At 73.5% G+C, this 50,649-nt stretch carries 41 protein-coding genes; 24 read left to right on the plus strand and 17 right to left on the minus strand.

Features of this window, described 5'->3' with window-relative positions; all coding sequences use genetic code 11:
- Window positions 1-97, minus strand: a 97-nt coding sequence (locus BIV57_RS21095; protein WP_139275749.1) for a helix-turn-helix domain-containing protein, incomplete at its 3' end; no start/stop codon positions are given.
- A 61-nt stretch (window positions 98-158) separates the two neighbouring features.
- Between BIV57_RS21095 and BIV57_RS21100 the strand changes: the two genes are divergently transcribed.
- The 8 genes from BIV57_RS21100 to dxs all read left to right on the plus strand — a co-directional run bounded on the left by BIV57_RS21100 (window position 159) and on the right by dxs (window position 12,231).
- The gene (locus tag BIV57_RS21100) at window positions 159-524 is read left to right on the plus strand and encodes a DoxX family protein (RefSeq protein ID WP_071658450.1); all 366 of its coding nucleotides are present in this window, start codon (window positions 159-161) and stop codon (window positions 522-524) included.
- A 121-nt stretch (window positions 525-645) separates the two neighbouring features.
- Window positions 646-3,405 carry an aconitate hydratase AcnA gene (gene acnA, locus BIV57_RS21105; RefSeq protein WP_175548817.1) on the plus strand — a complete coding sequence of 920 codons (2,760 nt, stop codon included), beginning with the start codon at window positions 646-648 and terminating at the stop codon, window positions 3,403-3,405.
- Between the two features lie 115 nt (window positions 3,406-3,520).
- Window positions 3,521-5,026, plus strand: coding sequence for an amino acid permease (locus BIV57_RS21110; protein ID WP_071658452.1), 1,506 nt, complete (start codon window positions 3,521-3,523; stop codon window positions 5,024-5,026).
- 223 nt (window positions 5,027-5,249) lie between these two features.
- A complete protein-coding gene (locus BIV57_RS21115; RefSeq protein WP_071658453.1) occupies window positions 5,250-6,443 on the plus strand; it encodes an ROK family transcriptional regulator in 1,194 nt (397 codons plus the stop codon).
- A gap of 260 nt (window positions 6,444-6,703) precedes the next feature.
- A complete protein-coding gene (locus BIV57_RS21120; protein WP_071658454.1) occupies window positions 6,704-7,816 on the plus strand; it encodes a substrate-binding domain-containing protein in 1,113 nt (370 codons plus the stop codon).
- 157 nt (window positions 7,817-7,973) lie between these two features.
- Window positions 7,974-8,753, plus strand: a complete 780-nt coding sequence (locus tag BIV57_RS21125; protein ID WP_071658455.1) for an ATP-binding cassette domain-containing protein — start codon at window positions 7,974-7,976, stop codon at window positions 8,751-8,753.
- Window positions 8,750-10,066 (plus strand): sugar ABC transporter permease, encoded by a 1,317-nt coding sequence (locus tag BIV57_RS21130; protein WP_071658456.1) that lies wholly within the window; start codon window positions 8,750-8,752, stop codon window positions 10,064-10,066. Before BIV57_RS21125 ends, BIV57_RS21130 begins: the two co-directional genes overlap by 4 nt.
- Window positions 10,067-10,287: 221 nt before the next feature.
- The gene (dxs, locus tag BIV57_RS21135; protein WP_071658457.1) at window positions 10,288-12,231 is read left to right on the plus strand and encodes a 1-deoxy-D-xylulose-5-phosphate synthase; all 1,944 of its coding nucleotides are present in this window, start codon (window positions 10,288-10,290) and stop codon (window positions 12,229-12,231) included.
- Between the two features lie 76 nt (window positions 12,232-12,307).
- Here dxs and BIV57_RS21140 read toward each other — a convergent pair whose 3' ends face one another.
- The 7 genes from BIV57_RS21140 to BIV57_RS21170 all read right to left on the minus strand — a co-directional run bounded on the left by BIV57_RS21140 (window position 12,308) and on the right by BIV57_RS21170 (window position 22,820).
- The gene (locus tag BIV57_RS21140) at window positions 12,308-14,440 is read right to left on the minus strand and encodes a hypothetical protein (RefSeq protein ID WP_071658458.1); all 2,133 of its coding nucleotides are present in this window, start codon (window positions 14,438-14,440) and stop codon (window positions 12,308-12,310) included.
- A gap of 90 nt (window positions 14,441-14,530) precedes the next feature.
- On the minus strand, window positions 14,531-15,967 hold the full coding sequence (locus BIV57_RS21145) for a D-ribitol-5-phosphate cytidylyltransferase (RefSeq protein ID WP_245797836.1): 1,437 nt from the start codon (window positions 15,965-15,967) through the stop codon (window positions 14,531-14,533).
- 228 nt (window positions 15,968-16,195) lie between these two features.
- Window positions 16,196-18,340, minus strand: coding sequence for a 3-hydroxyacyl-CoA dehydrogenase NAD-binding domain-containing protein (locus BIV57_RS21150; RefSeq protein ID WP_071658459.1), 2,145 nt, complete (start codon window positions 18,338-18,340; stop codon window positions 16,196-16,198).
- Between the two features lie 3 nt (window positions 18,341-18,343).
- Window positions 18,344-19,579 (minus strand): thiolase family protein, encoded by a 1,236-nt coding sequence (locus tag BIV57_RS21155; RefSeq protein ID WP_071658460.1) that lies wholly within the window; start codon window positions 19,577-19,579, stop codon window positions 18,344-18,346.
- Window positions 19,580-19,711: 132 nt separating this feature from the next.
- Window positions 19,712-20,989 carry an HRDC domain-containing protein gene (locus BIV57_RS21160; RefSeq protein ID WP_071658461.1) on the minus strand — a complete coding sequence of 426 codons (1,278 nt, stop codon included), beginning with the start codon at window positions 20,987-20,989 and terminating at the stop codon, window positions 19,712-19,714.
- 116 nt (window positions 20,990-21,105) lie between these two features.
- The gene (locus BIV57_RS21165) at window positions 21,106-21,798 is read right to left on the minus strand and encodes a response regulator transcription factor (RefSeq protein ID WP_071658462.1); all 693 of its coding nucleotides are present in this window, start codon (window positions 21,796-21,798) and stop codon (window positions 21,106-21,108) included.
- A gap of 344 nt (window positions 21,799-22,142) precedes the next feature.
- Window positions 22,143-22,820, minus strand: coding sequence for a DUF3000 domain-containing protein (locus BIV57_RS21170; protein ID WP_079170553.1), 678 nt, complete (start codon window positions 22,818-22,820; stop codon window positions 22,143-22,145).
- 89 nt (window positions 22,821-22,909) lie between these two features.
- Here BIV57_RS21170 and hemE point away from each other — a divergent pair, with 89 nt between their 5' ends.
- The 6 genes from hemE (at window position 22,910) to BIV57_RS21200 (ending at window position 30,872) form a co-directional block, all read left to right on the plus strand.
- Window positions 22,910-23,980, plus strand: a complete 1,071-nt coding sequence (gene hemE, locus BIV57_RS21175; RefSeq protein WP_071658463.1) for a uroporphyrinogen decarboxylase — start codon at window positions 22,910-22,912, stop codon at window positions 23,978-23,980.
- Window positions 23,981-24,021: 41 nt separating this feature from the next.
- A complete protein-coding gene (hemG, locus tag BIV57_RS21180) occupies window positions 24,022-25,473 on the plus strand; it encodes a protoporphyrinogen oxidase (RefSeq protein ID WP_175548819.1) in 1,452 nt (483 codons plus the stop codon).
- 13 nt (window positions 25,474-25,486) lie between these two features.
- Complete coding sequence (hemQ, locus tag BIV57_RS21185; RefSeq protein ID WP_071658464.1) at window positions 25,487-26,206, plus strand: hydrogen peroxide-dependent heme synthase; 720 nt, start codon at window positions 25,487-25,489, stop codon at window positions 26,204-26,206.
- A 227-nt stretch (window positions 26,207-26,433) separates the two neighbouring features.
- A complete protein-coding gene (locus BIV57_RS21190) occupies window positions 26,434-27,573 on the plus strand; it encodes an EfeM/EfeO family lipoprotein (protein ID WP_071658465.1) in 1,140 nt (379 codons plus the stop codon).
- Between the two features lie 103 nt (window positions 27,574-27,676).
- A complete protein-coding gene (gene efeB / locus BIV57_RS21195; RefSeq protein WP_071658466.1) occupies window positions 27,677-28,891 on the plus strand; it encodes an iron uptake transporter deferrochelatase/peroxidase subunit in 1,215 nt (404 codons plus the stop codon).
- A gap of 109 nt (window positions 28,892-29,000) precedes the next feature.
- The gene (locus tag BIV57_RS21200; RefSeq protein WP_071658467.1) at window positions 29,001-30,872 is read left to right on the plus strand and encodes a phospholipase C; all 1,872 of its coding nucleotides are present in this window, start codon (window positions 29,001-29,003) and stop codon (window positions 30,870-30,872) included.
- A 221-nt stretch (window positions 30,873-31,093) separates the two neighbouring features.
- Here BIV57_RS21200 and BIV57_RS21205 read toward each other — a convergent pair whose 3' ends face one another.
- From BIV57_RS21205 to BIV57_RS21215, 3 genes are read right to left on the minus strand one after another with little or no spacing between them, the layout of a single operon-like run.
- Window positions 31,094-32,029: a TIGR04222 domain-containing membrane protein gene (locus tag BIV57_RS21205; protein ID WP_071658468.1), complete on the minus strand. Its 936-nt coding sequence runs from the start codon at window positions 32,027-32,029 to the stop codon at window positions 31,094-31,096.
- 20 nt (window positions 32,030-32,049) lie between these two features.
- Complete coding sequence (locus tag BIV57_RS21210; RefSeq protein ID WP_336447090.1) at window positions 32,050-32,697, minus strand: TIGR04222 domain-containing membrane protein; 648 nt, start codon at window positions 32,695-32,697, stop codon at window positions 32,050-32,052.
- Entirely contained in the window at window positions 32,667-34,019 is a 1,353-nt protein-coding gene (locus BIV57_RS21215; protein ID WP_071658470.1) for an MbnB/TglH/ChrH family RiPP precursor modification enzyme, read from the minus strand. Before BIV57_RS21215 ends, BIV57_RS21210 begins: the two co-directional genes overlap by 31 nt.
- 120 nt (window positions 34,020-34,139) lie before the next feature.
- Between BIV57_RS21215 and BIV57_RS24335 the strand changes: the two genes are divergently transcribed.
- Window positions 34,140-34,754 carry a winged helix-turn-helix domain-containing protein gene (locus BIV57_RS24335; protein ID WP_107409654.1) on the plus strand — a complete coding sequence of 205 codons (615 nt, stop codon included), beginning with the start codon at window positions 34,140-34,142 and terminating at the stop codon, window positions 34,752-34,754.
- A complete protein-coding gene (locus BIV57_RS24340) occupies window positions 34,751-36,055 on the plus strand; it encodes an MFS transporter (RefSeq protein WP_071658471.1) in 1,305 nt (434 codons plus the stop codon). Before BIV57_RS24335 ends, BIV57_RS24340 begins: the two co-directional genes overlap by 4 nt.
- 33 nt (window positions 36,056-36,088) lie before the next feature.
- Here the strand turns inward: BIV57_RS24340 and BIV57_RS21230 are convergent, their stop codons facing one another.
- Complete coding sequence (locus BIV57_RS21230) at window positions 36,089-36,478, minus strand: tetratricopeptide repeat protein (RefSeq protein WP_071658472.1); 390 nt, start codon at window positions 36,476-36,478, stop codon at window positions 36,089-36,091.
- 145 nt (window positions 36,479-36,623) lie between these two features.
- Between BIV57_RS21230 and BIV57_RS21235 the strand changes: the two genes are divergently transcribed.
- Window positions 36,624-37,619 (plus strand): pirin family protein, encoded by a 996-nt coding sequence (locus tag BIV57_RS21235; protein WP_071658473.1) that lies wholly within the window; start codon window positions 36,624-36,626, stop codon window positions 37,617-37,619.
- 20 nt (window positions 37,620-37,639) lie between these two features.
- Here the strand turns inward: BIV57_RS21235 and zapE are convergent, their stop codons facing one another.
- Window positions 37,640-38,623: a cell division protein ZapE gene (zapE, locus tag BIV57_RS21240; RefSeq protein WP_079170556.1), complete on the minus strand. Its 984-nt coding sequence runs from the start codon at window positions 38,621-38,623 to the stop codon at window positions 37,640-37,642.
- A 173-nt stretch (window positions 38,624-38,796) separates the two neighbouring features.
- Between zapE and BIV57_RS21245 the strand changes: the two genes are divergently transcribed.
- From BIV57_RS21245 to msrB, 4 genes are all read left to right on the plus strand, one after another.
- The gene (locus BIV57_RS21245; RefSeq protein WP_071658475.1) at window positions 38,797-39,588 is read left to right on the plus strand and encodes a dihydrofolate reductase family protein; all 792 of its coding nucleotides are present in this window, start codon (window positions 38,797-38,799) and stop codon (window positions 39,586-39,588) included.
- A 54-nt stretch (window positions 39,589-39,642) separates the two neighbouring features.
- Window positions 39,643-40,161, plus strand: a complete 519-nt coding sequence (locus BIV57_RS21250) for a hypothetical protein (protein ID WP_071658476.1) — start codon at window positions 39,643-39,645, stop codon at window positions 40,159-40,161.
- Between the two features lie 142 nt (window positions 40,162-40,303).
- Window positions 40,304-41,725, plus strand: coding sequence for a UDP-N-acetylmuramate--L-alanine ligase (murC, locus tag BIV57_RS21255; protein WP_071658477.1), 1,422 nt, complete (start codon window positions 40,304-40,306; stop codon window positions 41,723-41,725).
- 48 nt (window positions 41,726-41,773) lie between these two features.
- Window positions 41,774-42,187, plus strand: a complete 414-nt coding sequence (gene msrB / locus BIV57_RS21260; protein WP_071658478.1) for a peptide-methionine (R)-S-oxide reductase MsrB — start codon at window positions 41,774-41,776, stop codon at window positions 42,185-42,187.
- A gap of 286 nt (window positions 42,188-42,473) precedes the next feature.
- On the opposite strand, the gene glgX is transcribed toward msrB, so the two are convergent.
- On the minus strand, window positions 42,474-44,660 hold the full coding sequence (gene glgX, locus BIV57_RS21265; RefSeq protein WP_071658479.1) for a glycogen debranching protein GlgX: 2,187 nt from the start codon (window positions 44,658-44,660) through the stop codon (window positions 42,474-42,476).
- A 297-nt stretch (window positions 44,661-44,957) separates the two neighbouring features.
- On the opposite strand from glgX, the gene BIV57_RS21270 reads away from it, so the two are divergent.
- Together BIV57_RS21270 and BIV57_RS21275 are read left to right on the plus strand one after the other, a co-directional pair.
- Window positions 44,958-46,247, plus strand: a complete 1,290-nt coding sequence (locus BIV57_RS21270) for an SAV2148 family HEPN domain-containing protein (protein ID WP_079170557.1) — start codon at window positions 44,958-44,960, stop codon at window positions 46,245-46,247.
- 195 nt (window positions 46,248-46,442) lie between these two features.
- Window positions 46,443-47,180: an exonuclease domain-containing protein gene (locus BIV57_RS21275; RefSeq protein ID WP_071658480.1), complete on the plus strand. Its 738-nt coding sequence runs from the start codon at window positions 46,443-46,445 to the stop codon at window positions 47,178-47,180.
- Here BIV57_RS21275 and BIV57_RS21280 read toward each other — a convergent pair.
- Window positions 47,146-47,928 carry a DUF4328 domain-containing protein gene (locus tag BIV57_RS21280; RefSeq protein WP_071658481.1) on the minus strand — a complete coding sequence of 261 codons (783 nt, stop codon included), beginning with the start codon at window positions 47,926-47,928 and terminating at the stop codon, window positions 47,146-47,148. The two genes, BIV57_RS21275 and BIV57_RS21280, sit on opposite strands and share 35 nt — an antisense overlap.
- A gap of 144 nt (window positions 47,929-48,072) precedes the next feature.
- Between BIV57_RS21280 and BIV57_RS21285 the strand changes: the two genes are divergently transcribed.
- Window positions 48,073-48,975, plus strand: coding sequence for a phosphotransferase enzyme family protein (locus BIV57_RS21285; protein ID WP_071658482.1), 903 nt, complete (start codon window positions 48,073-48,075; stop codon window positions 48,973-48,975).
- A gap of 252 nt (window positions 48,976-49,227) precedes the next feature.
- Here BIV57_RS21285 and BIV57_RS21290 read toward each other — a convergent pair whose 3' ends face one another.
- Window positions 49,228-50,088 (minus strand): sirohydrochlorin chelatase, encoded by an 861-nt coding sequence (locus BIV57_RS21290; RefSeq protein WP_071658483.1) that lies wholly within the window; start codon window positions 50,086-50,088, stop codon window positions 49,228-49,230.
- Window positions 50,085-50,649: elongation factor 1-alpha C-terminal domain-related protein (locus BIV57_RS25445; protein WP_419185743.1), on the minus strand; the 565-nt coding region annotated here is incomplete at its 5' end. The genes BIV57_RS21290 and BIV57_RS25445, both read right to left, overlap by 4 nt.

The raw sequence follows: 50,649 nt of genomic DNA on the forward strand, positions 1-50,649 counted from the left end.
CCGGCTGCGAGACGAAGAGCCGCTCCGCCGCGGCCGTCAGGCTGCCGTGCTCGGCCACCGCCGCGAAGTACCGCAGCAGCCGTGTGTCCACGTCCATGCCACCAGGTTATAGAAGCAGGTATTGGACGGTGCCGAGGTCGCGGCGAAGGCTGGGGAGCATGACCGCGACCATGACCGCGCTGCTCGTGACCACCCTGCTGACCGCCGCCGCCAACACCGCCGTCGCCGTCGCCGATCTGGCGAGGGCGCGGTTCGTCCTCGCCAACTCCGCCGAGGTGGGCGTGCCCCTCTCCTGGCTGCCGCGGCTCGCCGCGCTGAAGCTGGCCGGCGCGGCCGGCCTGCTGCTGGGCCTCGCCGCGCCCGTCCTCCGCCCCCTCGGCATCGCCGCCGCCTGCGGACTCGTCCTCCTCTACACGGGTGCCGTCATCACCCATCTGCGCGCCCGGGTGCTGTACAACCTCGCGTTCCCGGGGGGCTACCTCGTCCTCGCCGCCGGGTCCCTCGTCCTGGCCGCAACACGGTGAGTGCCTTGGTCGCCGCCCCCGACATGGACTATGGTTATCTCGACATCGAGATATCTGGCGGTGCCGCGGCCCCCGAGGCAAGGGGAGCCTGACCTCCGGGCCTTCGGGTACACCAGGCAGGATGGACAGCGGGTACGCGCTACCGAAGAAGGAGACTGCCGTGTCGGCGAACAGCTTCGACGCCCGCGCCACGCTCAGCGTGGGCGACGAGTCGTACGAGATCTTCAAGCTGGACAAGGTGGAGGGCAGCAAGAACCTCCCTTACAGCCTGAAGGTGCTGCTGGAGAACCTGCTCCGCACCGAGGACGGCGCCAACATCACCGCCGACCACATCCGGGCCCTCGGCAACTGGGACCCGAAGGCGCAGCCGAACCAGGAGATCCAGTTCACCCCCGCCCGGGTGATCATGCAGGACTTCACCGGCGTCCCGTGCGTCGTCGACCTGGCCACCATGCGCGAGGCCGTCAAGGAGCTCGGCGGCGACCCGGAGCGGATCAACCCGCTCGCCCCGGCCGAGCTGGTCATCGACCACTCGGTCATCGCCGACGTCTTCGGCGCCCCCGACGCGTTCGTCAAGAACGTCGAGCTGGAGTACGGCCGCAACAAGGAGCGCTACCAGTTCCTGCGCTGGGGCCAGACCGCCTTCGACGAGTTCAAGGTCGTCCCCCCGGGCACCGGCATCGTCCACCAGGTCAACATCGAGCACCTGGCCCGCACCGTCATGGTCCGCAACGGCCAGGCGTACCCCGACACCCTGGTCGGCACCGACTCGCACACCACCATGGTCAACGGCCTGGGCGTGCTGGGCTGGGGCGTCGGCGGCATCGAGGCCGAGGCCGCGATGCTCGGCCAGCCGGTCTCCATGCTCATCCCGCGGGTCGTCGGCTTCAAGCTCACCGGGCAGCTGCCCACCGGCACCACCGCCACCGACCTGGTGCTGACGATCACCGAGATGCTGCGCAAGCACGGCGTCGTCGGCAAGTTCGTCGAGTTCTACGGCGACGGCGTCGGCGCGGTGCCGCTGGCCAACCGCGCCACCATCGGCAACATGTCGCCGGAGTTCGGCTCCACCGCCGCGATCTTCCCGATCGACCGGGAGACGCTGAACTACCTGGAGCTGACGGGCCGTCCGGAGCAGCAGCTGAAGCTCGTCGAGGCGTACGCCAAGGAGCAGGGGCTCTGGCACGACCCGTCGCACGAGCCGGTCTACTCCGAGTACCTGGAGCTGGACCTGTCGACGGTCGTCCCGTCGATCGCCGGCCCCAAGCGCCCGCAGGACCGCATCGTGCTGGCCGACGCCAAGCAGCAGTTCAGCCAGGACGTCCGCAACTACGTCTCCGACGTGGACGGCGACGAGGCGTCCAAGGAGTCCTTCCCGGCCTCCGACGCGCCGGCCGTCTCCAACGGCGTGCCCAGCAAGAAGGTCAAGGTCACCTCGCCCGACGGCGTGGAGTACGACCTCGACCACGGCGCCGTCGCCGTCGCCGCCATCACCTCCTGCACCAACACCTCCAACCCGTACGTGATGATCGGGGCGGCGCTGCTGGCGAAGAAGGCGGTGGAGAAGGGCCTCACCCGCAAGCCGTGGGTGAAGACCACGCTGGCCCCCGGCTCCCAGGTCGTCATGGACTACTACGACCGCGCCGGCCTCACCCCCTACCTCGACAAGCTGGGCTTCAACCTCGTCGGGTACGGCTGCACCACCTGCATCGGCAACTCCGGCCCGCTGCCGGAGGAGGTCTCCCAGGCGGTCAACGAGAACGACCTCGCCGTCGTCTCGGTGCTCTCCGGCAACCGCAACTTCGAGGGCCGGATCAACCCGGACGTGAAGATGAACTACCTGGCGTCCCCGCCGCTGGTGGTCGCCTACGCGCTGGCCGGCACCATGAAGACGGACATCACCCGCGAGCCGCTGGGCACCGACACCGACGGCAACCCGGTGTACCTGAAGGACGTGTGGCCCTCCGAGCAGGAGGTCCAGGAGGTCGTCTCCTCCGCCATCGGCCAGACCATGTTCACCAAGAGCTACGCCGACGTCTTCGCCGGCGACGCCCAGTGGCAGGCGCTGCCCGTCCCGACCGGCAACACCTTCGAGTGGGACGGCGAGTCGACCTACGTCCGCAAGCCCCCCTACTTCGAGGGCATGCCGGCCGAGCCGACCGCGGTCGAGGACATCGCCGACGCCCGGGTGCTGGCGAAGCTCGGCGACTCGGTCACCACCGACCACATCTCCCCGGCCGGTGCGATCAAGGCCGACTCCCCGGCCGGCAAGTACCTCACCGACCACGGGATCGCGCGCCGCGACTTCAACTCCTACGGCTCGCGCCGCGGCAACCACGAGGTGATGATCCGCGGCACCTTCGCCAACATCCGGCTCCGCAACCAGATCGCCCCCGGCACCGAGGGCGGCTACACCCGCGACTTCACCCAGGAGGGCGGGCCGGTGTCGTTCATCTACGACGCCGCGGAGAACTACCAGGCGGCCGGCGTCCCGCTGGTGATCCTGGCCGGCAAGGAGTACGGCTCCGGCTCGTCCCGCGACTGGGCCGCCAAGGGCACCAAGCTGCTCGGCGTCCGCGCCGTCATCGCCGAGTCCTACGAGCGGATCCACCGCTCCAACCTGATCGGCATGGGCGTGCTGCCGCTGCAGTTCCCCGAGGGCCGGACGGCCGACTCGCTCGGCCTCACCGGCGAGGAGGCGTTCTCCATCTCCGGCGTCACGGAGCTGAACGAGGGCCGCACCCCCGCCACGGTGAAGGTCACCACCGACTCCGGCAAGGAGTTCGACGCGGTCGTCCGCATCGACACCCCCGGAGAGGCCGACTACTACCGCAACGGCGGCATCCTGCAGTACGTGCTGCGCTCGCTCCTGCGGAAGTAAAATCAGACCTTAATAGCGGGCAAAGCACGAGGGCCGCTCGATTCGCTCCGGCGAACCGGGCGGCCCTCGTGTTGCCCTTGCAATCAGCCCAGTGCAGCGTGTGGGATCGGCCAACATGGCCCATCCATCGGCAAATTCCAAGCAAAGCCCTCCGCGGCACAGTGTCTTCCGCACCAAATCCATCGAGCAGGCGATCCAGGACACCGAGGAGCCCGAGCACCGCCTCCGCCGGGACCTCTCCGCCTTCGACCTCACCGTGTTCGGCGTCGGCGTCCTCATCGGCACCGGCATCTTCGTCCTGACGGGCACCGCGGCGAAGAACAACGGCGGTCCGGCGGTGGCCCTGTCGTTCGTGGTCGCCGGCATCGTCTGCGCCTGCGCGGCGCTGTGCTACGCCGAGTTCGCGTCCACCATCCCGGTCGCCGGGTCGGCCTACACCTTCTCCTACGCGTCGCTGGGCGAACTGCCCGCCTGGATCATCGGCTGGGACCTGGTCCTGGAACTGGCCCTCGCCGCCGCGGTGGTGGCGGTCGGCTGGTCCGGCTACGCGGTCTCGCTGCTCGACACGATGGGCCTGCACCTGCCCGCCTCGATCGCCGGCGGGACGGAGCACAGCTGGGGCTTCAACCTGCCCGCCGCCCTGCTGGTCGTCGTGATCACCCTGGTGGTGATGCGCGGCATCAAGCTGACGTCCACGGTCACCACCGTCATCGTGGCGATCAAGTCGGCCGTGGTGCTGGCCACCGTCGTCGTTGGCCTCTTCTACGTCAGGAGCGCCAACTACCACCCGTTCATCCCGCCCGCCCGACCCACCCCGAGCAGCAGCGGCCTGAAGGCCGCGCTCATCCAGGTGATCACCGGATTCACCCCGACCAGCTTCGGCGTGATGGGGATCTTCTTCGCCGCCGCCGTGGTCTTCTTCGCCTACATCGGCTTCGACGTGGTCTCCACCGCGGCCGAGGAGACCCGCAACCCGAAGCGGGACCTGCCGATCGGCATCATCGCCTCACTGGCCATCTGCACCGTCGCCTATGTCGCGGTCACCCTGGTCGTCACCGGGATGCAGAAGTACACCCGGCTGTCCGAGACGGCGCCGCTCGCGGACGCCTTCAAGGCAGTCGGCCAGGACTGGATGGCGACCCTCATCAGCATCGGCGTGGTCTTCGGACTCGCCTCCGTGGTCATGATCCTGATCCTCGGTCAGAGCCGGGTCTTCTTCGCCATGAGCCGCGACCGGCTGCTCCCCGAGGCGTTCTCCAAGGTCCATCCGCGCTATCGCACGCCCTATCGGACCACCGCCCTGCTGGGCACCGTGGTGGCCGTGGTGGCCGGCGTCATCCCGCTGCAGGCGCTGGCCGAGCTGGTCAACATCGGCACCCTCTTCGCCTTCGTGGTGGTCTCCATCGGGGTGATCGTGCTCCGCCGCACCCGCCCCGACCTGCCGCGCTCGTTCCGGGCCCCCTGGGTGCCGGTGCTGCCGATCATCTCCACGGTCTTCTGCCTGTGGCTGATGCTCAACCTCCCCACCGAGACCTGGATCCGGTTCCTCGTCTGGATGGCCGCGGGCTTCGTGGTGTACTTCGCCTACGGCCACCGCCGCAGCCGGATCGCCGACCGCTGACGGGGGCCGCGGAGGCGCCGTCCGGACCGAGGTGGGGGCGGCGCCCGGCGAAAAGGATTCCAGTGCGACCCTTGACGCGAGACAAGGGCGTTCGCTCTGCTGGGAGTTCACAAGTTGTATACACGCCGTGCGGGTGCGTTCATCCGGAGCCGATCCGGACGACGGCCGCCCGCGCGGTGGCGCCGTGCAGCGCGGCCCGGCGCCGACGAGAGGATGGACACGGATGAGCGTGGAGACGCCGGGATCGCAGTCGTCCCTGCACCGGGCGAATCTCGACCGGGTGCTGCAGGCCGTGCGGATGGCCGGATCCCTCACCCAGGCCGAGATCGCCCGCACCACCGGCCTGTCCGCCGCGACCGTGTCCAACATCGTGCGCGAGCTGCGCGGCGCCGGCACGGTGGTGGTCACCCCGACCACCTCCACCGGCGGCCGCAGGGCCCGCAGCGTGGCGCTGAGCGAGGACGCCGGCCTGGTGGTCGGCGTCGACTTCGGCCACTCCCATCTGCGGGTCGCGGTGGGCAACCTGGCCCACCGGGTGCTCGCCGAGCAGCTGGAGCCGGTGGACGTGGACGCCTCCGCCGCCGAGGGCCTGGCCCGCGCCGAGGCGCTGGTGATGCGGCTGCTGCGGGACGTCGACCGCTCCCCGGAGAAGGTCGTCGGGGTCGGCCTGGGCGTCCCCGGTCCGCTGGACGGCGGCACCGGCGCGATCGGCTCGACGGCGATCCTGCCCGGCTGGGTGGGCGTCCGCCCGGCCCAGGAGCTCTCCGACCGGCTCGGCATGCCGGTGCACGTCGACAACGACGCGAACCTCGGCGCGCTGGGCGAGCTGGTCTGGGGCGCGGGCCGCGGCCTGGGCGACCTCGCCTACATCAAGATCGCCAGCGGCGTCGGCGCCGGGCTGGTGATCAACGGCAGGGTCTACCGCGGACCGGGCGGGACGGCCGGCGAGATCGGCCACTCCACGGTGGACGACTCGGGGCCGATCTGCCGCTGCGGCAACCGCGGCTGCCTGGAGACCTTCACCAACGCCCGCCATCTGCTGGGCCTGCTGGCCGGCAGCCACGGGCCGGACCTGACGGTGCCCCGGATGGTGCGGCTCGCGCAGGCCGGCGACCTGGGCTGCCGCCGGGTGATCGCGGACGTGGGGCGGCAGGTCGGCACGGCCGTCGCCGACCTGTGCAATCTGCTCAACCCCAGCCGCGTGATCCTCGGCGGGGACCTGGCGGGCGCGGGGGAGCTGCTGCTGGAGCCGATCCGCGAGACGGTGGCGCGGCACGCGATCCCGTCCGCGGCGCAGCAGTTGAGCGTGGTCGCGGGGACGCTGGGCTCGCGCGCCGAGGTGCTGGGCGCGCTGGCGCTGGCGATGTCGGAGTCGGGGGACGCGACGGCGGCGGGAGCCGCGGCCGTGGCGGTCTGAGCGGCGGGCCGCTCCCCGGTCGCCCGCGCGGTTCGCCGCGCCCCTTACGGGGCGCGATCTCGCGGCGGGACGCAAGATCGGGCAAGCCGGGAAAACGGCGCACTTTCTGCCCCGTTGCATCTATGAACGCTTCGGGCGGATAACGAATAGGTGCTCCAAAGGCCAAGTCTGCATTCACTTATTGACGCCTTGCCAAGTCGGGGAGTTGACTGCGTCCCACCTCGGCCGCATCGTGGCGGCCTCGTCAGGGAGGTTTCCCCATGCACGCAACGACGCGTCGCGCCGTCATCGCCGCAGCCGCCGTCTCGATGGCCGTGAGCCTGGCAGCCTGTGGCAAGGCCGGCTCATCGTCCTCCTCCTCGGGGTCCTCGGGCTCCAAGTCCCCGAGCTCCGCCAGCGGCAAGATCGGGCTGCTGCTGCCCGAGAACCAGACCACGCGCTACGAGTCCTTCGACCGTCCGATCATCACGAAGACGATCAAGAAGGAATGCCCGAAGTGCGAGATCGACTACCAGAACGCGGGCGGCCACGCCGACCAGCAGACCCAGCAGATGACCGCCGCGATCAACAACGGTGACAAGGTCATCATCGTCGACCCGCAGGACTACAAGGCGATCGCCAGCTCGGTGAAGACCGCCGTGGCCAAGGGCATCAAGGTCATCGCGTACGACCGGTTCGCCGAGGGCCCGCTCTCCGGCTACGTCTCCTTCGACAACACCAAGATCGGCCAGCAGCAGGGCCAGGCCCTCCTGACCGCGCTCGGCTCGAAGGCCACGCCGTCCGCCAAGGTCGTCATGATCAACGGTCTGGAGTCCGACCCCAACGCGGGCATGTTCAAGGCCGGCGCCGAGTCGGTCCTCAAGGGCAAGGTCAACATCGCCTACGAGCAGAACGGCGACTGGCTGGCGTCCACCGCCTCCGAGAAGATGACCTCGGCCGTCAACAAGCTGGGCGCCAAGAACATCGCCGGCGTCTACTCCGCCAACGACGGCATGGCCGCCGCCATCGCCACGGTGATGAAGAGCAACGGCATGTCGGGCAAGCCGCTCACCGGCCAGGACGCCCAGGTCGACGGCATCCAGCGGATCCTGGCGGGCACGCAGAGCGCCGACATCTACAAGGACTACGCGGCCGAGGGCAAGGTGGCCGGCGAGATGGCCGTCGCGGCCCTGCAGGGCAAGAAGCTCACCGACGTCGCCACCTCGACGCAGACCAGCACCAGTGGCGACAAGGTCCCCTCGACCCTGCTGACCACCAAGATCATCACCAAGGCCAACATCAAGCAGACCGTCATCGACGGCGGGCAGCTGACGGTGAAGCAGATCTGCACCTCGGCCTACGCGGCCTTCTGCGCGAAGGCCGGGCTCAAGTAGCAGCCGCTCCGCCGGCCGCGGTGCTCCCGTCCCCGGGGGCCCGCGGCAGGCGCACGTCCCCCTCCCCGGCGCCTTCGGGCGCCGGAGCGCGGGGGACGGCTTCCCGAAGGATTTGCAGCCCCGCCCGCGGCAACGGGTGGCAAAGGAGTTGGTTCACGTGGAAAGCGCACCCGTACTGGCGTTGCGCGGGGTCTCCAAGCGGTTCGGTGCCGTCCAGGCCCTGACCGACGTCGAGTTGGAGGTCCATGCCGGCGAGGTCGTCGCCCTGGTCGGCGACAACGGTGCCGGAAAGTCGACCCTGGTCAAGACGATCGCCGGGGTTCACCCCATCGATGAGGGCGCCATCGAGTGGGAGGGGCGCGAGGTCGCCATCCACCGGCCCAACGACGCCCAGACGCTGGGCATCGCGACCGTCTACCAGGATCTCGCCCTCTGCGACAACCTCGACGTGGTCGGCAACCTCTTCCTCGGCGCCGAGGTGCTCCGGGGCGGGGTGCTGGACGAGGTCACCATGGAGCAGAAGTCCCGCGAGCTGCTGGACACCCTCTCCATCCGCATCCCCAGCGTCCGGATCCCGATCGCCGGCCTCTCCGGCGGCCAGCGCCAGGTCGTGGCGATCGCCCGCGCCCTGGTCGGCGACCCCAAGCTGGTGATCCTGGACGAGCCCACCGCCGCCCTCGGCGTGGAGCAGACGGCCCAGGTCCTGGACCTGGTCGAGCGGCTCCGCGAGCGCGGCCTCGCGGTCATTCTCATCAGCCACAACATGGCCGACGTGACGGCCGTGGCGGACCGCGTCTCGGTGCTGCGACTCGGCCGCAACAACGGCGACTTCACCGTCGCCGACACCAGCAACGAACAGATCATCGCCGCGATCACCGGCGCCACCGACAATGCGGTGACCCGTCGCAAGGCCCGGACGACGGAGGCTGCGCAGTGAGCACCCAGGACGACACCGGAAAGGCCGCCCCGGTGAACACCACCAAGGCCGCCGCCACCGCCGAGACCGCGGTTCCCGGAGCCGCGTTCGACCCGCGCCTGCTCATCCGCGAGGAGGGGCTCAAGGGCTACCTCACCGAGTTCAAGCGCAAGGTCAAGGGCGGCGAGCTCGGCTCCCTCCCGGTGGTCATCGGCCTCATCGTCATCTGGGGCATCTTCCAGGGCGAGAACAGCAGCTTCCTGACCGCCGGGAACCTCTCCAGCATCCTCTACTACGTCGCCGGCACCGGACTGATCTCCGTCGGACTGGTGTTCGTGCTGCTGCTCGGCGAGATCGACCTCTCGGTCGCCTCGGTGAGCGGACTCTGCTCGGCGGTCTTCGGGGTGCTCGCCGTCAACCACGGCATGAACGCCTGGCTGGCGACGATCCTCGCGCTGCTGACCGGCGCGGCGATCGGCGCCCTGCACGGCTGGTTCTTCGCCAAGATCGGGGTGCCGGCCTTCGTGGTCACCCTCGCCGGCAACCTGGCCTGGAACGGCCTGATGATCAAGGTGCTGGGGCAGAGCGGCTCCATCAACCTGAGCGCCAAGGGGCTCTTCTCCTTCCTCGGCATCGGCAACTCCGCCTTCTTCATGGGCGCGGACATCGCCGGCGGCTACCTGCTGGCGGTCCTCGCCACCGCGGCGATGCTGATCTCCTCGCTGCTGGAGCGGCGCCGCCGGGTGCAGGCGGGCGTGCCGGCCCGGCCGTTCAGCGAGATCCTGCTGCGCACCGGGCTGCTGGCGGTGGCGGTCTTCCTCACCGCCTGGGTGCTCAACCAGTCCACCGGGGTGCCGAACTCGCTGGTGCTCTTCGGCGTCGTGCTGATCGTCTGCGACTTCGTGCTGCGCCGGACGCCCTTCGGCCGCAAGATCTTCGCGGTCGGCGGCAACATCGAGGCGTCCCGCCGCGCCGGTATCAGCGTCCCGGCGATCCGGATCTCGGTCTTCGCGATCTCCGGCTTCTTCGCCGCGCTGGGCGGCCTGGTGCTCGCCGCCGAGCAGGGCGCGGCCAGCACCTCGGCCGGCAGCGGCAACGCGCTGATGCTGGCCATCGCGGCGCCGGTGATCGGCGGCACCAGCCTCTTCGGCGGGCGCGGCCGGATCTGGTCGGCGCTGCTGGGCATGCTGGTGATCGAGTCGATCACCATGGGCCTGAACCTGCTCAACATGCAGTCTTCGGTGCAGTTCATGATCACCGGTGGGGTGCTGCTGGCGGCCGTCGTCATCGACTCGGTCTCCCGCCGGACCCAGAAGGCATCGGGACGCGCCTGATTCTGTTGTCCCTATCAGTCACAGGTGCGACGGACCTGGTCTGAGCACCACCCGTCGGCCCGGCCCGCCTCCTCGGCGGGCCGGGCCGCGGCGGTTCCCCGCGATGTCGTCCGATTGTCGTAAGTATGGGCGGTTCCGGGTGGGCCTCGGCTCCCTCGCGGGGTGCGGGCACTAGACTCGGTCCGCCGGTTCGTAGCGAGGAAGACCAAGAGGAGGCACGGGTGGGCCTGCTAACCCGTATCAGGGGACCACGCGATCTCGACCGGCTGTCGTCGGAGCAGCTCGCGGCACTCGCCGACGAGATCCGCGACTTCCTGGTCGAAGAGGTGTCACGCACCGGGGGCCACCTGGGCCCCAACCTGGGTGTGGTCGAACTGACCATCGCCCTGCATCGCGTCTTCCGCTCCCCGCGCGACAAGATCCTGTTTGATACGGGCCATCAGTCCTATGTCCACAAGATCCTCACCGGACGTCAGGACTTCGCCTGCTTCAAGGACAAGGGCGGCCTCTCCGGCTACCCGTCGCGCGCCGAGTCCGAGCACGATGTCATCGAGAACTCCCACGCCTCGACCGTCCTGGGCTACGCGGACGGCCTGGCCAAGGCGAACCAGCTGCGCGGCCGCACCGACCACAAGGTGGTCGCGGTCATCGGCGACGGGGCGCTCACCGGCGGCATGGCCTGGGAGGCCATGAACAACATCGCCGCCGCCAAGGACCGCCCGCTGGTCATGGTCGTCAACGACAACGGCCGCTCCTACCAGCCCACGATCGGCGGGCTCGCCAACCACCTGGCGACGCTGCGCACCACCCAGGGCTACGAGAAGTTCCTCTCCTGGGGCAAGCAGGTGCTGGGCCGCACCCCAGCGCTCGGCCAGCCGATCTACGAGGCGCTGCACGGCGCCAAGAAGGGCCTGAAGGACTTCATCGCCCCCCAGGGCCTCTTCGAGGACCTGGGGCTGAAGTACATCGGCCCCATCGACGGCCACGACCAGGGCGCCCTGGAGTCCGCGCTGCAGGCCGCGAGCACCTTCGGCGGCCCCGTGATCGTCCACGTCATCACCGAGAAGGGCCGCGGCTACGAGCCGGCCCGGCGCGACGAGGCCGACCAGTTCCACCAGGTCGGCGTCATCCACCCGGACACCGGCCTGCCGGTCGAGCAGGCCAAGGCGCGCAGCTGGACGAGCGTCTTCGGGGACGCCATGGTCGAGCTGGGCGACGAGCGCCAGGACATCGTGGCGATCACCGCCGCGATGATGCTGCCGCTGGGCCTGAAGAAGTTCGCCGAGCGCTTCCCGGAGCGGATCTTCGACGTCGGCATCGCCGAGCAGCACGCCGCGGTCTCGGCCGCCGGCCTCGCCTCCGGCGGGCTGCACCCGGTCTTCGCCGTCTACGCGACCTTCCTCAACCGGGCGTTCGACCAGGTGCTGATGGACGTCGCGCTGCACAAGTGCGGCGTCACCTTCGCCCTCGACCGGGCCGGCGTCACCGGCACCGACGGCGCCAGCCACAACGGCATGTGGGACATGTCGATCCTCCAGGTCGTCCCCGGTCTGCGGCTCGCCGCCCCGCGCGACGCCGAGCAGGTGCGGCTGCAGCTGCGCGAGGCCGTCGAGGTCGAGGACGCGCCCACGGTGGTCCGCTACTCCAAGGGCACGGTCGGCCCGGCGGTGCCCGCGGTGGGCACCGTCAACGGCATGGACGTGCTGCGCCGCTCCGCCGGCACCGGCGAGGGCCTGGCGCGCGCGGACGTGCTGGTCGTCTCCATCGGGGCGCTCGCGCCGATGTGCCTGGAGCTCGCCGAGCGCCTCGACGAGCAGGGCATCTCCTCCACGGTGATCGATCCGCGCTGGGTGAAGCCGGTCAACGAGGGGCTGCCCGGCCTGGCGGCCGAGCACCGGCTGGTCGTCACCGTCGAGGACAACGGCCGGGTGGGCGGCGTCGGCTCGACGATCGCGCAGGCGCTGCGCGACGCGGACGTGGACGTGCCGCTGCGCGACTTCGGCATCCCGCAGCGCTTCCTGCAGCACGCCAAGCGGGCGACGGTGCTGGAGGAGATCGGGCTGACGGCCCCGGAGGTGGCGCGGTCGGTGACGGCGCTGATCGCCAAGATGGACGCGCACGCCGACACGTCGGTGGAGCGCGCCGAGGTGCCCGCGGAGGGCTGACGCGGCGTCGATCGCGAAGACCCCGGCCCAGCGGGCCGGGGTCTTCGCGATCGGGGCGACGGACCCCGGACTGGACCTAGGGGGCGTCGTCCGCCGCGGCGGTCTCGATGTCGGCGAGCTGGTCGTCGCCCTCGCCGTCGCCGGCGCCGTCGGCCGGCGTCATCGGGCGGTCGCCGCGGTCCTCCGCGGCCTGCTGGCGCTTCAGGCGCGCCTCGGACTTCGCCGCCAGCGCGGCGTTCGCCGCGTTGAAGCGGGTCTGCGCGTCCGGGTGGTCCGGCCCCAGCAGGTACTCCTTCAGCTCGTGCCGCGCCTCGGCCATCGGGTCGGCGCCGCCCTGCACCGCGGCGAGCAGCTCCGGCATCTCCGGCACGCGCGGCGTGAGGATGTAGGCCGCCCGCGCCGCGGTGTTCTGCCGGCGGAACTCGTCCGCGCCGATCCGGGCGGTGTCCATCACCGCGATCGGCTTGCCGCTGGCGACGAAGTCCGAGACCACGCTGGAGATGTCGCTGACCATCGCGTCCGACTGGTTGAAGCAGTCGAACAGGTGCGGCCGCGCCCCCTCGACCGACGCGTGCTCCCACGGCGCCAGGCTCCGCCAGAACGCCGCCTTCCAGCGCTCCTGGAGCTCCTCGACGCGCGCCTCGACCTCGGGCGGCAGGAAGCCGTCCCGGGACGCCACGGCCTCGTCCAGCGCCTCCAGGTTGCCGCCTGACGCGGCGTCGAGCAGCTGGTTCAGCTCGGCGTCGATCGAGGAGAGCTCGGCGCGGGCGGCGCGGCGCTCCTCCGCGGCCTTCGGGTCGGCGGCGTCCCGCTCGGCGGCGCGCTTGGCCGACGCCTCCTCCAGCATGGCGACGATCCGCTCGTGGACCTGCTTGGCCGCCGGGCTGCGGGTGCCGATCAACGGGTGCTTCTTGTACAGCACCCGCACCGGCTTCTCGGCCTCGAGCAGCGCCCTGACGATGTTCTCGCCGGCCACCACCGGCGACGCGCCGCCCGGCCCGTCCGTCCAGTTCTCCCAGGTGGGCGCGTACAGCACGGTGGGCATCTCGCCCGTCTCGTGCTCCGCGGCGGTGGTGATGCCGCGCAGCTGCGGGCGGCCCACCTCCACGATGTCCTCGTCGCGCACCCCGACCTCGGCGAGCGCGTAGCGGTCGCGGCCGGCCCGGCCGGCCGTCCACACCTCGTCGTAGGCCTTGGAGAACGGGTTGACGCTGGCGGCCTTGTCGCTGTCGCCGTGGCCGACGAAGACGTGCTTGGGGATGGGCTCGCGGATCATGTGCACGTTCTTGCCGACGTTCGCCGGGTAGAGCACCGTCCGCAGGCTGGTGGTGTCGAGGTTCATCAGGTGCACCGCGCTGGGCACGCAGAGCACCGGCACGCTGGTGGGGGCGAGCTGCGGCACCATGGCGCGCTCGCGCAGGATCAGCACCGGCCGCCCGCCGGTCCGCTTCAGCGTGTCGAGCCACATGTTCACCTGGTAGGCGGAATCACGGGAGCCCGAGAAGTAGACGGCGGTGTCCGGCCGGTACGTCCGCAGCCAGGTGTCGATGACCTCCAGCGCCTTCTCCCGGCCCACCGGGAGCTTCGACGGCCGCAGGTAGCCGGCCACCACCAGCACGGTGAGCACGGCCGCGGCGAGGGTGACCGCGAGGCCCGCGATGCCGGGCCAGATCGTCCTGGTGCCCGCGTAGACCAGCAGCCCGGCCATCGCCGGCAGGTCGAGGTGGAGCACCTTCTCGGCGCCGCGGCTGGTGAGCCAGGTCGGCGGGGCGTCCGGGATGCGCATCCCCGACAGGTCGATGTTGCGGGTGACCACCGGCAGCTGGCGCCGCCGGCGCAGCACGGTCAGGCCGGCGCCGTGCGCGGCCTGCAGCACGTAGAAGACGAGGAAGCCGGCGATGGCGGCGTAGAACAGGCCGTCGGTGCCGCGGCCCAGACGGGCCATCAGCAGCACCAGCATCAACTCGCGGGCGAAGAACCGCATGGAGATGCCGGCGCGGAACCGGCTGAGCAGCCGGATCAGATAGACGTTCCCCTCGTGGAGCCGCCAGTCGGCCAGATAGCTCACGGCCGCGGCTACGGCGAAGAGCCAGACGTTGGGAAGCAGGGCGCCGACCATCGTGCAGGTGTACCCGAGAACCAGGAACACGACGGCGGCCAGCTCCGATCCGCTGTTCACGCGGGCCAGGCGGATGGCTGACGACAACACGGGGAGGGTCTCTCCTGATCGTTGAGGGGCAGGGCGCAGGAGGCGCGGGGCCGCCGGCCCGCCGTGGAGCGGCCGACGACCCCAGAGACGCTACACCGGCTGCGTCGGGTCGGTACGCCGGACGTCGATCACATGGCCGGTCAGGCCGGACACCAGGACGTCGAGGGAGGAGCGGGCGACGTCCTCGGAGGCGAGCAGCGAGTCGGCCGGCTCCTCGCCGAACGCCTGGACGCGCATGGGGGTGCGGGTGCGCTCCGGGTTGACGCAGTTGACGCGGATGCCCTCCTCCGCCCACTCGTCGGCGAGCGCCTGGGTGAGGTTGACCATGGCGGCCTTGGTGGAGGAGTACAGCGAGTACTCGGCGCGGCCGCGGGTGTAGGAGCTGGAGGTGTAGAGGAGCAGCTGGCCGCCGGTCTCGGCGAGGTACTGGTGCGCCTCGCGGGCGATCTGCACGGGCGCCAGGTAGTTGACGCGCAGCGCCTCCTCGATGGTCTCCTCGTCGGTCTCGGCGAGGCGGCCGATGCGCAGCACGCCGGCGGTGTTGACGACGTAGTCGATGCGGCCGGACTCGTCGTGCGCCTTCTTCAGCGCGGCGCGCACCTCGTCGGGGTTCTCCACATGGGTGCCGGTGGTGGAGCGGCCCAGCGGGTAGACGGTGGCGCCGTAGGACTCGGCGAGCGCGGCGATGTCCGCGCCGATGCCGTAGGAGCCGCCGAAGACCACCAGCACCTTGCCCTCCAGCAGGCGCCGGTAGGCGGCGTCGTCGGAGGGGCGGGGGGCGTTGTGCGAGGCCAGCTGGAAGAGCTTGTCGGCGATGAAGATGTCGACCGGCTCGGTGACCTTCATGTTGTGGTCGTCGCCGTGGACGACGTAGATCGGCACCTCGGGGAGGTACTTCAGCACCACGCCGCAGTCGTCGGTGGCCTTGAAGTCCGGGTCGTCCGAGGCGACCTCGTAGGCGCGGCGGATGGTGGAGAGCTGGAAGGCCTGCGGGGTCTGGCCGCGGCGCAGCTTGGAGCGGTCCGGGATGGCGGTGATGCAGTCGTTCTCGGTGACGATGATGGTGTCGGCCGAGGGGATGGCGACGTCGACGGCGCTGTACTCGTCGAGGGCCGTCACGCAGTCGACGATGATCCGCTCGGAGACCAGCGGGCGGACGGCGTCGTGGAAGAGCACCTTCAGCTCGTCGCCGGACTCGCCGAGGGCGGCGATGGCCTTCTTGGTGGTCTCGTTGCGGCTCGACCCGCCCGTCATGACCCGGCTGAGCTTGCTGATCCCGGCCTTCTTGGCGATCTTCTCGATCTCGTCCGTGTAGCCCTCGGTCATCATGACGACGATCTCGTCGACCTCGGAGCAGGACTCGAACTCCGCCAGGGTGTGCTCGATGATCGGCTTGCCGGCGATCTTCAGCAGCTGCTTGGGGATCGACAGGCCGATGCGCTCCCCGACGCCACCCGCGAGAATCACGGCGGCGGTGCGCAGTCGCTTGTCTGCGGGCGCTTGGGCGGTGGCGTTCAGATCGGGCACGTGGAGCCTGCCTTCATGGGTCGTCGAGCGGATCTGCGTGGTGCGGGGTGGTGCTTCCGCACCACATCATGTCCGCTTGGTGGACGCGCCGTAAATTCGGGGCCTTATCCCGGCCCAAAGGTGCGAGGTGCGCCAAACACCCCGACACCCCACCTCACGGTCGGCGCGGCCGTTCGGATGGGGTGCCGGGGCTCGGGTCGGCGGCCGTGCGCCGCGGCGACCGTGCGGTCAGACGGGGACGGAGGCGACCCCCGGCGCCAGGAACCGCTTGCCGGCGGCCCTCTCGGCGACGCCGGAGCGGTCCAGGTACGGCGTGATGCCGCCCAGGTGGAACGGCCATCCCGCGCCCGTGATCATGCACAGGTCGATGTCCTGCGCCGCGGCCACCACGCCCTCGTCCAGCATCAGCCGGATCTCCTCGGCGACCGCCGCCAGCGCCCGCTCCCGGACCTGCTCCTCCGTCAGCACGGTGTCGCCGACCTTGAGCAGCGCCGCGACCTCGGGGTCGACGTCGTGGGTGAAGGGCAGGTAGAAGGCCTTCTTGCCGGCCTCCACCAGCCGCCCCAGGTTGTCGGAGGTGGCGAACCGCTCGGGGAACGCCTCGGCGAGGGTGCCCGCCACATGGTGCGCGACCGCCGGGCCGACCAGCCCGAGCAGGTCGATGGGGGACATCGGCAGGCCCAGCGGGGCCAGCGCGCGGTCCGCCACGTCCACCGGGGTGCCCTCGTCCACGGCCCGCAGCACCTCGCCGAGGAACCGGGTGAGCACGCGGTTGACGACGAACGCGGGCGCGTCCTTCACCAGCACCGAGGTCTTCTTCAGCTTCTTGGACACGGCGAACGCGGTGGCCAGCGTCGCGTCGTCGGTCCGCTCGGCGCGGACGATCTCCAGCAGCGGCAGGATCGCCACCGGGTTGAAGAAGTGGAAGCCGACGACCCGCTCGGGGTGGGCCAGCTCCGCGGCCATGTCCGTCACCGACAGCGAGGAGGTGTTGGTGGCGAGCACGCAGGACTCCGGGACGATGCCCTCCAGCTCGGCGAAGACCCGGCGCTTGACGCCCATCTCCTCGAAGACGGCCTCGATGACGAAGTCGGCGTCGGCGAAGCCGGACTTGTCGAGCGAGCCGGTGACCAGCGCCTTGAACCGCTGGGCGGTGTCGGAGTTGATCCGGCCCTTGCCGAGCAGCTTGTCGATCTCGGCGTGGACGTAGCCGATGCCCTTGTCGATGCGCTCCTGGTCGACGTCGGTGAGGACGACGGGGACCTGCAGCCGGCGGATGAAGAGCATGGCGAGCTGACTGGCCATCAGGCCGGCGCCGACGATGCCCACCTTGCCGACCGGCCGGGCGAGGTTCTTGTCCGGGGCGCCGGCGGGCCGCTTGGCGCGCTTCTGCACCAGGTCGAAGGCGTAGAGGCCGGCGCGCAGCTCGTCGCCCATCACCAGGTCGGCGAGGGCGGCGGTCTCGGCGTCGAAGCCGGCCTGCCGGGCGGCGGCGTCGCCGGGGACGGCGGCGCGGGCCGCGTCGATGATCTCCAGGGCCCGGTAGGGCGCCGGGGCGGCGCCGCCGACCTTCGCGTCGGCGATGGAGCGGCCGCGGGCGACCGCCGCGTCCCAGCCGGCGCCGCGGTCGATCTCCGGCCGCTCGACCGTCTCCTCGCCCTTCAGCACCCGGCCGGCCCAGGCCAGCGACTGCTCCAGGAAGTCGGCCGGCTCCAGCAGGACGTCGGCGATGCCGAGCTTGCGCACCTGCGGGCCGCGCAGCTGGCGGTTGGTGTTGAGGGCGTTCTCGATGATCACCGTGACGGCGTTCTCCGGCCCGATGAGGTTGGGCAGCAGGGTGCAGCCGCCCCAGCCGGGCACCAGGCCGAGGAAGCACTCGGGCAGCGACATCGCGGGCAGCGCGGAGCTGACGGTGCGGTAGTCGCAGTAGAGCCCGATCTCCAGGCCGCCGCCCATCGCCGCGCCGTTGTAGAAGGCGAAGGTGGGCACGTGCAGGTCGGAGAGCTTGCTGAAGACCTCGTGGCCGGCCCGGCCGATCTCCTCGATCTGGCCGCGCTCGCGGGCCGAGCCGACGGCCTTGAGGTCGGCGCCGACGGCGAAGATGAACGGCTTGCCGGTGACGGCGACGGCCTTGATCTTCCCGGCGGCGGCGTCGGCGGCGATGCCGTCCAGCGCCTCGGCGATGTTGGCGAGGCTGCGCGGCCCGAAGGTGGTCGGCTTGGTGTGGTCGAAGCCGTTGTCGAGGGTGAGCAGGGCGAGGCGCCCGGCGCCCCCCGGCAGGTCGAGGTGGCGCACCTGGCCCTGCGTCACCACCTCGTCGGGGAAGGTGGCCTCGCCGCTGGCGCGGAGCTGCTCGATCAGTGTTCCCGTCATGGCTCAGGCCTCCTTCTTGCCGTCGAAGTGCGGGTTCTCCCAGATGACGGTGGCGCCCATGCCGAACCCGACGCACATGGTGGTGATGCCGTACCGGATGTCGGGCCGCTGCTCGAAGCGGCGGGCCAGCTGGGTCATCAGCCGGACACCGGAGGAGGCCAGCGGGTGGCCGAAGGCGATGGCGCCGCCGTACGGGTCGACCCGGTCGTCGTCGTCCTTGAGGCCGAAGTGCTCGGTGAAGGCCAGCACCTGGACCGCGAACGCCTCGTTGACCTCGAACGCGCCGATGTCGTCGATGGTCAGGCCGGTCTTGGCGAGCGCCTTCTCGGTGGCCGGGACGGGGCCGTAGCCCATCACCTCGGGCTCGACGCCCGCGAAGGCGAACTGCACCAGCCGCATGCGGACGGGGAGTCCGTGCTCCCGCGCGAAGTCCTCGGAGGCGAGGACGGAGGCGGTGGCGCCGTCGTTGAGCCCGGCGGAGTTGCCGGCGGTGATCCGGCCGTGCGGGCGGAACGGCGTCTTGAGGGCGGCGAGGCCCTCCAGGGTGGTGCCGGGGCGCATCGGCTCGTCGGCGGTGGCCAGGCCGTAGCCGGCGGGCAGGCCGGTGGCGGCGGCGCTCTCCGCGGTGCGGCGGATGGCGATGGGTACCAGGTCCTGCTGGATGATGCCGTCGGTGTACGCCTTGGCGGCGCGCTCCTGGCTGCGCAGCGCGAACTCGTCGGCGCGGGCCTTGGTGAGGGACGGGAACCGGTCGTGCAGGTTCTCCGCGGTCATGCCCATGAAGAGGGCGGACTCGTCGACGAGCTTCTCGGAGACGAAGCGCGGGTTGGGGTCGACGGCCTCGCCCATGGGGTGGCGCCCCATGTGCTCGACGCCTCCGGCGACGACGGCGTCGTAGGCGCCGACGGCGATGCCGGACGCGGAGGTGGTGACGGCGGTGAGGGCGCCGGCGCACATCCGGTCGATCGCGTAGCCGGGGACCGTCTTGGGCAGCCCCGCCAGGAGCGCCGCGGTGCGGCCGATGGTCAGGCCCTGGTCGCCGATCTGGGTGGTGGCGGCGATGGCGACGTCGTCGATGCGCTCGGGCGGCAGGCCGGGGTTGCGGCGGAGCAGCTCGCGGATGCACTTGATGACGAGGTCGTCGGCGCGGGTCTCGTGGTAGATGCCCTTGGGGCCCGCCTTGCCGAACGGGGTGCGGACGCCGTCGACGAAGACGGCGTCCTTGACGGTACGAGGCACGGTGCTCGCTCCTCCGGAGTGGATGCGGGTTCGTAGGCCCATGCTACTCGCGGGTAACCGCAATTGGGAACGGGGTGCCGCCCGCGCCTGGGTGCCGGGCCCGCGCCCGGGGACCGCGGAGGGGCAAAGGGGTCAGGCGGGGGAGGTGAACGCCTGGGCGAGGACGGGGGCGACGAGCTGGACCTGCCACTGGCGCGCGCCGAGCGTGTCGAGCGCCTCGGCGATGCCCGCCCCGTTCGCGCTCGCCGGCGGCGCCCACGCGACACGCCGCACCAGATCCGGCGCGATGAGGTTCTCCGCCGGCAGGTGCCGCTCCTCCGCCAGCGCCGCCACCGCGGCCTTCGCCGCGGCAAGCCGCGCCGCCGCCTGCGGGTCCTTCTCCGACCAGGACCGCGGCGGCGGCGGCCCGGTCGGGGCCGCGGTGGCCGGCGGCAGCCCCGCCTCCGGCAGCATCCGGGCCCGCTCCACCGCGCCCTGCCACTGCTCCAGCCGCCCCCGCGGCATCCGCTGCCCCCAGCCCGGCAGCGCCTGCAGCGCCGCCGTGTCCTTCGGCATCGCCTGCGCCGCGGCGATGATCGCCGCGTCCGGCAGCACCCGCCCGGGCGACAGGTCGCGCTGGCGGGCGATCCGGTCGCGGGTGTTCCACAGCTCGCGCACCGCCGCCAACTGCCGCCTGCGCCGCACCTTGTGGACGCCCGAGGTGCGCCGCCACGGGTCCGTCCGCCGGGCCGGCGGCGGAGCCAGGGCGATGGACGCGAACTCCTGGTGCGCCCACTCCAGCTTGCCCTGCCGGCCCAGCTCGTCCTCGAGCGCGTCGCGCAGGTCGACCAGCAGTTCCACGTCGAGCGCGGCGTAGCGCAGCCACGGCTCGGGCAGCGGGCGCGTCGACCAGTCGACCGCCGAGTGCCCCTTCTCCAGCAGGAAGCCGAGCACCTGCTCGACCATGGTGCCGAGCCCGACCTTGGCGAAGCCGGCGAGACGTCCGGCCAGCTCGGTGTCGAAGAGCCGCGCCGGGTGCAGCCCCAGCTCGTCGAGGCAGGGCAGGTCCTGGTTGGCGGCGTGCAGCACCCACTCGGCATCGCCGAGGGCCGCGTTGAGGGAGGTCAGGTCGGGGCAGGCGACCGGGTCGATCAGCGCGGTGCCGGAGCCCTGCCGGCGCAGCTGCACCAGATAGGCGCGCTGGCCGTAGCGGTAGCCGGAGGCGCGCTCCGCATCCACCGCGACGGGGCCGGTGCCGCCGGCGAAGGCCGCGACGACGCGGTCGAGGGCCGCGGGGTCGGCGGTGACGGGGGGGATGCCTTCGCGGGGTTCGAGGAGGGGCACCGCCGAGGAGGCGGGGGGCGCCGGTTCGGCACCCGGTGCGGGGGAGGTGCTGGTCTTTTCGTCTCGTCGTTCGCGGGCGTCCGTCACCCTCCCAGGTTACGGGCTCCTGTCCACCTGACCGGATGCCTGTGTCGACGGGCCGCGCCGCGGGCGGCGCGACCGGCCTAGCGAAACGTTCCTCCGCGGCGCGATCAGCGGGGCGGTCAGTGGATGATGCCGGTGCGCAGCGCCACCGCGACCATCCCGGCCCGGTCGCCGGTGCCCAGCTTGCGGGCGATGCGCGCCAGGTGGGACTTGACGGTGAGCGCCGAGAGGCCCATCGAGACGCCGATGGCCTTGTTGGACTGGCCCTCCGCCACCAGCCGCAGCACCTCGACCTCCCGCCCGGACAGCTCGCGGTAGCCCTCCGGCGGCGGCTGCATCCCGGTGGAGCCGACCGCGCCCGGGTTGGTTCCGGGGCGGCGGGCCCGCGCGGTGAGCGGGTTGATCGGCTGCCCGCCGACGCGGTGCTGGCCGGGCCGGGAGAGCGACGAGCGCACCCCCGTGACCACGTAGCCCTTGACGCCGCCGGCGAGCGCCGTGCGCACCGCGCTGACGTCGTCGGCCGCGGAGAGCGCCAGGCCGTTGGGCCAGCCCGCGGCGCGCGTCTCGGCGAGCAGGGTCAGCCCGGAGCCGTCGGGCAGGTGCACATCGGCCACGCACAGGTCGCGCGGGGCGGCGACGCGGGGACGGGCCTCGGTGATGGAGGACGCCTCGATGACATCGCGGACGCCGAGCGCCCACAGGTGCCTGGTGACGGAGCCGCGGACGCGCGGGTCGGCGACGACGACCATCGCGGTGGGCTTGGTGGGCCGGTAGGGAAGCGAGTTTGCGGACTGTTCGAGAAGGACCGACACCAGGCGCCTCCTGGGGATGGCGATCGCGACCGATGGGGCATTCGGGGCGATCGTGATGGAAAGAGACACTCTCAGCTTCGGCAGCATCACTTCCCGCCTTTAGGGGAAGTGGGCGATTTGTTTGGGAAATATTCGGCCAGATGGGGGCATCTTAGGCATAACATCGCATTCAAGCGAGCGCAGACCGGCATGAAACGGCGTCCAACGGGCGCCGTGCGATCCCAAACGATCGTGCGGGGCAGCCGAACTGACGGCCGGTCATCCCGCGCAACAACGATTTCCGGCCAATCCGCGCCGGGCGCGGCGTCCCAACCGCCGGGTCGGACGCCCCCGCAGAGCCGCCGTCAGCGCCCGCGCCCGGGACGGGGCATCGCGATGACCCCCTCCTGGACGGGCGGCAGGCCCGCCGCCGCGCAGAGCAGCTCGCCCCAGGCCGCCAGGTGGCAGCCCAGCTCGGGGACGCCCTCCGGGGCCTGCGGCGCCGCCAGCGGCGTCCACGAGGCGCGGATCTCGATCCGGGTGCTCGGATCCCGGCCCGCCAGGCCGCCGAAGAAGTGCGAGGAGCTGCGCGAGACCGTCCCGCTCGGCTCCGCGTAGGCGCAGCCGCGCGCCGCCAGCGCCTCCGACAGCCACGACCAGCCGACGTCCGGCAGCAGCGGGTCCGAGGCGAGCTCCGGCTCCAGGTCGGCCTGGACCAGCACCACCACCCGGTACTCGCCGCGCCAGGCGTCCTGGCCGTCCGGGTCGTGGAGCAGGATCAGCCGGCCGTCGGCCGTCCCGATCCCGGGCCCGCCGTCGTCGCCGCGCTCGTCGCCGTCGCCGTCCTCGGCCGCTCCGACCTCGCCGGACACCGCGAAGGAGAACGGCGCCAGCCGCCGCGGCGCCCGGATCACCTCCGCCGCGACCTCGGGGCGCAGCGCGCCCGCGCGCAGCGACTCCACCGCGCGCCGGAACGCCGCCGGCGCCGCCGGCCCCTCCGCCGGGCCGCCCATCTCGCCGAAGCTCCCGCTGACCGCTGCCATGACGGAATGTTAGGTCCCGCGGGGCCGTCCCCCGTCCGGCGACACGCTGTCGGGATGAGCACACCCCCGGCCGTGCGAGGATCGAAGGCGTGAGTGACCACAGCGCCACGGTCCGGAACGGCGTGCCCGCCGCCCTCGCGGACTCCGATTTCCTGCGGGCCTGCCGGGGCGAGCCGGTGCGGCGCACCCCTGTCTGGTTCATGCGCCAGGCCGGGCGCTCGCTGCCCGAGTACCGCGAGGCCCGGCGCGGCGTCCCGATGCTGGAGTCGTGTTTCCGGCCGGATCTGGCCACCGAGATCACCCTGCAGCCGGTGCGCCGGCACGGCGTGGACGCGGCCGTCTTCTTCAGCGACATCGTGGTGCCGCTCAAGGCCCTCGGCATCGAGCTGGACATCAAGCCGGGCGTCGGCCCGGTCATCGAGAAGCCGGTGCGGACCCGGGCCGACCTGGACCGGCTGGTCCCGCTCGACCCCGGGATGGTCGCCCCGATCGCCGAGGCGGTCCGGCTGACGGTCGCCGAGCTGGGCGGCACCCCGCTGATCGGCTTCGCCGGGGCGCCGTTCACCCTCGCCAGCTACCTGGTCGAGGGCGGGCCGTCGCGCACCTACGAGAACACCAAGGCGATGATGTACGGCGCGCCCGAGCTGTGGCGCGAGCTGATGGAGCGGATCGCCGGCATCGCGGCGGTGTTCCTGAACGTGCAGATCGAGGCCGGCGCCTCGGCGGTGCAGCTCTTCGACTCCTGGGCGGGCGCGCTCTCCCCGCGCGACTACCGCGAGCTGGTGCTGCCCGCGTCGCGGTCGGTCTTCGAGGCGGTCGCCGCGACGGGCGTGCCGCGCATCCACTTCGGCGTCGGCACGGGCGAGCTGCTGCGGCTGATGTCCGAGGCGGGCGCGGACGTGGTCGGCGTCGACTGGCGGGTGCCGCTGGACGAGGCCTCGCGCCGGATCGGCGGCGGCAAGCCGCTGCAGGGCAACCTCGACTCGACGGTGCTGTTCGCCGGGGACGAGGTCGTGCGGGAGCACGCGCGGCGGGTGCTGGACGACGCGGCCGGGCTGCCGGGCCACATCTTCAACCTCGGGCACGGCGTGATGCCGAACACGGACCCGGAGGCGCTGACGCGGCTCGTCGCGTACGTGCACGAGCAGACGGAGAGGTAAGGGGTGTCCATGCGCCGCGGACCGGTCGGCGAGGGCGCGGCATGAGCGCGCGGGTGGTGGTCGTCGGCGGCGGGATCGCCGGGCTGGCGGCCGCCTGGGAGCTGGCCGGGCGCGGGGTCGCGGTCACCGTGCTGGAGGCGTCCGCGCGGGTCGGCGGGAAGCTGCGGGCCGGCGAGGTCGGCGGCGTCACCGTCGACCTGGGCGCCGAGGCGATGATCGCCCGGCGTCCGGAGGGCGTGCGGCTGGCCCGCGAGGTCGGCCTCGGCGACGCGCTGGAGCCGCCCGCCACCACCGGCTCCGCGATCTGGTCGCGCGGCGCGATGCGGCCGATGCCCAAGGGCCATCTGATGGGCGTCCCCGCCGACCCGGCGGCGCTCGCCGCCTCCGGGGTGCTCTCCGCGGCCGGCCTGGAGCGGATCGCGCTGGAGCCGCGGCTGCCCGCCGCCCCCCTCGACGGGGACGTCTCCGTCGGCCAGTTCGTCGCTGCCCGGCTCGGCCGCGAGGTCGTCGACCGGCTGGTGGAGCCGCTGCTCGGCGGCGTCTACGCCGGCAACGCCGACCGGATCTCGCTGCAGGCCGCGATCCCGCAGCTGTACGCGCTCGCCCGGCAGGGCGGCTCGCTGCTGGAGGCGGTCGGCAAGCACCTGGAGGCGGCCCGCGCCCAGCAGGCCGGGGCCGGCGGCGCCCCCGCCCCCGTCTTCACCGGCGTGCGGGGCGGGCTGGGCCGGCTGCCGCAGGCCGTCGCCGAGGCGCTCGCCGCGCGGGACGGCGCGGAGCTGCGCACCGGCATCGCCGTCACCCGGCTGCGCCGCGCCGCGGGCGGCCGGGGCTGGCTGCTGGACACCGAGGGCCCGGACGGCGCCCGCGAGCTGGCCGCGGACGCGGTGGTGCTCGCGGTGCCGGCGCCGGCCGCGGCCGTCCTGCTGGAGCGCCACGCGCCCGCGGCCGCCGCCGAGTTGGCGGCCGTGGAGTACGCCGACATGGCGCTGGTGACCATGGCCTTCCGCGGCCGGGCGATCGCGGAGGGGACGCTCAACGGCAGCGGGTTCCTGGTGCCGCCGGTGGAGGGCCGCACCATCAAGGCGTCCACCTTCTCGGCCAACAAGTGGGCCTGGGTGGGCGCCCAGGACCCGGGGACGGTGGTGCTGCGCGCCTCCGTCGGCCGGCACGGCGAGGAGCGCGACCTCGGCCGCGACGACGCCGAGCTGGTCGCGCTGGCCCGCGCCGATCTGCGGCGCGCGGTCGGCCTGGCCGCCGAGCCGGTGGACACCGCGGTGACCCGCTGGCACCGCGGCCTCCCGCAGTACCCGGTGGGGCAGCCCGAGTCGGCGGCGCGCATCCGCCGCGGGGTGGCCGCGCTGGGCGGGATCGAGGTGTGCGGGGCGGCGTACGACGGCGTCGGCGTGCCCGCCTGCATCGGGGGAGCGCGGGCCGCGGCGGGGCGGATCGCGGACGCTTTCGACAAGTCAGAGGTTCACGAGGGCCAGAGGTAGAGAGAGCAGAGACATGAGCGACGTTCAGGCCGGCAACAACCCCAAGGCCGCGCAGATCCGGGAGTGGAACGACACCATCCGGTACACCATGTGGTCGGTCTTCCGGCTGCGCGAGGTGCAGCCGGAGGAGCGCGGCGGCTGGGCCGAGGAGGTCGAGTCGGTCTTCGCGCAGGCGCGCGAGAAGGACGACGTGGTGGTGCGCGGCACCTACGACGTCTCCGCGCTGCGGGCGGACGCGGACGTCATGGTCTGGTGGCACGCCCCGACGGCGGACGCGCTGCAGGACGCCTACAACCGCTTCCGGCGGACGGCATTCGGGCGGGGCCTGGAGCCGGTCTGGTCGCAGACCGCGCTGCACCGGCCGGCGGAGTTCAACCGCAGCCACATCCCGGCCTTCCTCGCCGACGAGCAGCCGCGCGGGTATGTGTGCGTCTACCCGTTCGTCCGCTCCTACGAGTGGTACCTGCTGCCCGACCAGGAGCGGCGCGAGCTGCTCGCCGAGCACGGGAAGATGGCGCGGGACTACCCGGACGTGCGGGCGAACACCGTGGCGTCGTTCGCGCTGGGCGACTACGAGTGGATGCTGGCCTTCGAGGCGGACGAGCTGTACCGGATCGTCGACCTGATGCGGCACCTGCGGGGTTCGGAGACGCGGCGGCACGTCCGGCTCGAGGTGCCGTTCTACACGGGGAAGCGGAAGTCCGTGGCCGAGCTGGTGGACGGGCTCGCGTAGTCGGGCTCCGCGGTTCGCCGGGCCTTCGCCCGGCGCCCCTTCGCCCCGGGGCCCCGGCCGTCCTCGCGTTGCGGGACGCGGGGCGCCGGGGCGCCGGTGTTGACGGGGTGGTGAACAGGGGGCCAACACTCCGGCCGGGTGCCGGAATTGGGGCGTTTTGCGTGCTGAGGGTTGCCTAACATCGGGGCGTCCCCCCGTCACTCCCCACGACCCCCGGGAGTCCCCTCGTGCGTCCCACCGCCAGGTGGTGTGCGGCCGTCGCCGCGACCGCGGCCGCGGCCCTCGCCGCCGGCTGCTCCCCGGACCGGACGCCGGCCGCGAGCGCCGGCACCAGCGTCACCGTGAACCCGGTGGGCTGCGGCCGCGGTTGGGCGAAGCCGCACGCCGGCGCGCAGACCTTCCGGCTGCGCAACACCGACACCAACTCCGCCGAGGCCTATCTGATGGACGCGCAGGGCCGCGTCCACGCCGAGGTGGAGGGCATCGGCCCCGGCACCACCCGGCCGATGCGCGTCACCCTCGGCGCCGGCAGCTACCACTTCCGCTGCCTCCCCGACGACGGCTCCGCCGTCAACGGCCCGGTGGTGAAGGTCTCCGGCGGCGGCACGGGCGGGCCGGCGGCGCTGCCGGTCACCGAGCACGACCTGATCCCGCCGACGATCGCCTACCAGAAGTGGATCGGCGCCCGCACCGGCGACCTGGTCACCAAGACCGCGGCGCTCAAGGCCGACATCGACGGCGGCGACCTCGCCGCCGCGAAGCGGGACTGGCTCGCCGGCCATCTGCTCTACGAGCGGATGGGCGCGGCGTACGGCACCTTCGGGGACGCCGACGCGAAGATCAACGGCACCGCCGCGGGCCTCAAGGGCGGCGCCCGCGACCCCGGCTTCACCGGCTTCCACCGGATCGAGGCGGGGCTGTGGGGCGGCGCACCGGCCGGCTCCCTGCGGGCGCCCGCGGCGCGGCTCGCCTCCGACGCGGCGGCGCTGCGCAAGGGTTGGGCGCAGGCCCGGATGGACCCGCTCGACCTGGGGCTGCGCGCCCACGAGATCGTCGAGAACACCGTCCAGTTCGAGCTGACCGGGCGGACGGACTACGGCAGCCACTCCAACCTGGCGACGGCGGAGGCGAATCTGCAGGGCACCAGGGTGGCGCTGGATTTCCTCAAGCCGGTGCTGGCGGACCGCGATCCGGGGCTGGCGGCGACGTACACCCGGCTGGCGGCGACGGAGCGGCTGCTGCACGGGCGCGCGGACGTCGACGCGCTGACGCAGCCGCAGCGGGAGCGCGTCGACGCGGCGTTCGGGGATCTGGTGGAGCGCCTGGCGGACGTCGCCGCGCTCTGCGATCCGCGGCGGACGGTGTGAGCGCGGTGCGGCGCCTCGCCGCCGGTCAGGTCGCGGTCGGGATGTGGTCGTTCGAGCAGTTCGCCGCGCCCCTCGCGGGGCGCGCGGGTACGAGGAGGAGAGCATGAGCCGCCTGGGTCGACGTGGGTTTCTGCTGGGAGCCGCGGCCACCGCGGCCGTGGCCGCGCCGGTGCAGGCCGCCGAGGCGGCCGGCGCCCCGGCCGCGGTGCCGTTCCACGGTGCGCACCAGGCGGGCATCACCACACCCGCGCCGAAGGCGACCGCGCTGGTCGCGTTCGACGTCACCGCCGGGTCGCGCGCCGAACTCGGCGAGCTGCTGCGGACGCTGACGGAGCGGACCCGCTTCCTCACCGCCGGCGGCGCCCCCGCCGAGCTGGGCATCACCGCGCCGCCCGCGGACTCCGGCGTGCTCGGCCCCGCCGTCCCCGCCGACCGGCTCACCGCCACCCTCGGCGTCGGCTCGTCCCTCTTCGACGACCGCTTCGGCCTCGCCCGGGCGAAGCCCGCCCGGCTCCGGCCGATGACCACCTTCCCCAACGACGACCTGCGCGCCGAGTGGTGCCACGGCGACCTGAGCCTCCAGCTCTGCGCCGACAACCGCGACACCGTGGTGCACGCGCTGCGCGACCTGGCCCGCCACACCCGGGGCGGCATGCAGGTGCGCTGGCGGATGGACGGCTTCGTCAGCCCGCCGCGCCCCTCCGGCACACCCCGCAACCTGCTCGGCTTCAAGGACGGCACGGCCAACCCGAGCACCTCCGACGACGCCCTGATGGACCGTCTGATCTGGGTGGCCGCGGGGCAGTCGAAGGAGCCCGCCTGGACCGCCGGCGGCAGCTACCAGGTGGTCCGGCTGATCCGGATGCTGGTGGAGTTCTGGGACCGCGTCAGCCTCACCGAGCAGGAGCGGATGTTCGGCCGCCGCCGCGACAACGGCGCCCCCCTGGACGGCAACCGGGAGTTCGACGCCCCCCGCTACGTCGACGACCCCAAGGGCGACGTCATACCCCTGGACAGCCACATGCGGCGCGCCAACCCGCGCACCGCCGCCACCGCGGACCAGCGGCTGCTGCGCCGCGCCTACAACTACGACCTCGGCACCGACTCCAACGGCAACCTCGACATGGGCCTGCTCTTCCTCTGCTACCAGCAGGACCTGGACCGGCAGTTCGAGACGGTGCAGCGCAGGCTGGCGGACGAGCCCCTCGTCGACTACGTCAGCCCCTTCGGGGGCGGGTACTTCTTCGCACTGCCCGGCGTCCGGGACGCCCGCGACTGGTACGGCCGCGGACTGCTCGGCGCGACCGGCGGCGCATGACACGCGTCGTCAGCTGTTCATGCGCACGTCACCGTGCGGCCGCCACCGCGAGCCGTGCCGGGTCGAACATCTGCCTGGCAACGCATCGGACACCCCAGGAGGATCAGCAATGGCCGGACAGGCCGGAACTGGCACCGCATCAGGCCGCGGTCGGCGCCTGCGCCGCACCGCAGCCCGCTGGGCCGCCCTCACCGGAGCGGTCGCGCTGGCCGCGGCGGCCGGCGGCACCACGCCCGCTCTCGCGTCTTCGCACCAGGGCCACGGGGGGTCCGACCGGACGACGACCCCCGTCAAGCACGTCGTCGTCCTCTTCGACGAGAACATCTCCTTCGACCACTACTTCGCCACCTACCCGAAGGCCGCCAACACCGACGGCACCGCCTTCACCGCGGCGAAGCACACGCCGAGGACGAACAACCTGGTCAGCAACAACCTGCTGGCGAAGAACCCCAACCAGTACCTGCCCAAGCGGCTCTCCTCCTCGCAGGCGATGACCTGCGACCAGAACCACTCCTACACCCCCGAGCAGTACGCGGCGAACGGCGGCAAGGCCGACCAGTACGTCCAGAACACCGACTCGGGCAAGTGCTCCGGCGACCTGTTCGGCGAGCCCGGCCTGGTCATGGACTACTACGACGGCAACACCGTCACCGGGCTGTGGAACTACGCGCAGCACTACACGCTCAACGACAACTCCTTCAGCTCGTCGTTCGGCCCGTCCACGCCCGGCGCGCTCAACCTGGTCTCCGGCCAGACGCACGGCGCGGTCTCGATGACGTCCACCTCGACGACCGACCCGACGCAGACCTCGACGCCGGACTCGTTCATCAAGACGCCGAACGCCAAGGGCGTCGGCACGCTCAGCGGCGACGTCGACCCGGTCTACGACGACTGCTCCAACAGCGACCACTCCAGCAAGTCCGACCTGCTGGGGATGACCGGCAAGAACGTCGGCGACCTGCTCAACCAGAAGCAGGTCAGCTGGGGCTGGTTCCAGGGCGGCTTCCGGCCCAGCACCGCCTGGGACGGCTCCTCCTCGGCCTACGCCAAGTGCGACACCACGCACACCAACGTCGGCGGCGCGGCCGTGAAGGACTACAGCCCGCACCACAACCCGTTCGCCTACTACAAGTCGACGGCCAACCCGCACCACGTGGCGCCGAAGAGCGTCGCGGAGATCGGGCACAGCGGCCGGGCGAACCACAACTACGACCTGACCGACTTCGACTCGGCGCTGAAGTCCGGCAACATGCCGGCCGTCAGCTTCCTGAAGGCGGGGGAGTACCAGGACGGGCACGCGGGCTACTCCGACCCGACGGACGAGCAGCACTTCCTGGTCAAGTACATCAACGAGATCGAGAAGTCGAAGTACTGGAAGGACACCGCGATCGTCGTCGCCTACGACGACTCCGACGGCTGGTACGACCACGTCGTCTCGCCGGTGACGAACGGCTCCAAGGACTCCGCGACGGACTCCGGATCGGGCAAGACGACCGACAGCGCGATGTGCCAGTCCGGCCGTCCGGCGGCCGGCGGGTACGCGGACCGCTGCGGCCCGGGGACCCGGCAGCCGCTGCTGGTGATCTCGCCGTTCAGCAGGACCAACCACGTGGACCACACGGCGACCGAGCAGGCCTCGATCACCCGGTTCATCGAGGACAACTGGCGGACCGGGCGGATCGGTGACGCGTCGTTCGACCAGCGCGCGAACTCGCTCGACTCGATGCTGGACTTCCGCCGGCCCAGCGACGAGCAGGTGATCCTGAAGGACGACGGCTCGGTGGCGTCGGTGCACCACGGCCGCGGCTCGTGGCAGACGGTGGCGTCGAAGCCGACCCCGCTGGCCAACGTCCAGGACGCCGCGGCGGTCGCGCCCGGCGGCGCGTTCCCGGCCGCCCCGGTCGCGGGCGGCGTCGGCGGCGCGGTCGTCCTGGTGGGCGCCGGCTACGCCCTGGCCCGCCGCCGCAGGGCGCGCGCCTGACGCACCGGCTTCGCGCGGCGCGGGGTTCCGGCTTCGCGCGGCGCGGGGTTCCGGCTTCGCGCGGCGCGGGGTTCCGGCTTCGCGCGGCGCGGGGTTCGCCGCCCCGAACCCCGGCACCCCACCCGCCAGGTTCTGTCCGGCGCGGTGGGGGCCGGGGTTCGGCGTTCCGGGCGCTGGTACCTCATTCCGCCAGGTTCTGTCCGGCGCGGTGGGGGCCGGGTTCAGCCGTGGTGGCCGCCGCCTCCGCAGCTGTGGTGGCCGCCGCCTCCTCCTCCATGGTGGTGATGGGATGAGGAGGGCGAGCCGCAGGACGCGTAGCCCCCGGCGCCGCCGGCGCGCTGCGCGCGCCCGACGGGGCGCCCGGCCGGGGCGCGGTAGTCCTTGCCGAGCAGCGCCGCCGCGAGGGCCGCGTCCCAGTTGAGGCCCTCGTGGACGCCCAGCGCGGCGACGCGGAGCGTCCGCAGCCGGGCACGCTCCCTCTTCTCCGGGACCTCGGACGCGCCCGTCCACGGGGATCTCCGCAGCAGGGCGCCGACCGCGCCGCGGCCCTCCCGGGTGGGCCGTCCCGAGGCCCGCGCCAGCCGCACCGCCAGGAGGGCCGAGACGCACAGCAGCACCGCCCCGACGGCGAGCAGCGGCGTGCGCGGCGCGGACGCGGACGGGAGGACCGTCCCGAGCACCCCGCAGGCCACCAGCCCGGCGAGGCCCGCCGCGGCGAGCGCCGTCCAGCGGCGGTGCGCGGCGTCGGGGCGCTCGCCGTGGACGAGACCGCGGGCGGCCAGCGCCCCGCGCAGCGCGGCGACGGCCGGTCCCGCGGCGACCGCCTCCCGGACGCGGGCCACCGTGGCGCCGTCCCGCTTGCCGCTGGCCGCCGCGACGAGTTCCTCGTGGACCGCGGGAACGTCGTCCGCGTCGGCGTCGCCGTGCACGGTGACGCGGGACGCCCGGCTGACGCCGATCAGCCCCGCCTGCTGCATCCGCACCAGCGCGACCTCGGCGACCCGGGCGGGCCCGCCGGTCAGATAGGCGTACTCCTCGGCGGCGAGCTCCTCCGCCGAGGCCGGCCGGCGCGGCAGCCGCCCGGCCGCCCAGGCCGCCAGGACCGCCGCCGCACAACCGACTTCGCCGCCCGTCCAGGCAAGCGTGGTGGTGTCCATCCGTGGTTCTCCCCGTTCTGTCAGCCGTGGTGCGAGGCGCCGCCGCACTGCTGCTGGTCGTGTCCGAGATCGGCCGCATGGCTCAGCAGCAGCTCGTCCGCCCGCGACGCATGGCCCACCGTCCGCGCCGGCCGCGCGGCCCGCCGCGCCTGGCCGACCAGTCGCCGCGCCCTGTCCGCGCAGTCGCCGCCGAGCAGCACCGCGCGGAGCCGCGGATCCCAGGTGAGGCCCGTCCGCACGCCCAGCACGGCGACCTTGAGCACCCGCGGCCCGTCCTCCTCGGGGGAGGCCTCCCAGGGCGCCTGCCGCCGCAGCGCGCGGAGCTCCCGCCGTGACACGCCGCGGAGCGCGTCCACGGCGGGCCAGTCCGCGGCAGCCGCCCGCAGGGCGGCCAGCGAGACCGAGCGGCGTCCCCGGGCCTCCGCGGCCAACACGGCGTCCAGGGCGGGGGAGTCGGCGGCGACGGTGTCGTGGTGCACGGTCACCCGGGCGGTGCGGGTGACGGTGATCCGCCCGGCGAGGTGGAGCCGGACGACGGCGGTGTCGATGACGCGGGCGGGCCCGCCTGCCCGGTGGGCGAAGTGCTCGGCGGAGGTCTCCATGGGCTGCCGTCCCCCGTTCTGCCGGTGCTGACGCGTCAGCGGCGCCTTTCCGTGACACTCCGCCAGACGCGGCGGGCCCGGCGCAGGGTTCCGCGGCGGGGGGCATCGGTTTCACGGAGCCAGGCGGCGACCGCGCGGCGGCGGTCGTCGGGGAGCTTGGTGCCGCCCCCGGCGAGGGCGTGGCGGGCGAGGGCGAGGGCGTCCTCGCGGGCGGTGCCGGTGAGGGGGTGCTCGGCCGCGTAGGAGGCGAACGCGTCCGGGTAGCCGTCGTCGAGCGCCTCGGCGAGCCCCGGCGCGGACTTCGCGAGCACCTCGCGCCGCTTGTCGCCCAGCGCCTTGCGCTGGACGGCGAGGCGCTCCGCGTCGAACCCCTCGGGGGCCTCCGCCCCCGTGGTGAGCGACGCCAGCAGCGCCCCCTGCCGCTCGGCGAGGCGGTCGCGGCGGCCGGTGGTGATGCGGATGGTGGTGGTGATGTCCCGGGACGCGTCCGCCGCCGGCGGCTCCTCGGGGGCGGCCTCCGCCGCGCCGCCGCCCGCCGCCTCCGGATGGCGCGTCAGCACCTCGCGGACGGCGTCCAGTTCGGCCCCCAGCTCGCGCGGCGAGGGGAACTGCGCGTCCCGCTCCAGCAGCACCCCGTCCGGCGAGGTGCGCCGGCACAGCTCGTCGAGCACCTCCAGCACCGGCTCGGTCACCGGGTGCGCGTGGGTGTCGTGCCAGACGCCGTTGCGCTCCACGCCCCCGGCGATGTGCACATAGGCGAGCGCGTCCAGCGGCAGCGTGTCCAGCTCGCGCGCCGGGTCGACGCCCAGGTTGACGTGCGCGGTGTGCAGGTTGGCGACGTCGATCAGCAGCCGCACCCCGGTGCGCTCCACCAGTTCGGCGAGGAACTGGGCCTCCGTCAGCTCGTCGCCGGGCCAGGCGATCAGCGGGGCGATGTTCTCCAGCGCGAGCGGGACGGGCAGTTCGCGCTGCGCGGCCCGCACATTGCGGACCACCACCTCCAGGGCGTCCCGGGTGTGCGGCACCGGCAGCAGGTGCCCGGCCTCCAGCGTGCGGCCCTCGTGGTCGGCGCGGACGAACGCCAGGTGCTCGGTGACGAGCGGCGCGTCCAGCGCCTCGGCGGTGGCCGCGAGCGCGCTCAGCCGCCCCGGATCGGGCTCGTGCGCGCCGCCCAGCCCGAGCGAGACGCCGTGCGGGACCACCGGCACACCGCGGGCGCGCAAGGCCTGCACGGACTCCGGCAGGTGGTCGGGGCAGAGGTTCTCGGCGACCGCTTCGACCCAGTCGACGCGTTCGAGCCGCTCCACGGCCAGGTCGATCTCGGGCCGCCAGCCGATGCCGACGCCCAATCGGGTCTCCTGGTCGCGGGTTTGACGCTTTGTCTCCATGGGTTGCCTCTCCGTCTCCCGAGGCATCGTAGGGCACGGAGGTTTCGCCAAAGATCCTTCGCAAAACTCTCTTCGCAAAGATGTCTTTGCAAAAGCTTCTTTGCGGTCTACGGTGTTCCCATGACGAAGGACGAGGCAGGTCAGAACCGCGGCGCGGCCCGGCAGCGGCCGGAGACCCCGCGCGGCGAGGTCGCCCTGGACAGCCGGCGGCTGCGCGCGCTGGCCCACCCGGTGCGCGTCAAGCTGCTCGGGCGGCTGCGGCAGGGCGGCCCGTCCACCGCGACGCGGCTCGGCGAGGAGCTGGGCCTCGCCTCCGGCGCCACCAGCTACCACCTGCGGCAGCTCGCCGCGGCCGGGCTGGTGGCGGAGGACGAGGAGCGCGGCAACCGGCGCGACCGCTGGTGGCGGGCGACGCACGGCTCCACCCGCTTCGACAACCCCGACCTGTGGCGGGACGAGCCCGAGGCGGCCGGCCTCTACATGCAGTCGGTGGTCGGCCTGCTCGCCGACCGGATGCAGCGCTTCGTCGCCGGCGCGGAGACCCGCCCCCCGGAGTGGCTCAACGTCGGCGGCCTCAACGACACCATGCTGCGGCTGACCCCGCAGCGCGCCGAGCAGTTGACGCGTGCGATGGAGGCCCTGGTCGAGGGCTACCGCGCCGAGAGCGACGCCCCCGCCGACGACGCGGTGGACGTCTTCGTCCAGTTCCATGTGATGCCCGAGGCGGGGACGTGAGCGCGGCCGCCGCGCCCGCGGCGATACGCAGCCGCCGGCCGCTGGTGGGGGTGCTCGCCGGGCTGGCGCTGGCGCTCACCGGGACGCGCGTCTCGGCCATCGCCATCCCCTGGTTCGTGCTGGTGACGACCGGCAGCGCCACCCGGACCGGGCTGGTGACGCTCTGCGAGATGGCGCCGTACGTGCTGGTGAAGGCGCTCTCCGGGCCGGTGGTGGACCGGGTGGGGGCGCGGCCGGTCTCGGTGGCGACGGACGTGGCCAGCGCGCTGGGCGCCGCCGCGATCGTCGCGCTGCACGGCGCCGGGCTGCTCTCGACGGGCGTGCTGCTCGTCCTGGTGGCCGTGGTCGGCGGGGTGCGCGGGCCGGGCGACCTCGCCAAGGAGGTGATGATCCCGGCCGCCGCGGACGCGGCCGGGGTGCCGCTGGAGCGCGCCACCGGGATGCTCGGCGTCATCGAGCGGCTGGCCCAGACGGTCGGCCCGGCGGCGGCCGGCGGGCTGATCGCCGCGGCCGGCGCGATGGCCGGACTGATCGTCAACGCGGCGGCGTTCGCGCTGGGTTCGGTGGTGATCGCCCTGATGGCGCCGCGCTCGGCCGTCCCGCACGACCAGCAGGACGGCGCGGAGCCGGGCGGCTATCTGCGGGGGCTCGCGGACGGCTGGCGCTTTCTGCGCAACGACCGGCTGCTGATGGCGATCGCGCTGATGATCTGCTGCACCAACCTGATCGACCAGGGCAGGGCGGCCGTGCTGATGCCGGTGTGGGCGCGGGAGTCCGGCGGCGGGCCGGCGGCGCTCGGGGCGGTCGGCACGGTGTGGGGGATCGCCGCGGTCTGCGGCAGCCTGACGGCGACGGCGCTGGCGCACCGCATGCCGCGGCGGACCGTCTACCTGGTGAGCTTCGTGATCGCGGGGCCGCCGCTGTTCCTGGTGCTCGCCTCGGGGGCGCCGCTGTGGGCGGTGGCGTCGGTCGCCGCGGTCGGCGGCTGCGCGTCGGGGTTCATCAACCCGATCCTGTCGGCGGTGGAGTACGAGCGGATCCCGCGGCGGATGCTGGGCCGGGTGAACGCCCTCGTCAACTCGCTGGCCTGGGCCGGGATCCCGCTCGGCGGCCTCGCGGCGGGCGCCGCGGTGGCGGCGGTGGGCCTGGCCCCAGCCCTGGTGGCGGGCGGGGGCCTGTACTTCCTGGTGACGACGGGCGCCGGCCTGCGCCCCGAGTGGCGCGAGATGGACCGCGACCGCAAGCGCCCCGCCGGGGCGCGGAGCCCTGATGGCGAGCGGCTCGCCGCGGGGCGCGGGTGACCGAGCCTCAACCGTGAGCCGGCTGCGGACCGTTCACTCCGCGGCGTCCTCCGCAGGCGTCGTGCGCGGCGTGTGCCGCGCGGCCGCCGCCAGGTACTCCGGCTCGGGATGCATCGCCGCGGCGAGCCGCAGGTGCGGCGCGGCCTCCGCGTCCCGGCCCGCCCGCTCCAGCGTGCGGCCCAGCGCGTGGTGGGCGAAGTAGTCGGTCGGGTCCAGCTCGACGATCCGCCGGAACATCTCCTCCGCGGGACGGAACTGCGCGGAGTGGAAGTAGGCGCGGGCGGCGAGCTGCAGGACGGACAGGTTGTCGCGCTCCTCGTCGAGGGCCGGCTCGATCAGGATCAGCGCGCCCAGCGGGTCGCGGGCGTCCAGGAGATCCTGGGCCCAGCGGAAGTTCTCGACGGTCATGACCTCCATGGCCATGGGGCGGCTCCTTTCGCCGGTGTGCTCATCGTGGACATGCCCGTCAACAGGGCGGGGGAACCGGGCATTCCCGGGAATGATTGAGCTTTCAACCATGTTGTCGACGGCGAACCGCACCACCAGGAGAGAAGAGGAGGCGGACCCCGTGCCCGCGATCACCGTCGAGAACCTGCTGGTCCTGCCCCGCATCGCCGCCCCCGCGGCCGGTCCCGGCACCGACCGCCCCGTGCAGCGGGTGGTCACCGCGCAGCGCCACCTGGAGGGCGCGGGCTTCGAGGTCCGCCGCCCCTTTCCCGGCATCGGGATGTACCAGGCCGACCCGTTCCTGCTGCTCGACCACATGGGGCCGGTCCGCCACGAGCCGCACGAGGCGAAGGGCGCCCCCTGGCACCCGCACCGCGGCTTCGAGACCGTCACCTACATGCTCGACGGCGAGATGGTGCACCACGACTCCAACGGCGGGGGCGGGCGCATCTCCGACGGCGCGACGCAGTGGATGACGGCCGGCTCCGGCATCCTCCACGACGAGGTGCCCAGCGAGGAGATCGTCGCCAACGGCGGCTGGTTCCACGGCGTCCAGCTGTGGGTCAACCTGCCCCGCTCGCTGAAGTGGACCGCGCCGCGCTACCAGGAGATCGACGGCGGCGCGCTGCGGCTGCTCACCTCCGAGGACGGCGGCGCCCTGGTGCGCGTCATCGCCGGCGAGCTCGGCGGGCACGCCGGGCCGGGGTCGACGTACACGCCGATCACCTACGCGCACGCCTCCGTCGAGCCGGGCGCCCGGCTGCGGGTGCCGTGGCAGCCCGACTTCACCGCCATGGCGTACGTCCTGGAGGGCGCGGGCACGGCCGGCGCCGAGCGGCGTCCGGTGGAGGCCGGGCAGCTCGCCTTCTTCGGCCCCGGCGGCTCGGCGCTCACCGTCCAGGCCGCCCCCGAGGCGGAGCAGCGCGGCCGCGGCCGCACCGGGAAGCTGGAGGTGCTGCTGCTCGGAGGGCTCCCCATCAAGGAGCCGGTCGCCCGCTACGGCCCGTTTGTGATGAACACCCGTCAGGAGATCATCCAGGCCGCCGAGGACTTTGAGGCCGGCCGGATGGGCACCGTTCCCGCGGTGCACCTGGGCGACGGCGGCGGCGCCGCCTGAGCCGGGCGGCGCAAGCCGCCCTACGCCAGCGCCGCCCCGTCCCGGCCGAGGGAGACGAGGCGGCTGACGGCGCGCAGGTACTTCTTGCGGTAGCCGCCGGCCAGCATCTCCTCGGTGAACAGGCGGTCGAACGGCACGCCCGAGGCAATCACCGGCAGTTCGCGGTCGTACATCCGGTCGGCGAGCACCACCATCCGGAGCGCGGTCGCCTGGTCGGTGATCGTCTCCACCCCGCGCAGCCCGACGGCCGAGGTGTCCGCCAGCAGCGCGCCGTAGCGGCTGGGGTGGACGGCGGCGAGGTGGGCGAGGAGCACGGGGAAGTCGTCGAGGCTGGCGCCCGGGTGCGCGTCCGCGGTCTTGGCGACGGCCTCGTCCGCGAGCGGTGCGGGCGCGTCGGGCAGACCGCGGTGCCGGTAGTCCTGGCCGTCGATCCGCAGCGTGGTGAAGCGGGCGGCCAGCCCCTGTATCTCCCGCAGGAAGTCGGCGGCGGCGAAGCGGCCCTCGCCGAGCTTGTCGGGGAGGGTGTTGGAGGTCGCGGCGAGGTGGACGCCGGCCTCGGCGAGGCGGGTGAGGAGCGTCGAGACGAGCACGGTGTCGCCGGGGTCGTCGAGCTCGAACTCGTCGATGCACAGCAGCTTGCGCTGCGAGAGCTCGGCGACGGCCTGCTGGAAGCCGAGCGCGCCGACCAGGTTGGTCAGCTCCACGAAGGTGCCGAAGCTCTTCTGCGCGGCCGGCACGGGGACGGCGTGCCAGAGCGAGGCGAGCAGGTGCGTCTTGCCGACGCCGTAGCCGCCGTCGAGGTAGACGCCCTGGCCCGCGGCCGGGGCCTTGGGCCGGCCGCGGAAGAGGCGGCGCCGGCCGGCGGCGCCGGACGCGGTGGCCCCGCTGGTGACCGCCGCCGCGAAGGCGCGCAGGTGGGCGACCGCGGCGGACTGGGAGGGCTGGGTCGCATCGGGGATGTAGGTGTCGAACCGGACGTCGTTGAAGCGGGGCGGCGGGACCATCTCCGCGACGAGCTGCGCGGGCGTGACGGTGGGACGGCGTTCGGCGAGTGCGTGGGACACGCCAACAAGGTTACGGCCCGTCCGGCGCCGGGTTCGCCGCCGGTGGCCACGCCCGGGCGCAGGGCGCGGCGGCGGGCCCGGAGCACCGCGCGCCGCGTGGAAGACTGGCGGGCATGCGCCGCCTGTACCCCGTCACCAGCGAGAACGCTGACGACGAGCTGGACACCCTCCCCGGCCTCGCCGCCGCGTACCCCTACCCCGACGCCGCCACCGCGTGGGTGCGCGTCAGTATGGTGCAGACACTGGACGGCGCCGCCCACTTCGAGGGCCTCTCGCAGCCCATCTCCAGCAAGGCGGACATGCGCGTCTTCGGGGTGCTCCGGGCGCTCGCGGACGTCGTCGTCGCCGGCGCCGAGACCGTCCGCGGCGAGGGCTACCGCCCCGCCCGCGCCCGCCCGGCGTTCGCCGCGGCGCGGGCCGCCGCCGGGCAGGGGCCCGCCGCGGCGATCGCGGTCGTCAGTTCGCGTCTCGATCTGGATTTCGACGCACCCCTGTTCGCCGCGGCCGTCACGCCGACCCTGGTGCTGACCGGATCGGCGGCCCCGGAGAAGGCCCGGCGGCGCGCCGAGGACGCCGGCGGAGTGGTGATCACCGTCACGGAGAACGCCCGGCTGACGCCCGCGGAGATCACCGGCGCGCTCGCCGCCCGCGGGCTGAACCGGATTCAGCTGGAGGGCGGGCCGCGGCTGTTGGGCCAGTTCACGGCCGCGGACGCGGTGGACGAGATGTGCCTGACGCTGTCGCCGACGCTCACCGCGGGCGGCGCCGAGCGGATCGCGCACGGGCCGTCGGTGGACGCGCCGCACCGGATGCGGCTCGCCGGCCTGCTGGAGCAGGACGGGTTTCTCTTCTCCCGCTACCTGCGTGATCGGACCGGCTCCACGGCTCCCGCATCGAACGTCTGACCAGCACGGGGGATCCGTCGCGTGTGATCTTGTCCGCCGGGGCAGGATGAGCGTGTGCCGACGTCGATTCTGTTGATCGAGAGACCCCTGGACGACAAGGACGTGGAGACGGTCGCCGCGCTGCACCCGGGTGCACCGGCGGCCGCGACCCCCCACCGCGAGACCCCGGGTTCCGCGTCCCCGGATCCGTATGAGGAAACGGTTCTGCTGATCGTGCTGATGCAGCCCCCCGGGGCCCAGGTCCGGCTGCTGCGGCAGCTGGACGACTCGGTGGCCGGGGCGGTGGCGGACGCCGCCCCCGCCGGGGGCGCCGCCGCGCGCGGGCTCGCCGACACCCTGGACCGGCTGCGCGCCGCCGGCTGCCGCGCCGACGGGTGGGAGGTGGACGGCGCGGACCCGCTGGCCACGCTTCGCGCGGCGGTGCGCGACCACCGCGCCGAGGAGGTCCTGGTGATCACCGAGCCGGGGCTGGTCGCGAAGTTCTTCCACCACGACTGGGCCTCCCGGGCCCGCCGCCGGGTCGGCGTCCCGGCCCTCAGGCTGTACGCCCATGCCGACGCGGCGGCCGGCTGACCGCGCCGAACAACCATGCAGGATCGTTTCAGCAGTGCGGGCGGGGTCCCCGGACGCCCCGCCCCGTAGGGCAGAATCGTCCTCGTCCGCACGCCGAGGGACGACTGCCAGACCGCCGATCGCCGACCGCCGAGGAGCACAGATGCCCGACGCCGCCCCGAACCCCGCCGACGCCGACGTCCCGGAGGGGCTGGCCCGGCCGCACTTCATCGGCATCGGCGGGGCCGGCATGTCCGGCCTGGCCAAGATCCTGGTGCTGCGCGGCGCCCGGGTCTCCGGCAGCGACGCCAAGGAGTCCACCGCCGTGCTGGCGCTGCGTCAGCTGGGCGCGGACGTCGCGGTCGGCCACGACGCCGCCAACCTGCCGGCCGACGCCGACGGGCTGGTGCTCAGCAGCGCCATCCGCGAGGACAACCCCGAGCTGGTCGAGGCGCGCCGCCGCGGCCTGCCCGTCCGGCACCGCTCGGACGTGCTCGCCGCGCTGATGGGCGGGCGCCGCGGGCTCGCCGTCGCCGGCACCCACGGCAAGACGGGCACCACCAGCATGCTCGCCGTCGCCCTCACCGGGCTGGGCCTCGACCCGTCCTTCGCGATCGGCGGCGACCTCAACGAGCCGGGCAGCAACGGCCACCACGGCCAGGGCGAGATCTTCGTCGCCGAGGCGGACGAGTCCGACCGCAGCTTCCACAAGTACGCGCCCGAGGCGGCGATCGTCCTCAACGTGGAGCTGGACCACCACGCCAACTACGCCTCCCTGGAAGAGGTGTACGAGTCGTTCGAGAAGTTCGTCGACCGCATCGTCCCCGGCGGCACCCTGGTGGTCTCCGCGGACGACCCGGGCGCCCGGGAGCTGACCAGCCGGGTCCGCGGCCGCGCCGGCCTCCACGTGGTCACCTTCGGCAAGGCCGAGGACGCCGACGTCCGGCTGCTCTCGGTGGACGCGCACGGCATGGCCAGCGAGGTCTCCGCCGAGCTGGACGGGCAGCGGGTCGACTTCACGGTCGCCGTCCCCGGCCGGCACAACGCCTCCAACGCGACGGCCGCGCTCGCCGCGGCGGTGGCGCTGGGCCTGCCCGCCGAGCAGACCGCCAAGGCGCTGGGCTCCTACCAGGGGGCCCGGCGCCGGCTGCAGCCCAAGGGCACCGCGGCCGGCGTCCAGGTGATCGACTCCTATGCCCACCACCCCACCGAGATCGCCGCCGACATCGCGGCGATCCGCGACAACGCGGCCGGCGGGCGCGTCGTGGTGGTCTACCAGCCGCACCTGTTCAGCCGTACGCAGCAGCTGGGCGCGGAGATGGGGCGCGCCCTGGCGGCGGCCGACATCGCCGTGGTGCTGGACATCTACCCGGCCCGCGAGGACCCGGTCCCCGGCGTGACCAGCGCGATCGTCTCCGACGCGGCCCGCGCCGAGGGCGGCGCCGAGGTCGTCGAGGAGCACAGCATGGCCGCGGTGGCCGACCGGATCGCCGCGGTTGCCCGCCCGGGGGACCTGGTGCTCACCATGGGTGCGGGCGATGTGACCTTCCTCGGGCCGGAGATCCTGGCCGCGCTGGAGGCCTGAGGCCCGCCAGGCGGGATGAGCGGACCCGCTCGAAGCGTTGGGAGAGACATGAGCGACTACCGGGTGAACAAGACCGAGGGCGAGTGGCGCGAGGAGCTGAGCCCCGAGGAGTTCCATGTGCTCCGGGAGGCCGGCACCGAGCGGCCGTTCACCGGCGAGTACACGGACACCACGACGGAGGGCGTCTACGCCTGCCGGGCGTGCGGGGCGGAGCTGTTCCGCTCCGACCAGAAGTTCTCCTCGCACTGCGGATGGCCCAGCTTCTTCGACGCGCGCGACACGGAGGCCGTCGAGCTGATCGAGGACCGCTCGCTCGGGATGGTGCGGACCGAGGTGCGCTGCCGCAACTGCGGCTCGCACCTCGGCCACCTCTTCGAGGGCGAGGGCTATCCCACGCCCACCGATCAGCGGTACTGCATCAACTCCGTCTCGCTGACGCTGGAGCCGGCCGGCGGCGAGTGACCGCCGGCCCCGCTCACCCCGGGGGCCGCGGGTACTCGATGGCCGGGACCGGCTTGCAGGCCGGCTAGTTGCCGTTCCCCGAGGTGACGTCGTGCTTGGACGGCAGCTGCTTGGCGGGCAGCTGCTGCTTGGCGGTGCCGATCGGCGTCCAACTGCTGGGCGCGGGCGAGCCCGGCGGGGGTGAGCTCCGCGTCGGGCGGCATGCCGCCGTCCGCCCGGACCACCACCGGGCCCCGCTCCCGGAGGGTGGTGACGACGGCGGCCACGCCGAGCGCGGCCGCGCCGCTCAGCCGCGCGGCAGGCGGAGCACCATCAGGGAGCGCTGCGCGCGGGCCAGGGTGGTGCCGGGGGAGACCATCCGGGGCGCGGAGCCGCCGTCCGGGTCGGCGGTGTCCACCTCGACCTGCCACCACGGCTCCCCGCCGCCGTTCGCCTCCGGGCCGGTGGGGACCTCGAAGCGGACCTCGCGCGGCTCGGCGTTGAAGAGCAGCAGGAAGGAGTCGTCGGTGATCGCCGTGCCCCGCTCGTCCGGCTCGGATATCGCGTCCCCGTTGAGGAAGACGGTGAGGGAGCGGGCCGTCGCGTCCCGCCAGTCCTCGTCCGTCATCTCCTCGCCCTGGGGGGTGAACCAGGCGATGTCGGACAGCTCGTCGTGGGTGCCCTCCTTGGGGCGCCCGTGGAAGAACCGGCGGCGCCGGAAGACCGGGTGCTCGGAGCGCAGCCGGGTCATCGCGCGGGTGAAGGCGAGCAGATCCTGCGCCTCCTCGGCGGTGAGGTCGGGCGTCGCCTCCGGCTCCTGCTCGGCGCCTTCCCGCGGCCAGTGCATCCAGGCCAGCGGGGAGTCCTGGCAGTAGGCGTTGTTGTTGCCGCGCTGGCTGCGGCCGAACTCGTCGCCGTGCGAGAGCATCGGCACGCCCTGGCTGAGCAGCAGCGTGGCGAGGAAGTTGCGCTGCTGGCGCAGGCGCAGCGCGCGCACCTCGGCGTCGTCCGTCCCGCCCTCGGCGCCGCAGTTCCAGGAGCGGTTGTCGTCGGTGCCGTCCCGGTTGTCCTCCTGGTTGTCCTCGTTGTGCTTGCCGTTGTAGGAGACCAGGTCGCGCAGGGTGAAGCCGTCGTGGCAGGTGACGAAGTTGACGGAGGCGAGCGGGCGGCGGCCGTTGTCCTCGTAGAGGTCGGAGGAGCCGGTGAGCCGGGAGGCGAACTCGCCGAGCGAGGCCGGCTCGCCCCGCCACAGGTCGCGGACGGTGTCGCGGTACTTGCCGTTCCACTCCGTCCACAGCGGCGGGAAGTTGCCCACCTGGTAGCCGCCCTCGCCGACGTCCCACGGCTCGGCGATCAGCTTCACCTGGGAGACCACCGGGTCCTGCTGCACCAGGTCGAAGAACGAGGAGAGCCGGTCGACTTCGTGGAACTGCCGGGCCAGGGTGGCCGCCAGGTCGAAGCGGAAGCCGTCGACGTGCATCTCGGTGACCCAGTAGCGCAGCGAATCCATGATCATCTGGAGCACGTGCGGGCTCCGCATCAGCAGCGAGTTCCCGGTGCCCGTGGTGTCGGTGTAGTAGCGCGGGTCGTCCGCCAGCCGGTAGTACGACGGGTTGTCGATGCCCTTGAAGGAGAGCGTCGGCCCCAGGTGGTTGCCCTCGGCGGTGTGGTTGTAGACCACGTCGAGGATCACCTCGATGCCGTTCGCGTGCAGCTCCTTCACCATCGACTTGAACTCCTGCACCTGCTGGCCCAGATCGCCCTGCGAGGAGTACGCGCCGTGCGGCGCGAAGAAGCCGAGGGTGTTGTAGCCCCAGTAGTTGGCGAGGCCGAGGTCGACCAGCCGGTGGTCGTCGACGAACTGGTGCACCGGCATCAGCTCCACCGCCGTCGCGCCCAGCTCCTTCAGGTGCCGGACGACCGCGGGGTGCGCCAGCCCCGCGTAGCTGCCGCGGATCTCCGGGGGCAGCTCGGGGTGGGCGTGCGTCAGGCCCTTGACGTGCGCCTCGTAGAGGACGGTGTCGTGGTAGGCGTGCCGCGGCGGGCGGTCGTCGCCCCAGTCGAAGTACGGGTTCACCACCACCGAGGCCGGCGTGTACGGCGCCGAGTCGAGGTCGTTGCGCGACTCCGGGTCGCCGAACTTGTAGCCGTACAGCGCCTCGTTCCAGCGCACCCGTCCGGACGTCGCCTTCGCGTACGGGTCGAGGAGCAGCTTCGCCGGGTTGCAGCGCACCCCCCGGGACGGCTCGTACGGGCCGTCCACCCGGAAGCCGTAGCGCCGGCCCGGCTGCACGCCCGGCAGGTAGACATGGTGGACGAAGCCGTCCGTCTCGCGCAGCTCCACGGTGGTCTCGTCGAGGGTGCCGCGCTCGGCGTCGCCCTCCAGAAGGCACAGCTCGACGCGCTCCGCCACCTCCGAGAACACCGCGAAGTTGGTGCCCGCCCCGTCGAACGACGCACCCAGGGGATACGCGCTCCCCGGCCAGACCTGCATGCTGCTCCCGAGTGCTCCGTGCCGGCTTCTCCGGTCCCGAACTCTTGGCAAACATGGGCATTGTCGTCCGGACCCGCGCCACGGGGTGCCGCTTCCCGGGGACTTCGCCCCGATGAGGGGATACTTCTGGTGTATCGGTGGGTAGTTGAGTGGGCGTCGCGACGGTAAACGTTCCGCGGGGAGGCCCGTGGGCACGGGGCGAGGGAGAGGCATGGGAGGGCTGCGGTGAGGGGCCCGGCAGAGACCAGGGAGGGCGGCACCGGCCGCCTGGCGCGCCCGCCCGCCCCCCGGCGGCCCCTGGACGGCTTCGACGCCGACAGCGGGCTGGAGGCGGACGCCGGAGTGCTCGCGCCGACCGGCGCGCTCCGGCTGCCCGTCCCCGGCGACATCGCCCCGGTGGTGCTCCCGGCCGAGCCGGTGGAGCCCGACCCCGAGCTGGACTGGGGCCACGCCGACTGGGCGGAGGCCCGCACCCGGGTCCGCCGGGCCGGCCGCGCCTACGTCTGGCTCAACCTCGTCGAGCAGCGGCTGCGCAGCGTCACCGGGGCCGTGCTGCGTCCCGTCTACGAGCCGGTGCACGGCGCCGAGGGCTGGGTGGTGGCGGCGATGGGCCCGGCCGGCCGCGAGGGCGTGCAGCGGGCCGCCGCGGTGCGGGACGTCTCGCGCCGCAAGGGCTACCTCCTCGACCCGGACGACGACGACCTGCTGGTCTTCCTGACACTCCCGCAGCTGCGGGAGCTGATCGTCACGCACTGGCCGTGCTTCGAGCCGTGGCTGGGCGGCGAGGGCGGCCGCCGCGAACTGGAGCTGCTCCTCGACGAGCTGGAGACCGCCCGGCACGTGGTGAACCGCAACCGGGCGCTCACCGAGAACGTCCTGGAGCGCACCGAGCAGGCCGCCCAGCGGCTGCTGTCGCTGCTGGACAGCGGGGCGCGGCACGCGGGCGTGCAGCGGGTGCCGGTGGACGTCCTGGAGGAGATCGTCGGCGACCGCTACGCGGACGTCATCGGCGTCCACCCGGACCGGGTCTCGCTCCAGCGCGACCTGCCCGCCGAGGACCTCTTCGACGGGGCGGCGCGGCTGGACGCCATGGGCATCGCGCTCAACCTGCTGGGGCAGTCCTTCACCGGCCGGCGGCTGGCCCGCCTCGCCCACGAGGGCTGCCGGCTGCGGCTGCTCTTCCTCAACCCGGCGAGCAGCGCGGTGCGGCGGCGCGAGCGCGAGCTGGGGCTGGGCCGCGGCGAGCTGAGCCGGCAGATCGAGACCAACATCATGCAGGTGCGGCGGGTGCGGGCGCGGCTGGAGCGCGAGGCGCACGGCGGCGCGGACGGGGACGGCGACGGCGCCGGCCGCGTCGAGATCCGGGTCTTCGACGAGACGCCGCGCTGCACCGCCTACCTGGTCGACGGGCACAGCCCGGACGGGCTCGCGGTGGTGCAGCCGTACCTGCGGCGGGCCCGCGGCATGGAGTCGCCGGTGCTGCTGCTGCGCAACCGGGACGCCGAGCGCGGCGCGGAGCACGGGCTCTTCGACGTCTACCGCGAGGAGTTCGACGGCTGCTGGCAGGACTCCCGCCCGGTCTCCTGAGGAGACTGCGGCCGCAGTGCGTCCTGGTACTGGTGGGGCCTGGTGCGACGGGTGGGAATCCGGTTTCCTGAGAGGCTGCTGCGACCCCGGCCGGGATGTCCGAGGCGCAGGACATGATGGTTTCCCAAGGGCACCCCGGCGGCGCGCGCGCCGCGGCCGCGGCTGCCGGCGCTTCGAGAACGGGGAGAGGACTGCATGGGTTCCCAGAGCTGGCACCGGGGTCTGCTGGTCGGGTTCGATCTGGAGACGACCGGCACCGATCCGGCCGAGGCGCGGATCGTCTCCGCGGCCGTCGTCGAGGTCAAGGCCGGCGAGACCGCTTCGCGCCGCGAGTGGCTGGTCGACCCCGGAGTGCCCATCCCGGCCGACGCGGCCCGCATCCACGGCATCACCGACGACCGCGCCCGCGCCGCGGGTCACCCGCCGGCGGCGGTCCTGGAGGAGCTGGCCCAGCTGATCGCCGCGCACTGGTCCGAGGGCACCCCGGTGGTGGCCTTCAACGCGGTCTTCGATCTGACGCTGCTCTCCGCGGAGTTGGCCCGCCATGGGCTGGCGTCCCTGGAGGAGCGGCGCGCCGGCCGGCCCGTCGGCCCCGTCCTCGACCCGATGACGATCGACCGCGCGGTCGACAAGTACCGCCGCGGCTCGCGGACGCTGACGGCCTGCTGCAAGGAGTACGGCGTCGCCCTCGACCACGCGCACGCCGCGGGCGCCGACGCGCTCGCCGCCGTCCTGCTGCTGGAGGCGATCGCCGAACGGCACGGCGGGGTGGCCGAGTTGACGGCCGAGCAGCTCCACGAGCAGCAGGTCGACTGGTACGCCGAATGGGCCCGCGGCTACCAGGAGTGGCTGCGCCGCGGCAAGGCGCCGGACGCGGTGGTCGACGCCTCCTGGCCGCTCAGGCCTGCCCCCACGGGGGCGGGGGCGGCATAGCGCCGGGCGCCTGCGGCTGAGCGGCTTGGACGCGCGCCATGGCGCCGCCCAGGTCCGCGGTGATGCGGTGCACGGCGAACGCGGCGAGGCCGGCGGCGGCGAGTTCCACCGCGCCGACCGCGACGGCCAGGCCGGTCGGCGGGGCGATCGAGCGCATCAGGTAGTCCTGGACGAGCTGCGGGTCGTCCATCGCGTGGGCGTGGGCGAGCTGCACCATCGCCCGCACCATCTGCACCACCATGGTGATGCCCAGCGCCCAGCCCATCACGACCGACGCGAGCCACGCCGCCCACCAGGAGTTGACGATCCCCCTGCCGGGCCCCTGGCGGGTGCCGTGCGCCGCGGCGTGGATGTCGTGGGCCACCTGGAGCGGCATCCACAGGTTGGCCACCGGGATGAACCAGGCGCCTATCGCCCACCCCGGCCTGCGGCGCTGCAGCCCCGGCGCGAGGTACTCGGCGACGTTGCGGACCTGGTGGAACCAGACCAGGAACAGCACGATGCACGCCATCGGCACCATGCCGGTGATGCCGGTGAACGCCTGGACCCGCACGGAGTAGGCGCCGTCCGCCGTGTACATGTGGGGGTGCATCGTCAGCACGTTCACCGCGGAGAGCACCCCCGAGGCCAGCAGCCCGGCGAGCACCGCCTTGGACATGCCGCCGGGCACGCCGGGCACGGCCCGCACCGGGTAGCCGGGCGGGAGCGGCTGGGGCGCGAACGGCTGCTGGGGCGGGGTCGGTTGCACGGCTCACCTCGTGGATCGCGCAGTGGGACGGAGATGCGCGATGGTAACCGGATTCCCGGGGCGGAGGCGACCGTTCAGACAACGCGCGACGACCCCGCGCCACCCGGCCGAAGCGGAACGCGAAGGACGCGTAGCCTGGGGATCATGTCCACGTCCGAGACGGTTTTTGATGAGGCGCGGGCCCGCGCCGTGCTGGGGCGGGCCGCGGAGCGGATCGGCCTGCCGGCCGAGGGGCGGCTCGCCGCGCTCTCCGAGAACGCGGTGTTCGAGCTGGACGGCGCGCCCGTTGTCGCCAAGGTGGCGCGGGAGGCGGCCGTCCTGGAGCGCGCGGACCGCTCCCTCAAGGTCGCCGCCTGGCTCGCCGCCCACGGCGTCCCGGCGGTGCGCCCCGCGGACGGCGTCCCCGCCGAGGCGCTGCTGGTGGACGGACACCCCGTCACCTTCTGGGCGCGGCTGCCCGAGGCCGTGCGGCCCGCCGGGCCGGCCGACCTGGCGCCGCTGCTGCGCGGGGTGCACGCGCTCGGCGCGCCCGAGGGCCTCGGCCTGCCGCCGCGCGAGCTGCTGGGCAATGTGGACCGCTGGCTCGACCAGGCGACCGGTCACATCGACCCCGCCGACGCCGAGTTCCTGCGCCGCCGCCGCGACGAGATCCAGGAGAAGCTGCCCGCGCTGCGGCCGGTGCTGCCGCCCGGCCCGATCCACGGCGACGCGCTGCCCCGCAACGTCCACGTCGGGCCGGACGGGCCGCTCCTGATCGACCTGGAGACCTTCGCGGACGACCTGCGCGAGCACGACCTGGTGGTGCTCCAGCTCAGCCACGACCGCTACGGCCTCGACCACGGCCGGTACCGGGCCTTCGTGGACGGCTACGGCTTCGACGTCGCCGAGTGGGAGGGCGCCGTGGTGCTGCGCGGCGCGCGGGAGACCGCGAGCGCGGCGTGGGTGGCGCAGCAGGCGGCGGTGAAGCCGTCGGCGCGGGCGGAGTTCGCGCATCGCGTGGCGTCCCTGCGCTCCGGCGACGCGACGGTGCGGTGGAACGCGTTCTGAGCCCGCTCGGCCCGCCGTGTCGGACCCCGGTGATCGCCGGATGTCCGGTTAGCGTGGGAGTGTGCAGCAAACGCGCCGTATCGCCTGGATTGCGCGCCCGGCCAAGTCCCTCGCCGTCGGCGCCGGGTGGGGGCTCGCCTGCTTCCTGCTCGCCGCGCTCACCGGCGCGGTCTTCCACCACCGCGCCGTCGGATCGCTGCCCAACGCGGTCTGCGGCCTCGGCGGATTCGTTCTGACCGGGGCCATCGCCCTCTACGCCGACACCCTGCGCTCCCGCCGCGCCGCGCCCGCGTCCGCCGCCTCCGGGACGACGGGCACCGGGCCGACGGGCACCGGGACCGGCACCGACGAGCCCGTGATGGCGGCGACCGGCCGCGAGGAGTAGGCCCGCGCCGCCGCCAGCGACGCCAGCTCCGGCGCGTCGCCCAGCACCTGGGCCACCGTCAGCCCCAGCCCCCGCTCGGCGCACGCCGCGCGCGCCGCGTCGGCGAGGCGGTCCGGCAGCAGCCCCGGCGCGATGACGTAGCGCGCCAGCGCGATCCGCCGCGCCCCGGCCGCCCGCAGCAGCTCCACCGCCTCGGTGACGCTCGCCGGCGCCTGCCCGGCCGCCGCCGTCGCCACCGGCCCGGCGACCCCGTGCAGCCCCGCCGCCAGATCGCGGACGGCCGCCACCGCTCCCGGGTCCGAGGAGCCGGCCCAGCCCAGCAGCAGCCCGGTCGAGCGGTCGCCCGCCGAACCCGCCCCGGCCTCGGCGAGCCGCCGGCGCAGCGCCGCGCCGAGCAGCGGGCTCGGCCCCAGCACGGGCGCCTGCCGCAGCGTCAGCCCGGGGTGGCGGACGGCGCTCTCGCGCAGCAGCGCCGGCAGGTCCACCTTGGCGTGGTAGGCGTTGCCGAGGAGCAGGGGGACGGCGGTCACCTCGGACGCGCCCTCGGCGGCCAGCCGGTCCACCGCGGCGCCCACCGTCGGCGCGTTGTGGTCGAGGAAGGCGAACGCCACCCGTGCGCCGGGGGCGTGCGCCCGCAGCCGCGCCGTCAGCGCGCGGACGGTGGCGGCGTGCCGGGGGTCCCGGCTGCCGTGGGCGACCGCGAGCAGCGCCGTGCCCCCCGCCGTCATGCGGTGGCCATGGCGGCGGTGCGGGTGGTGCCGTCGGCGGGGTCGATGAGCAGGAACGCGCCGGTGCGGCGGTTGACCGCGTAGGCGTCGACCGGCAGCGGCTCGGCGGTGCGCACGGTGAGCGGCGCGATGTCGTTGAGTGCCAACTCGCCGCTGTCGGTGCCGATGTGCGTGACGATCCCGCGGACGGTGCGGGTGCCGTGCTGCACCAGGACCTTCTCGCGGAGGCGGAGCGGTGTCTGGTGGAGGTGGCAGGCGGTGGCGGTCAGCTCCTTCGCGGGGGCCGGGGCGCCGGGAGTGGGGGCGATGAGGTCGCCGCGGGCGATGTCGATCTCGTCGGCGAGGCGGACGGTGATCGACTGGCCCTCGCGGGCGGTCTCGGCCGGCTCGCCGAGGATGTCGATGCCGGCGATGGTGGACGTCGCCCCGGAGGGGAGGACGGTGACGGCCTGGCCGGTGGTCAGGGTGCCGGATTCCAGGCGTCCGGCGTAGCCGCGGTAGTCGCTGCCCTGGGGGCGGATGACGTATTGGATGGGCAGCCGGGCGGGGGCGGCGAGTTCG

It is taken from the genome of Mangrovactinospora gilvigrisea (assembly GCF_001879105.1).
GTDB lineage: Bacteria > Actinomycetota > Actinomycetes > Streptomycetales > Streptomycetaceae > Mangrovactinospora > Mangrovactinospora gilvigrisea.

Excerpts from the sequence above, each read along its gene's own strand:
- BIV57_RS21230 (WP_071658472.1), bottom strand. The coding sequence starts at position 36,478 with ATGGCCATGGAGGTCATGACCGTCGAGAACTTCCGCTGGGCCCAGGAT.
- BIV57_RS21110 (WP_071658452.1), top strand. The coding sequence starts at position 3,521 with ATGGCCCATCCATCGGCAAATTCCAAGCAAAGCCCTCCGCGGCACAGT.
- zapE (WP_079170556.1), bottom strand. The coding sequence starts at position 38,623 with ATGGTCCCGCCGCCCCGCTTCAACGACGTCCGGTTCGACACCTACATC.
- BIV57_RS21290 (WP_071658483.1), bottom strand. The coding sequence starts at position 50,088 with ATGACGGCGGGGGGCACGGCGCTGCTCGCGGTCGCCCACGGCAGCCGG.
- BIV57_RS21200 (WP_071658467.1), top strand. The coding sequence starts at position 29,001 with ATGGCCGGACAGGCCGGAACTGGCACCGCATCAGGCCGCGGTCGGCGC.
- hemQ (WP_071658464.1), top strand. The coding sequence starts at position 25,487 with ATGAGCGACGTTCAGGCCGGCAACAACCCCAAGGCCGCGCAGATCCGG.
- murC (WP_071658477.1), top strand. The coding sequence starts at position 40,304 with ATGCCCGACGCCGCCCCGAACCCCGCCGACGCCGACGTCCCGGAGGGG.
- BIV57_RS21285 (WP_071658482.1), top strand. The coding sequence starts at position 48,073 with ATGTCCACGTCCGAGACGGTTTTTGATGAGGCGCGGGCCCGCGCCGTG.
- BIV57_RS21150 (WP_071658459.1), bottom strand. The coding sequence starts at position 18,340 with ATGACGGGAACACTGATCGAGCAGCTCCGCGCCAGCGGCGAGGCCACC.
- msrB (WP_071658478.1), top strand. The coding sequence starts at position 41,774 with ATGAGCGACTACCGGGTGAACAAGACCGAGGGCGAGTGGCGCGAGGAG.
- BIV57_RS21100 (WP_071658450.1), top strand. The coding sequence starts at position 159 with ATGACCGCGACCATGACCGCGCTGCTCGTGACCACCCTGCTGACCGCC.
- BIV57_RS24335 (WP_107409654.1), top strand. The coding sequence starts at position 34,140 with ATGACGAAGGACGAGGCAGGTCAGAACCGCGGCGCGGCCCGGCAGCGG.
- BIV57_RS21275 (WP_071658480.1), top strand. The coding sequence starts at position 46,443 with ATGGGTTCCCAGAGCTGGCACCGGGGTCTGCTGGTCGGGTTCGATCTG.
- glgX (WP_071658479.1), bottom strand. The coding sequence starts at position 44,660 with ATGCAGGTCTGGCCGGGGAGCGCGTATCCCCTGGGTGCGTCGTTCGAC.
- efeB (WP_071658466.1), top strand. The coding sequence starts at position 27,677 with ATGAGCCGCCTGGGTCGACGTGGGTTTCTGCTGGGAGCCGCGGCCACC.
- BIV57_RS21170 (WP_079170553.1), bottom strand. The coding sequence starts at position 22,820 with ATGGCAGCGGTCAGCGGGAGCTTCGGCGAGATGGGCGGCCCGGCGGAG.
- BIV57_RS21115 (WP_071658453.1), top strand. The coding sequence starts at position 5,250 with ATGAGCGTGGAGACGCCGGGATCGCAGTCGTCCCTGCACCGGGCGAAT.
- BIV57_RS21245 (WP_071658475.1), top strand. The coding sequence starts at position 38,797 with ATGCGCCGCCTGTACCCCGTCACCAGCGAGAACGCTGACGACGAGCTG.
- acnA (WP_175548817.1), top strand. The coding sequence starts at position 646 with ATGGACAGCGGGTACGCGCTACCGAAGAAGGAGACTGCCGTGTCGGCG.
- BIV57_RS21120 (WP_071658454.1), top strand. The coding sequence starts at position 6,704 with ATGCACGCAACGACGCGTCGCGCCGTCATCGCCGCAGCCGCCGTCTCG.
- BIV57_RS21205 (WP_071658468.1), bottom strand. The coding sequence starts at position 32,029 with ATGGACACCACCACGCTTGCCTGGACGGGCGGCGAAGTCGGTTGTGCG.
- hemG (WP_175548819.1), top strand. The coding sequence starts at position 24,022 with ATGAGCGCGCGGGTGGTGGTCGTCGGCGGCGGGATCGCCGGGCTGGCG.
- BIV57_RS21215 (WP_071658470.1), bottom strand. The coding sequence starts at position 34,019 with ATGGAGACAAAGCGTCAAACCCGCGACCAGGAGACCCGATTGGGCGTC.